General features: G+C 31.7%; 59 protein-coding genes and 2 tRNA genes (2 of these 61 cut by a window edge). 40 read left to right on the top strand and 21 right to left on the bottom strand.

Annotation, left to right across the window (positions count from 1 at the left end; genetic code table 11):
* The 24 genes from PQ463_RS14760 to PQ463_RS14645 all read left to right on the top strand — a co-directional run.
* Window positions 1-629, top strand: the 3' portion of a protein-coding gene (locus PQ463_RS14760) for a class I SAM-dependent methyltransferase (RefSeq protein ID WP_274254352.1). 76 nt of this gene lie to the left of the window's left edge; the window shows 629 of its 705 coding nt (coding positions 77-705); the start codon falls outside the window, past its left edge; its stop codon occupies window positions 627-629.
* On the top strand, window positions 610-1,728 hold the full coding sequence (locus PQ463_RS14755) for a glycosyltransferase (RefSeq protein ID WP_274254350.1): 1,119 nt from the start codon (window positions 610-612) through the stop codon (window positions 1,726-1,728). The genes PQ463_RS14760 and PQ463_RS14755 overlap by 20 nt, the downstream gene beginning before the upstream one ends.
* A gap of 11 nt (window positions 1,729-1,739) precedes the next feature.
* On the top strand, window positions 1,740-2,630 hold the full coding sequence (locus PQ463_RS14750) for a glycosyltransferase family 2 protein (protein WP_274254348.1): 891 nt from the start codon (window positions 1,740-1,742) through the stop codon (window positions 2,628-2,630).
* The gene (locus tag PQ463_RS14745) at window positions 2,631-3,476 is read left to right on the top strand and encodes a glycosyltransferase family 2 protein (protein ID WP_274254346.1); all 846 of its coding nucleotides are present in this window, start codon (window positions 2,631-2,633) and stop codon (window positions 3,474-3,476) included.
* A gap of 83 nt (window positions 3,477-3,559) precedes the next feature.
* Entirely contained in the window at window positions 3,560-4,570 is a 1,011-nt protein-coding gene (locus PQ463_RS14740; protein ID WP_274254345.1) for a glycosyltransferase family protein, read from the top strand.
* Between the two features lie 387 nt (window positions 4,571-4,957).
* The gene (locus PQ463_RS14735; protein ID WP_274254344.1) at window positions 4,958-5,758 is read left to right on the top strand and encodes a glycosyltransferase family 2 protein; all 801 of its coding nucleotides are present in this window, start codon (window positions 4,958-4,960) and stop codon (window positions 5,756-5,758) included.
* Window positions 5,743-6,606, top strand: a complete 864-nt coding sequence (locus PQ463_RS14730; RefSeq protein ID WP_274254343.1) for a glycosyltransferase family 2 protein — start codon at window positions 5,743-5,745, stop codon at window positions 6,604-6,606. The genes PQ463_RS14735 and PQ463_RS14730 overlap by 16 nt, the downstream gene beginning before the upstream one ends.
* 176 nt (window positions 6,607-6,782) lie before the next feature.
* Entirely contained in the window at window positions 6,783-7,667 is an 885-nt protein-coding gene (locus PQ463_RS14725) for a glycosyltransferase family A protein (RefSeq protein ID WP_443135186.1), read from the top strand.
* Between the two features lie 5 nt (window positions 7,668-7,672).
* Window positions 7,673-8,788, top strand: coding sequence for a glycosyltransferase family 4 protein (locus PQ463_RS14720; protein ID WP_274254341.1), 1,116 nt, complete (start codon window positions 7,673-7,675; stop codon window positions 8,786-8,788).
* Entirely contained in the window at window positions 8,785-9,846 is a 1,062-nt protein-coding gene (locus PQ463_RS14715; RefSeq protein ID WP_274254340.1) for an acyltransferase family protein, read from the top strand. The genes PQ463_RS14720 and PQ463_RS14715 overlap by 4 nt, the downstream gene beginning before the upstream one ends.
* Window positions 9,847-9,869: 23 nt before the next feature.
* Window positions 9,870-10,916: an N-acetylneuraminate synthase family protein gene (locus PQ463_RS14710; protein WP_274254338.1), complete on the top strand. Its 1,047-nt coding sequence runs from the start codon at window positions 9,870-9,872 to the stop codon at window positions 10,914-10,916.
* Window positions 10,917-11,009: 93 nt separating this feature from the next.
* Window positions 11,010-12,167: a UDP-N-acetylglucosamine 2-epimerase gene (gene neuC, locus PQ463_RS14705; protein WP_274254336.1), complete on the top strand. Its 1,158-nt coding sequence runs from the start codon at window positions 11,010-11,012 to the stop codon at window positions 12,165-12,167.
* Between the two features lies 1 nt (window position 12,168).
* Entirely contained in the window at window positions 12,169-12,867 is a 699-nt protein-coding gene (locus PQ463_RS14700; RefSeq protein ID WP_274254334.1) for an acylneuraminate cytidylyltransferase family protein, read from the top strand.
* 130 nt (window positions 12,868-12,997) lie between these two features.
* The gene (locus tag PQ463_RS14695; RefSeq protein ID WP_274254333.1) at window positions 12,998-14,431 is read left to right on the top strand and encodes an MBOAT family O-acyltransferase; all 1,434 of its coding nucleotides are present in this window, start codon (window positions 12,998-13,000) and stop codon (window positions 14,429-14,431) included.
* On the top strand, window positions 14,431-15,315 hold the full coding sequence (locus tag PQ463_RS14690) for a hypothetical protein (RefSeq protein WP_274254332.1): 885 nt from the start codon (window positions 14,431-14,433) through the stop codon (window positions 15,313-15,315). The genes PQ463_RS14695 and PQ463_RS14690 overlap by 1 nt, the downstream gene beginning before the upstream one ends.
* Before the next feature lies 1 nt (window position 15,316).
* The gene (locus PQ463_RS14685; protein WP_274254331.1) at window positions 15,317-16,714 is read left to right on the top strand and encodes an MGDG synthase family glycosyltransferase; all 1,398 of its coding nucleotides are present in this window, start codon (window positions 15,317-15,319) and stop codon (window positions 16,712-16,714) included.
* 4 nt (window positions 16,715-16,718) lie between these two features.
* On the top strand, window positions 16,719-17,369 hold the full coding sequence (locus PQ463_RS14680; RefSeq protein WP_274254330.1) for a CatB-related O-acetyltransferase: 651 nt from the start codon (window positions 16,719-16,721) through the stop codon (window positions 17,367-17,369).
* Entirely contained in the window at window positions 17,369-18,523 is a 1,155-nt protein-coding gene (locus PQ463_RS14675) for a glycosyltransferase family 4 protein (RefSeq protein ID WP_274254329.1), read from the top strand. The genes PQ463_RS14680 and PQ463_RS14675 overlap by 1 nt, the downstream gene beginning before the upstream one ends.
* A gap of 7 nt (window positions 18,524-18,530) precedes the next feature.
* Window positions 18,531-19,622 carry a glycosyltransferase gene (locus PQ463_RS14670; RefSeq protein WP_274254328.1) on the top strand — a complete coding sequence of 364 codons (1,092 nt, stop codon included), beginning with the start codon at window positions 18,531-18,533 and terminating at the stop codon, window positions 19,620-19,622.
* 25 nt (window positions 19,623-19,647) lie between these two features.
* On the top strand, window positions 19,648-20,745 hold the full coding sequence (locus PQ463_RS14665; protein ID WP_274254327.1) for a glycosyltransferase family 4 protein: 1,098 nt from the start codon (window positions 19,648-19,650) through the stop codon (window positions 20,743-20,745).
* Window positions 20,746-20,845: 100 nt separating this feature from the next.
* Complete coding sequence (locus tag PQ463_RS14660) at window positions 20,846-21,964, top strand: glycosyltransferase (protein WP_274254326.1); 1,119 nt, start codon at window positions 20,846-20,848, stop codon at window positions 21,962-21,964.
* Window positions 21,961-23,073: a glycosyltransferase gene (locus PQ463_RS14655; protein WP_274254325.1), complete on the top strand. Its 1,113-nt coding sequence runs from the start codon at window positions 21,961-21,963 to the stop codon at window positions 23,071-23,073. The genes PQ463_RS14660 and PQ463_RS14655 overlap by 4 nt, the downstream gene beginning before the upstream one ends.
* Window positions 23,070-24,416, top strand: a complete 1,347-nt coding sequence (locus PQ463_RS14650) for an O-antigen ligase family protein (protein ID WP_274254324.1) — start codon at window positions 23,070-23,072, stop codon at window positions 24,414-24,416. The genes PQ463_RS14655 and PQ463_RS14650 overlap by 4 nt, the downstream gene beginning before the upstream one ends.
* Before the next feature lie 64 nt (window positions 24,417-24,480).
* The gene (locus tag PQ463_RS14645; protein WP_274254323.1) at window positions 24,481-25,875 is read left to right on the top strand and encodes an exopolysaccharide biosynthesis polyprenyl glycosylphosphotransferase; all 1,395 of its coding nucleotides are present in this window, start codon (window positions 24,481-24,483) and stop codon (window positions 25,873-25,875) included.
* 4 nt (window positions 25,876-25,879) lie between these two features.
* Here PQ463_RS14645 and PQ463_RS14640 read toward each other — a convergent pair whose 3' ends face one another.
* Window positions 25,880-27,016, bottom strand: coding sequence for a lipoprotein N-acyltransferase Lnb domain-containing protein (locus PQ463_RS14640; RefSeq protein ID WP_274254322.1), 1,137 nt, complete (start codon window positions 27,014-27,016; stop codon window positions 25,880-25,882).
* 33 nt (window positions 27,017-27,049) lie between these two features.
* The gene (locus PQ463_RS14635) at window positions 27,050-28,117 is read right to left on the bottom strand and encodes a putative type IX sorting system protein PorV2 (protein WP_443135185.1); all 1,068 of its coding nucleotides are present in this window, start codon (window positions 28,115-28,117) and stop codon (window positions 27,050-27,052) included.
* A gap of 192 nt (window positions 28,118-28,309) precedes the next feature.
* Here PQ463_RS14635 and PQ463_RS14630 point away from each other — a divergent pair, with 192 nt between their 5' ends.
* Both PQ463_RS14630 and PQ463_RS14625 read left to right on the top strand, forming a co-directional pair.
* Window positions 28,310-29,020 (top strand): CDP-alcohol phosphatidyltransferase family protein, encoded by a 711-nt coding sequence (locus tag PQ463_RS14630; RefSeq protein WP_274254321.1) that lies wholly within the window; start codon window positions 28,310-28,312, stop codon window positions 29,018-29,020.
* 9 nt (window positions 29,021-29,029) lie between these two features.
* Window positions 29,030-29,884, top strand: coding sequence for a glycoside hydrolase family 25 protein (locus tag PQ463_RS14625; RefSeq protein WP_274254320.1), 855 nt, complete (start codon window positions 29,030-29,032; stop codon window positions 29,882-29,884).
* A gap of 100 nt (window positions 29,885-29,984) precedes the next feature.
* Here PQ463_RS14625 and PQ463_RS14620 read toward each other — a convergent pair whose 3' ends face one another.
* The 5 genes from PQ463_RS14620 to PQ463_RS14600 form a co-directional block, all read right to left on the bottom strand.
* A complete protein-coding gene (locus tag PQ463_RS14620) occupies window positions 29,985-30,125 on the bottom strand; it encodes a hypothetical protein (RefSeq protein ID WP_274254319.1) in 141 nt (46 codons plus the stop codon).
* A gap of 77 nt (window positions 30,126-30,202) precedes the next feature.
* Window positions 30,203-30,943 (bottom strand): LPS export ABC transporter ATP-binding protein, encoded by a 741-nt coding sequence (lptB, locus tag PQ463_RS14615; RefSeq protein ID WP_111379889.1) that lies wholly within the window; start codon window positions 30,941-30,943, stop codon window positions 30,203-30,205.
* Between the two features lie 231 nt (window positions 30,944-31,174).
* Window positions 31,175-31,525 carry a carboxymuconolactone decarboxylase family protein gene (locus PQ463_RS14610; RefSeq protein WP_274254318.1) on the bottom strand — a complete coding sequence of 117 codons (351 nt, stop codon included), beginning with the start codon at window positions 31,523-31,525 and terminating at the stop codon, window positions 31,175-31,177.
* Window positions 31,518-32,333, bottom strand: a complete 816-nt coding sequence (gene tatC, locus PQ463_RS14605) for a twin-arginine translocase subunit TatC (RefSeq protein WP_111379892.1) — start codon at window positions 32,331-32,333, stop codon at window positions 31,518-31,520. Before tatC ends, PQ463_RS14610 begins: the two co-directional genes overlap by 8 nt.
* Complete coding sequence (locus tag PQ463_RS14600; protein ID WP_274254317.1) at window positions 32,333-33,298, bottom strand: KpsF/GutQ family sugar-phosphate isomerase; 966 nt, start codon at window positions 33,296-33,298, stop codon at window positions 32,333-32,335. Before PQ463_RS14600 ends, tatC begins: the two co-directional genes overlap by 1 nt.
* 86 nt (window positions 33,299-33,384) lie before the next feature.
* Between PQ463_RS14600 and recQ the strand changes: the two genes are divergently transcribed.
* A complete protein-coding gene (gene recQ, locus PQ463_RS14595) occupies window positions 33,385-35,580 on the top strand; it encodes a DNA helicase RecQ (protein ID WP_111379893.1) in 2,196 nt (731 codons plus the stop codon).
* A gap of 159 nt (window positions 35,581-35,739) precedes the next feature.
* On the opposite strand, the gene PQ463_RS14590 is transcribed toward recQ, so the two are convergent.
* Window positions 35,740-35,979 (bottom strand): hypothetical protein, encoded by a 240-nt coding sequence (locus PQ463_RS14590; RefSeq protein WP_274254316.1) that lies wholly within the window; start codon window positions 35,977-35,979, stop codon window positions 35,740-35,742.
* A 226-nt stretch (window positions 35,980-36,205) separates the two neighbouring features.
* Here PQ463_RS14590 and PQ463_RS14585 point away from each other — a divergent pair, with 226 nt between their 5' ends.
* From PQ463_RS14585 to PQ463_RS14565, 5 genes are all read left to right on the top strand, one after another.
* The gene (locus PQ463_RS14585; RefSeq protein ID WP_274254315.1) at window positions 36,206-36,631 is read left to right on the top strand and encodes a hypothetical protein; all 426 of its coding nucleotides are present in this window, start codon (window positions 36,206-36,208) and stop codon (window positions 36,629-36,631) included.
* A 26-nt stretch (window positions 36,632-36,657) separates the two neighbouring features.
* A complete protein-coding gene (locus PQ463_RS14580) occupies window positions 36,658-38,217 on the top strand; it encodes an NAD(P)/FAD-dependent oxidoreductase (protein WP_274254314.1) in 1,560 nt (519 codons plus the stop codon).
* A 67-nt stretch (window positions 38,218-38,284) separates the two neighbouring features.
* The gene (locus PQ463_RS14575; RefSeq protein ID WP_274254313.1) at window positions 38,285-38,977 is read left to right on the top strand and encodes an SMI1/KNR4 family protein; all 693 of its coding nucleotides are present in this window, start codon (window positions 38,285-38,287) and stop codon (window positions 38,975-38,977) included.
* A 110-nt stretch (window positions 38,978-39,087) separates the two neighbouring features.
* Window positions 39,088-39,789: an SMI1/KNR4 family protein gene (locus PQ463_RS14570; protein ID WP_274254312.1), complete on the top strand. Its 702-nt coding sequence runs from the start codon at window positions 39,088-39,090 to the stop codon at window positions 39,787-39,789.
* A 21-nt stretch (window positions 39,790-39,810) separates the two neighbouring features.
* Window positions 39,811-40,896 (top strand): DUF6630 family protein, encoded by a 1,086-nt coding sequence (locus PQ463_RS14565; RefSeq protein WP_274254311.1) that lies wholly within the window; start codon window positions 39,811-39,813, stop codon window positions 40,894-40,896.
* A gap of 91 nt (window positions 40,897-40,987) precedes the next feature.
* Here PQ463_RS14565 and PQ463_RS14560 read toward each other — a convergent pair whose 3' ends face one another.
* The 3 genes from PQ463_RS14560 to PQ463_RS14550 form a co-directional block, all read right to left on the bottom strand.
* A complete protein-coding gene (locus PQ463_RS14560; RefSeq protein ID WP_274254310.1) occupies window positions 40,988-41,947 on the bottom strand; it encodes a quinone oxidoreductase family protein in 960 nt (319 codons plus the stop codon).
* A 141-nt stretch (window positions 41,948-42,088) separates the two neighbouring features.
* A complete protein-coding gene (locus PQ463_RS14555) occupies window positions 42,089-42,472 on the bottom strand; it encodes a cupin domain-containing protein (protein WP_274254309.1) in 384 nt (127 codons plus the stop codon).
* A gap of 552 nt (window positions 42,473-43,024) precedes the next feature.
* The gene (locus PQ463_RS14550) at window positions 43,025-44,437 is read right to left on the bottom strand and encodes an aminopeptidase P N-terminal domain-containing protein (RefSeq protein WP_274254308.1); all 1,413 of its coding nucleotides are present in this window, start codon (window positions 44,435-44,437) and stop codon (window positions 43,025-43,027) included.
* 259 nt (window positions 44,438-44,696) lie between these two features.
* On the opposite strand from PQ463_RS14550, the gene PQ463_RS14545 reads away from it, so the two are divergent.
* A complete protein-coding gene (locus tag PQ463_RS14545) occupies window positions 44,697-45,134 on the top strand; it encodes an META domain-containing protein (protein WP_274254307.1) in 438 nt (145 codons plus the stop codon).
* A 67-nt stretch (window positions 45,135-45,201) separates the two neighbouring features.
* Here PQ463_RS14545 and PQ463_RS14540 read toward each other — a convergent pair whose 3' ends face one another.
* The 5 genes from PQ463_RS14540 to msrB all read right to left on the bottom strand — a co-directional run bounded on the left by PQ463_RS14540 (window position 45,202) and on the right by msrB (window position 48,912).
* Window positions 45,202-46,446: an RNA polymerase sigma factor gene (locus tag PQ463_RS14540; RefSeq protein WP_274254306.1), complete on the bottom strand. Its 1,245-nt coding sequence runs from the start codon at window positions 46,444-46,446 to the stop codon at window positions 45,202-45,204.
* A gap of 62 nt (window positions 46,447-46,508) precedes the next feature.
* On the bottom strand, window positions 46,509-46,844 hold the full coding sequence (locus PQ463_RS14535) for a YciI family protein (protein ID WP_111364290.1): 336 nt from the start codon (window positions 46,842-46,844) through the stop codon (window positions 46,509-46,511).
* 77 nt (window positions 46,845-46,921) lie between these two features.
* Window positions 46,922-47,377, bottom strand: coding sequence for a carboxymuconolactone decarboxylase family protein (locus PQ463_RS14530; protein WP_274254305.1), 456 nt, complete (start codon window positions 47,375-47,377; stop codon window positions 46,922-46,924).
* Between the two features lie 367 nt (window positions 47,378-47,744).
* On the bottom strand, window positions 47,745-48,350 hold the full coding sequence (msrA, locus tag PQ463_RS14525; RefSeq protein WP_274254304.1) for a peptide-methionine (S)-S-oxide reductase MsrA: 606 nt from the start codon (window positions 48,348-48,350) through the stop codon (window positions 47,745-47,747).
* A 7-nt stretch (window positions 48,351-48,357) separates the two neighbouring features.
* Window positions 48,358-48,912 (bottom strand): peptide-methionine (R)-S-oxide reductase MsrB, encoded by a 555-nt coding sequence (gene msrB / locus PQ463_RS14520; RefSeq protein ID WP_274254303.1) that lies wholly within the window; start codon window positions 48,910-48,912, stop codon window positions 48,358-48,360.
* 294 nt (window positions 48,913-49,206) lie between these two features.
* On the opposite strand from msrB, the gene idi reads away from it, so the two are divergent.
* From idi to PQ463_RS14485, 7 genes are all read left to right on the top strand, one after another.
* On the top strand, window positions 49,207-49,734 hold the full coding sequence (idi, locus tag PQ463_RS14515; RefSeq protein WP_073408979.1) for an isopentenyl-diphosphate Delta-isomerase: 528 nt from the start codon (window positions 49,207-49,209) through the stop codon (window positions 49,732-49,734).
* Between the two features lie 21 nt (window positions 49,735-49,755).
* Window positions 49,756-50,166, top strand: coding sequence for a 6-carboxytetrahydropterin synthase (locus PQ463_RS14510; protein ID WP_111285162.1), 411 nt, complete (start codon window positions 49,756-49,758; stop codon window positions 50,164-50,166).
* A 3-nt stretch (window positions 50,167-50,169) separates the two neighbouring features.
* Window positions 50,170-50,628, top strand: coding sequence for a peroxiredoxin (locus PQ463_RS14505; protein ID WP_274254301.1), 459 nt, complete (start codon window positions 50,170-50,172; stop codon window positions 50,626-50,628).
* Window positions 50,629-50,685: 57 nt separating this feature from the next.
* Window positions 50,686-51,654, top strand: a complete 969-nt coding sequence (locus PQ463_RS14500; RefSeq protein WP_274254300.1) for a type I phosphomannose isomerase catalytic subunit — start codon at window positions 50,686-50,688, stop codon at window positions 51,652-51,654.
* A 57-nt stretch (window positions 51,655-51,711) separates the two neighbouring features.
* Window positions 51,712-51,978, top strand: coding sequence for a hypothetical protein (locus PQ463_RS14495; protein WP_012022371.1), 267 nt, complete (start codon window positions 51,712-51,714; stop codon window positions 51,976-51,978).
* Window positions 51,979-52,054: 76 nt separating this feature from the next.
* Window positions 52,055-52,128 (top strand) — tRNA-Thr (locus tag PQ463_RS14490).
* A gap of 113 nt (window positions 52,129-52,241) precedes the next feature.
* Window positions 52,242-52,315: transfer RNA gene (locus tag PQ463_RS14485), tRNA-Thr, on the top strand.
* 270 nt (window positions 52,316-52,585) lie between these two features.
* Here PQ463_RS14485 and PQ463_RS14480 read toward each other — a convergent pair.
* From PQ463_RS14480 to htpG, 5 genes are all read right to left on the bottom strand, one after another.
* Window positions 52,586-53,842 (bottom strand): hydroxymethylglutaryl-CoA reductase, encoded by a 1,257-nt coding sequence (locus PQ463_RS14480; RefSeq protein WP_274254299.1) that lies wholly within the window; start codon window positions 53,840-53,842, stop codon window positions 52,586-52,588.
* A 229-nt stretch (window positions 53,843-54,071) separates the two neighbouring features.
* Complete coding sequence (locus PQ463_RS14475) at window positions 54,072-54,794, bottom strand: DUF4369 domain-containing protein (RefSeq protein WP_274254298.1); 723 nt, start codon at window positions 54,792-54,794, stop codon at window positions 54,072-54,074.
* A 132-nt stretch (window positions 54,795-54,926) separates the two neighbouring features.
* Window positions 54,927-55,760: a hypothetical protein gene (locus PQ463_RS14470; protein WP_274254297.1), complete on the bottom strand. Its 834-nt coding sequence runs from the start codon at window positions 55,758-55,760 to the stop codon at window positions 54,927-54,929.
* A 305-nt stretch (window positions 55,761-56,065) separates the two neighbouring features.
* Window positions 56,066-56,740, bottom strand: coding sequence for a hypothetical protein (locus PQ463_RS14465; RefSeq protein ID WP_274254296.1), 675 nt, complete (start codon window positions 56,738-56,740; stop codon window positions 56,066-56,068).
* Window positions 56,741-56,971: 231 nt separating this feature from the next.
* Window positions 56,972-57,671, bottom strand: the end of a protein-coding gene (htpG, locus tag PQ463_RS14460) for a molecular chaperone HtpG (protein ID WP_274254295.1). Its footprint extends 1,184 nt past the window's final position; only the last 700 of its 1,884 coding nucleotides appear in the window; its start codon lies beyond the right edge, outside the window; the stop codon is at window positions 56,972-56,974.

Below are 57,671 nucleotides of genomic sequence, written 5' to 3'. Positions count from 1 at the left end.
ATGCATTAAAAGCGATACTTCCTAAGTTTGAAAATAACTTGTTAGACATTGGATGTGGTAAAATGCCCTACAAGGAATATATCTTAAAAAACAGTAGTGTTGATAATTATGTAGGACTGGACATAGAAGAAGCTTTGATTTATGATTCAAATATATATCCTGATTTTACTTGGGATGGGAAAAAAATGCCTTTTGAAGATGATAGTTTTGATTGCGCATTTGGCACTGAAGTTTTAGAACATTGTCCTAATCCAGAAGTTGTTTTAAAAGAGGTTTATCGTGTTTTAAAATCTGAGGGTATTTTTTTCTTTACTGTTCCTTTTCTATGGAATCTGCACGAGGTACCTCATGACGAGTATCGTTACACACCTTTTTCTTTGAAACGTCATCTTGAAAATTCGGGATTTAACAATATCGAAATAAAAGCTTTAGGGGGCTGGCATGCTTCGATGGCTCAAATGCTAGGCTTATGGCTTAGAAGGTCTCCGATGAATCCTATAAAAAGAAAGGTTTTATCTTTTTTGTTAAAACCAATAGTTCTTTTTCTGATAAAAAAAGATAAGAATCTAAAAGTAAATTTTATTGAGGGTCAAATGATAACTGGATTATATGGTATTGCAAAAAAATAGAATTGCGATGGTATCACCATCGTTTGATGCTTATTCTGAAACATTTATTCAAGCGCAGAAAAATGGGTTAGAGGCTGAAGTTTTCTACTATTATGGAGGAAATCTACCAACACACTTAGAAAATTTTGGTTTACTTCTTTTAAAAAGAAACTTTTTATTGTACAAAATAATGCGAAAGTTTCGACTTACAAGTTTTAGTCCAGGCGAATTAGCTTTAATAGCATCTTTGAAGCAAAACAAAATCAAATTAGTTTTTGCTCAATATGGTCCAGTTGCTCATCGTTTGGTAAAGATTTGTAAATATTTGAACATACCATTGATTACTCATTTTCACGGATATGATGCATCTATTTATTCTACTATTGAAGATTGCAATAGATATGATGAAGTTTTTAATTATAGCAAATTTGTAATTGCAGTTTCTACTTCTATGACGAAACGATTGATTGAACTTGGATGTTCCGCAGAAAAAATCGTTTATAATGTTTATGGACCTAATAAGTTTTTTGATAATTTATCTCCTAAATTTAGTGAAGAGACTTTTATTGCTATAGGTCGTTTTGTAGAAAAAAAAGCTCCTTATTATACAATTCTAGCTTTTAATCAGGTTTTAAAAAAATATCCAGATGCTAAATTAATTATTGGGGGTGATGGTAATTTATTTGAAGTTTGTAAAAATTTAATTCGTTATTTAAAAATTGAAAAGAATGTTTTCTTACCAGGTGTTTTGTCAAAAGAAGAATTTATCTTTTATCTAGAAAATTCACGTGCTTTTGTCCAACATTCTATTACAGCTATTAATGGGGATCAGGAGGGGACTCCTGTTGCTGTTTTAGAAGCTAGTGCTGCTGGCTTACCAGTTATAGCGACATTTCATGCCGGAATTCCTGATGTTATTACTAATGAAGAAACAGGATTGTTAGTTGAAGAACACGATATAGATGTAATGGCTCAAAAAATGATTCTTTTGTTAGAAAACAAGGAGTTGGCCATAAAACTAGGAAAGAATGGAAAACAAAGGATAAAATCTAATTTCTCTCAGAAGAGACATTTAGATGTTCTAAATAAATTAATTGCAGATGCGGTTTTAACGAGGTAAAATAAATAAAAATGTTATTTTCAATTTTAATAGCCAATTTCAATAATGGTGATTTTTTTAAAGATTGCTATACAAGCATTCAAAATCAGATTTACCAGAATTGGGAAGTAATAATTGTGGATGATTGTTCGACAGATGATTCTGTGGCAGTTATTAAAAACTTTATTAAAAACGATACTAGATTTAAATTGTATATCAATCCAGTAAATCGAGGCTGCGGTTTTACAAAAAAAAGATGTGCAGAATTAGCGGAGGGAGAGATTCTCGGATTTTTGGATCCTGACGATGCAATAACTACTGATGCATTACAAATAATGGTAGAGAAACATAAAGCGAATAGAGATATTGCATTAATAACCTCAAAATACAATTTGGTAGATTTAAATATGAATTTTGAAAGTATAGGATCACACGGAGGTAGCCTCCCATCTGGAAAATCTTATCTAACATATGGAATGGGCGCACTCACTGCTTTTGCAACTTTTAAAAAAGAATTTTATCTAAAAACGAGTACAATAGATCCTAAAATGAAACGGGCTGTTGACCAAGATCTTTATTATAAATTAGAAGAGCAGGGAAAGCATTTGTTCATTGATAAGGCTTTGTATTATTATCGAATTCACGAAAATAGTATTTCGGCAAATCAAAATCTTTATAAAGCGCAATATTGGCATTTCTATGCAATGGTAAAAGCTTTTGAAAGAAGAATAAAATTTAACCATGTAATAGATAATTTCACAGTATTGGAAATTAAAAGACTTAAATCAAATTATTATTTCTCAAGATTCAAAAGAGCTAAAACTAAAAATCAATTTTGTGTGAAATTTTATTTTTTTTTCAAGAGTATAGTTGTCTTTCCTAGACATAATATAAGATATAAATTGAAATCACTTTTTGTATAAATGGCTAATCCATTAGTTTCTATAATTGTACCTTGTTACAGCCAAGCATTATATTTAGATGAGGCTTTACAATCAGTTTTGGTTCAAACCTATGTAAATTGGGAATGTATAATTGTTAATGATGGTAGCCCTGATAATACAGATGAAGTGGCTAAAATATGGTTGCAAAAGGATACTCGTTTTAAATATGTTTTTCAAGAAAATAGTGGGTTATCTTGTGCCCGAAATTTTGGTATTTCTCAAGCGGCAGGAGAATTTATTTTACCATTGGACGCTGATGACAAAATTGCATTAAATTATACAGAGTTAGCAATGCGTGCTTTTGAACAAGATAGAAGTCTAAAAGTGGTTTATTGTAAAGCTGAAAAGTTTGGTATTAAAAATGGATTATGGGAATTACCGCCATTTTCTTTAGAGAGACTTACTTACGACAACATGATTTTTTGTTCTGCTTTTTTTAAGAAAAGTGACTGGTCACTAGTAGGAGGCTATGATTCGAAAATGATATATGGACTTGAAGATTGGGAGTTTTGGATTTCAATTCTAAAAAATGGTGGGTTTGTTAAACGTTTAGAGGATGTTGGTTTCTATTACCGAATAAAACCAGATTCGATGTTAAAAAGAATTGACATAGAGAAAAAAAACTTAATGCTAGAGTATTTATCTACAAAACATTTAGATTTTTATATTAGATTTTATGGATCATTTGCTGCATTGAATTATAAATTGAGTGAGCAGAGAGAGTATTTTTCATCTAAATTACAAAGTAAAAAGTTCGTAATTGATTTGTTCTGTAGTACTTTTTTTGGGTTTTCTATATTTGGAGCGTATAAAAAAGAGAAGTAATTTATATAATCAATAATAAATCCAGAATAGGTCTTGTCTTGGATAAGATATAGGATTTCATTAATAAACATATTACGTAATTTATGAAAATTGCATTTACTATTTGTTCTAATAATTATCTTGCGCAAGCTAAAATATTAGGAGATTCTTTGTTCGAAAAAAATCCAGATTATAAGTTTATAATTGGTCTGTGTGATCAATTATCGAATGATATTGATTATTCTTTTTTTGAGGGTATTGAAATTATTCCTGTCTCTCAAATTGAAATTTATTGTTTTGATGAAATAATAAAAAAATATAATATAATTGAATTAAATACGTCAATTAAGCCTTCATTTTTTAAGTATTTAATAAGTAGATATAAAGAGCTCGAAACTATTATCTATTTTGATCCGGATATACAGATTTTTAACAAATTAGATTTGTTAGAAAAATACTTAGAAAAGAATGATATTTTAATTACACCCCATATTTTAACTCCAATAAGCGTTGATGATTTTTCTCCTTCGGAAAGTTTATTCTTAAATTATGGAATTTATAATTTAGGATTTTTGGCTTTAAATGCTAAAAGCCAAAATTCAATTAGCTTGCTTAATTGGTGGGAAGAAAAAACATTGAAAATTGGTTTTGACAGAGTTTCAGAAGGGTTATTTGTAGATCAATTATGGATTAATTTAGTGCCAATATTTTTTAAGAATGTCAAGATTTTAAGAGAGTATGGGTTTAATGTTGCGCCTTGGAATTTGCACGAAAGAAATTTAATTCAAAAAAATAATGAGCAATATATTATGCAAGATGATTCTCATTTAGTATTCTATCATTTTAGTTCTTATAATTATACAAAACCAGAATTAATTTCGAAGGGTTATAATAGATATAATACTGTTACATTAACAAATGAAATAAATCAATTATATAGTCAATACCATAATAAATTAATAGAAAATAAGATTTGTTTTTTTTCAAAAATTAAATGTCATTATATTAAAACGGAGGACAAGGTTGTTAAAAAAAAGAGTTTTTATAAAGTTATATTGGATAATGTGTTGCCTCCTTTTATTAGTAAGGTATGGAATATCATTAAGCGTTCATAATGGAATAGGATTATTTAGTTAAATAAAAGAGGGTTTGCAGTTTCCTTTGAAAATGAATCTCAGTAATGGTTAAAACTGAAAAATGTTGAACGAAGCTTTCCTGAATTTAGCGCAAAAAGATTTAATCAGAAACAAGATGGGCTTGTTCCTGAAATATAAAATAATTGATATTTAAGACTCAAGTAGTTCATCTTTTAATATTAAAGAAAATGTTATTGAAATTACCTGAAGTGCTTTTAAATTATTCCAATAGGCTGAAGGCACAAATCTATTAGGGAATTATTTGTTTGATTAATACATGAAGGATAAAATTTAAAAATGAATAAAAAAGTTATTGATTAAGTAATATTTCTTCAAAATCAGTTAATTTATTATTTGAATTAAAAAATGGATAACGATAAAAAATCTTTTCTCTCAATAATTACAATTAATTACAATAATAAAATAGGTTTAGAAAAGACTATTCAATCTGTAATATCACAAACATTTAAGGATATTGAATATATTGTAATTGATGGAGGCAGTAAAGATGGTAGTAAAGAATATATAGAAACGCAAAAAGATTTTATTTATTATTGGATTAGTGAACCTGATAAGGGGATTTTTAACGCTATGAATAAGGGTATTGAAGTATCTAGTGGCGAATATTTGTTGTTTTTAAATAGTGGAGACTCTTTAAACCTGAATACTTCTTTAGATGATTTTATAAATCATGAGGGTTTTCATGGTGATATCGTCTACGGGGATTATAAGTTTGAGAATGGACAAAAAATTTTCCCGGATTATTTAACGCCATTTTTTTTTGTTCGTACATCTTTGCCGCATCAAAGTACATTTTTTAGAAGGAAGGTTTTTGATGAAATGGGTTTTTATAATGAAAAATATAAAATAGTTTCGGATAGGGAATTTTTTATAAAATGTTTTTTAAGGAATAGATTTACTTTTACCCACATTAATTATTTACTAACACTTTACGATTTATCAGGAATAAGTAATAATTCTTTGCATAAAGAAGAACAGGCATCAGAAAATGAAAGGATGTTTCGAGAAAATTATGGAATATTTTATGAAGATTATAAAAATATGATTTGTTTGCAAAGAGAACTCAATCAAGTTAAAAAGCAAACAATTTCTGGTATCATAAAACGTGTACTAAATAAGTTAAAAAATATATGTCAAATCCGTTAGTAAGCGTAGTCATACCAACATATAACCGCAACATTTATCTTGAAGAAGCGATAAGAAGTGTTTCATTGCAGACTTATAATAATATTGAGATTCTGGTTATTGATGATGGTTCCAAGATTAATTATGCAGAATCAATATGTTCCAATTATTCAAATTGTTTCTATTTTTATAAAAATAACGGAGGATTATCATCTGCTAGAAATTACGGTATTAGTTTAGCAAAGGGAGAGTTCATTGCTTTTTTGGATGATGATGATTTTTGGGGAAATTCAAAAATTGAAAAACAAATAAAAATATTATTAGAGAATCCTTCAATAGACTGTGTTCATTCTTCAGCTGAAGTTGTCGATGAAAATGGAAAACATACAGGAAAATATTATGGAGCTTCTCCTAATAAGGTTCAAAAAAGATCAGGTTATGTTTTTTGGAATGCATTGTGCGCATGGGTAATAAAATCTCCCACACCTTTAATCCGAAAAAAAGTATTTCAACAGGATTTAATGTTTGATGAAACAATAAAAGCAGGAGAAGATATCGATTTTTATCAACGTATGTTTTTTAGGCATAAAGTGGGATATATAAATGAGGCCTTAGCTTTCTATAGAGAATACAATAATGACGGAAGACTATCTTTACAACAGGAGAAATATAGAGGAATAGAGAAAAAAATGTTGACAAATTTTAAGGATATGGGGATTAAAAATCCTATTATCTTGTATTTTATAGCGATGAGATTATTGAAAAGTGCTATAAGAAGACATAATAATTTATCTCCTAAGCAGATTGTAATTAACAATAAATTTGATTTTTATTTTAGACCAAGCTATTGTTTAAAAAAGATGTTTTAAAAAGATTCAAAATTTTAATAACAAATTTAGAATAGGATATTATGCGGATAGGTTTTAATCCAAATAAAGACGTACATAAAAGTACAAGTGTTTTTTTTCATCAGGTTGTTATCCCTATCTATATACCAAATTTTAATGGATATTTTAGAGAAAGTTTTCAGATTCTAAAATATTGCTTGGAATCTTTATTAAAGACGACCCATTCTAAAACATTTATAACTTTAGTTAATAATGGAAGCTGTGGTGATGTAGCTGATTATCTAGAAGAATTGTACCGAAATGGAAAGATACACGAAATCATTCATACCACTAATGTCGGAAAGCTTAATGCTGTCTTAAAAGGTATCTCTGGCCATGATTTTTCGCTCATAACAGTGTCAGATAGCGATGTTCTTTTTTTAAATGATTGGCAGAAAGAAACCTATAAAGTGTTTGAAAACTTTCCTAAAACCGGAGCAGTTTGTCCAACCCCTTCTTCACGTTCTCTCAAAAATTATACATCTAATATTTGGTTTGAATTGTTTTTTTCAAAATCACTTTTTTTTTCAAAAGTTAAGAATCCAAAGGCTTTAAAAGTGTTTGCTGAAAGTGTTGGGAATCCTGAATTTTATAATGAAATACATCTCGAAAAGTATCTTACGGTTTCTAATAAAAATAGTGTGGCAGTAGTTGGAGCAGGGCATTTTGTGACGACTTATAGAAAAGAAGTTTTTGAAAAAAATAATTTGAAATATTCAGATTTCGTCCTTGGAGGAGAAAGTGAGAAGAAATTGTTAGATTTACCAGTCATTAAAAAAGGAATGTGGAGACTTTCTACAGAAGATAACTTTGCATATCATTTGGGAAATGTAGAAGAACAATGGATGAAAGAAGCTTTGGATACGTTAAAATCGAATAATTATGTTATTGAAAAACCAATTATTTTGAAAAATATTAGATCCTCAAAATTTGGATTTTTTATAAAAAATATAATGTTTTCAAGAATCATTACACAAAAAAAAATTTGGAGATATTGTATAAAGTATAAAGGACTTTCAAGCGTAGAGGCCGTAAAATATTAATAAAAATGAACGATTCAATAAAAGTTATTCTAATATCGCAAATCCCTCTTCCTTATTCAAAAATAGGAAGTTGGTCGACATTGTATAATAATTATCTAGAAAACGATCATAAAATAGATTATATTGTTTGCCCTGAGACAAATAAAAAGTATAATTCAATACAATATCATTTTGTTAAGGAAACTTTTTTGGATAGGCTACTGCAAAGAGTATTTAAACGTAAAAATCAGCAATATCTAAGGGCTCTAGATAGGATTATTCAACCAAATGAGAAATACATAATCCAGATTATTGATAATTATGGAATGGTGAAACCTGTTTATGATTATTTAATTTCTAAAAAAGTTTTAATCAATTGCTACATTCATTTTTTTTATCATGGATTCTCTCCATACATTAAAACAAGTTCTGGAATTAATTTTTATGATGTTATTGATGAATTGATCGTTTTAACTTATGAAAGTTATAGAGAACACAAAAAAATAATTAATGTTTTACCCTGTCGTTTTTCTGTTCTCCATAACGGTATAGATACAACGAAGTTTAAGAAAGCATCTGTTTTAGAAAGAGAAGATCTAAGAAAAAAATTTGATGTAGATAATAAAAAAGTCTTTGTTTGGTGTTCGCAAGACCGGCCGAAGAAAGGATTACATATTATTTTAGAAGCATGGGCAAATATTTATAATTCTCACAAGAATATTGTTCTGCTAGTTATAGGATGTGAAAGAAGGGACGAAATTGAAGGCGTTAAGTTTTTAGGAAAAATGCCAAATGATGAATTATCAAAATACCTTAAAGCATCAGACTGTTATCTTTTTTCAACACTTTGTCAGGAAGGTTTTGGACTCAGTTTAATTGAAGCCTTGCACTGTGGTAATTATTGTATAGCATCGGCAATGGGAGGGGTGCCAGAAGTTTTGCAGTATGGAAAACTGGGTAAATTAATTGAAAATCCGCATTTTGTTTCGGAATGGATAGATGCAATAAATGATTATTTAGAAAATAAGTTTGAAATTTCAGAAATAAATGAAGATTTGTATTCAATCACGTCATGGAGAAATGGGATGAATCAAATTATTGAAAAAGCAAAAAAACGATTAGAAATGCATATAAACAAATGAGAATAGAACAATTGACTTTTACACGTTTTTTAGCAGCAATCTCAATAGTTATATTTCACTATGCCAAAAAGAGTTTTCTGTTTAATAATAAATATGTAAACTTTATATTTAGTAATGCAGATGTATGTGTGAGTTATTTTTTTATTTTGTCTGGATTTGTAATGATGGTTGCGTATGCAAAAAGAACGGAAATTTCTGCTAAAGAATATTTTATAAATAGATTTGCCAGAATCTATCCAGTTTATTTTTTGGCTCTTTTGATTATGTTTTTGTTACAAGCCCATATACAAAATTTAGATGTTTTAGGGTTGGTTTTAAATGTTTTTTTGATTCAAGCTTGGGTTTCTGGGAAGATCTTGAGTGTTAATCCTCCTGGTTGGTCATTGTCGGTAGAATTTATTTTTTATGCAATTTTTCCTTTTTTGTTTAATCAAGGTTTTAGGAAAATGAAGCTGAAAAGAATATTTTTGTACATCATTTTATTTTGGATTTTAAGTCAGATTATTTTTCAATTACTGTATCTAGGATATATTGAAATAGATAAATTTGCAATTACAAGAGATTTTATAATGTATAATCCATTATTGCATATTAATGAATTTTTGGTTGGAACTTTGGCAGGTTTTCTTTTTACTGAAAAATTAAAATCAAGAGTAGGGAATTATGATTTTTTAATTTTAGCTTTTGTAGTTCTGATAATTTTAGCTTTAAAGTTTTCAATGAATTTAAGTTTTCACAATGGATTGTTGGCTGTGTTTTTTATTCCTTTAATAATTTTACTTTCCTTAAATAATGGTTGGATAACAAAATTGTTTCAAAAAAAAGCATTCGTATTTTTAGGTGAAATTAGTTTTGGAATTTATATCCTTCAGCATCCTGTTTTTAGTGTTATCAGCAGTTACTCTGTTAAAAAATATTTACACATGACAGATATGACAATGGTTTTCTTTTTAAGATTAATTCTTTTAATAATTACAGCATCAGTCTCATATCTATATATAGAAAAACCAATTCAAAATTTAATTAAAGCTAGGAGGGTTAAACTTTTGAGAGTTTAAAATTTAGTTGAAAAAAAATAACCATGAGTACTTATTTTAAAATTTCAGATCGTAAAATAGGACAAGATTATAAACCATTCCTAATTGCCGAAATAGGTCAAGCACATGAGGGGAGTTTAGGTATCTTGTATTCTTATATCGATGCTATTGCACAAACAGGGGTTGATGCTGTGAAATTTCAAATGCATATTGCCGAAGCTGAAAGTAGCGAGCATGAACCTTTTCGGGTAAAATTTTCATTAGAGGATAAATCGAGGTTTGATTATTGGAAACGAATGGGATTTTCTTTAGAACAATGGAAAGATATAAAAATGTATTGTGATAATTTAGGATTGGAATTTATTTGCTCCCCATTTAGTAATTTGGCTGTTGATTGGCTGGAAGAAATAGGTGTCAATTCATATAAAATTGGCTCAGGCGAAGTGAACAATTTTTTGATTTTAGAAAAGATTGCCCGTACAGGAAAACCTCTAATTTTATCATCTGGGATGAGTTCTTATGGAGAATTAGACAAAACAGTTTTATTTTTAGAGGAAAGAAATGTTGATTTTTCTATTTTACAATGTACAACTGCATATCCAACTCAACCGAATCAATACGGTTTGAATGTAATACAAGAATTGAAGAATCGTTATAATGTTCCGATTGGTTTTTCCGATCATTCAGCAAAAATAGAAACATGTATAGCTGCGACTTCTTTGGGAGCAAGTATTTTGGAGTTTCATGTTGTTTTTGATAGGGCAATTTTTGGACCTGATTCAAAATCTTCATTAACTATTTCAGAAACAAAAGAATTAGTGGCGGCAGTAAGAAATATTGCGTGCGCAATGTCTAACCCTATTGATAAAAATGATAATCAAAATTTTTCTTCGTTAAAACAAATTTTTGAAAAATCTTTGGCTGTAAATAAAGATTTATCTAAAAATCATGTTTTGACTTTTGATGATCTAGAATCTAAAAAGCCAAAAGGTTTTGGAATAGATGCTTCAAAATTTAAAGAAGTAATCGGAAAAACTTTAAATAAAGATTTAAAAAAATGGGATTTTTTAAATGAATTTGATTTATTCTAAGATGATTTTTTTGTTTTGAAAGGTGAGCAAAATAATATCTTTATCTGATCCTTTTTTACCTACATTTATCCCAAAGTATTATTAAAATTAAAAATGCAAAAACGAAAAATAGCTGTAGTTATCACAGCTCGTCCTTCTTATAGTCGTGTAAAAACTGTACTATCAGCAATTCAGGAACACTCAAATCTAGAATTGCAATTGGTTGTTGCAGCTTCAGCATTATTAGACCGATACGGATCTGCTGTAAATTATATTGAAAAAGATGGTTTTACTATTGCGGCAAAAGTATTTAATGTGTTGGAAGGAGAAAATCTTACAGCAGCAGCAAAAACTACTGGAATTGGTATTTTAGAATTATCTACCGTTTTTGATAATTTGAAACCAGATATCGTGGTAACTGTCGCAGATCGATTTGAGACAATGGCAACTGCAATCGCTGCCTCTTATATGAATATTCCTTTAGCACATATTCAGGGTGGAGAAGTAACTGGAAATATCGATGAAAAAGTACGCCATGCAATTACAAAATTAGCAGATTACCATTTCGTAGCTTCTGAAAGTGCTAAAGAGAGAGTTATAAAGTTGGGTGAAGAATCAGAAATGGTTTTTAATACTGGATGTCCCTCAATTGATTTAGCGTCAGAAATAATTAATAGCAAAACGCTTCCATTTGATCCCTATGAGAAGTATGGTGGTGTGGGAGCAAGCCCCGATTTAAGCAATGGTTATCTGGTTGTTATGCAGCATCCGGTTACAACTGAATATAAAGATTCTAGAAAACATATAGAAGTTACACTTGAAGCTATTTACAAATTAAATAAGCCTACACTGTGGTTTTGGCCAAATGTAGATGCTGGAGCAGACGGAACTTCTACAGGAATCCGCGCCTTTAGAGAGCAACATCAGTTACCGAATGTCCATTTTTTTAAAAATATGGAAGGGAAAGATTTTTTGCAATTACTGAAGCATAGTGATTGCCTAATCGGAAATTCAAGTGTTGGAATTCGTGAATGTGCTTTTTTAGGAATTCCTGTTGTTAACATTGGTTCTCGTCAAAATAGAAGAGATAGAGGAGGAAATAGTGTCGATGTAAATTATTCGCAATTGGAAATAGAAAATGCAATTATAGCTTCTATTCGAAAAGGAAAAGTCGACCCGTCCTTAATTTATGGGAATGGAAGTGCTGGCAAAAAAATTGGCGATTTATTAGCTACGCTGCCTTTGCAGTTTCATAAAACTATTGCTTACTAAAATGAGAATCTTAGCGATTATTCCAGTCCGTGGCGGTTCTAAAGGTGTACCAGGTAAAAACATCAAATTACTTAATGGCAAACCATTATTGGCTTACACCGCTGAGGTAGCTTTTGCTTCTAATTTATTAACGGAAGTGATTGTTTCATCGGAAGATGAAAAAATTATCGAGGTTGCAAAAGGTTTAGGGATTAAAGTGCCATTTGTTAGGCCTACATCATTGGCAGAAGATAATACACCCACTATTGATGTTGTTGTAGATATATTAAATTGTTACAAGAAACAATCCATTTTTTTTGATGCTGTTTGTCTTTTGCAAGTAACATGTCCTTTCAGAACAGTCGAATTTCTAGATAAAGCAATTGAAAGATTTGTAGCGAAAGATACAGATTCTTTAGTTTCAGTACTCAAAGTGCCACATGTTTATAATCCGCATTGGACATTTGAAGAAGATGATAAAGGAAATCTTAAAAATGCTACTGGTGACAGTAAAATAATCAGTCGACGACAAGAATTACCAACTACTTATCATAGAGACGGAAGTATTTATATTACGAAATCGGAAGTTTTACTTGAGCAGCATTCCTTGTACGGAAAAAGTATTGCATTTATCGAGTCAGATCCTGAATTTTATATTAATATTGATACACTCGCTGATTGGAAAAAAGCTGAAGAAATTGTTCATCAGAAAATGAAATAATTGGATTTTAAAAAACATCAATAAATCGTGATCCTATTAAAGATGTTGAATGCGAAATTTTAAATCTTTTTTAAAGAATAATCCCTTCCTTTGCGCTTTCTTAATAAAATGAAAATTATTATAACCCTATATGTTTTTTAACTCTATAGCTTTTGCTATTTTTCTGCCAATCGTTTTCTTTCTATATTGGTTTGTTTTTAATAAAAACAAAAGCACGCAAAATGCATTGTTAATTGTTGCGAGCTATTATTTCTACTCATGCTGGGATTGGAGATTTTTATTTTTATTGGTTTTTTCAACTTTTCTGGATTACTATACAGGAATTCAAATTGAAAAAGGAAAATCTGAGAAAAGTCGAAATTTTTGGTTTTGGCTCAGTATCACAGTGAATCTTGGGTTTTTAGGGGTATTTAAATATTATAATTTCTTCGCTTCTTCTTTCGCAGAATTATTAACTTCAGCTGGATTTAAAGCAAGTCCTCTTTTATTGAATGTAATTCTTCCGGTTGGAATTTCATTTTATACATTTCACGGACTTTCGTATGTCATTGATATTTATTTCAAAAGAATAAAAGCTGAATACAATTTTGTAGATTATTCTTTATTTGTAAGCTATTTTCCACTTCTCGTTGCTGGACCTATAGAGAGAGCAACACATTTATTGCCTCAGGTTAAAGTAAAAAGAGAATTTGATTTTCAAACAGCGAAAGAAGGTGTTTATCAAATCATTTGGGGATTAGTAAAAAAAGTGGTTATCGCAGATACTTGTGCACCTTATGCGAATGCCATTTTTGATAATTACACTTCGATGAATTCTTTCTCACTTATTGTAGGAGCAATTTACTTCGCTTTTCAGATTTATGGAGATTTCTCAGGATATTCAGATATTGCTTTAGGAGTTTCAAAATTATTCGGTTTAGATCTGTTAAGGAATTTTAATTATCCCTATTTTTCGAGAGATATTGCAGAGTTTTGGCGCCGCTGGCATATTTCGCTTTCGTCATGGTTTCGAGACTATTTATATATACCATTGGGAGGGAGCAAAGGCGGGCTCTGGATGAAAATTAGAAATACCTTTATAATTTTTGTGGTCAGTGGTTTTTGGCATGGAGCAAATTGGACATATATTGCATGGGGATTTATAAATGCAGTCTACTTTCTGCCCTTACTTTTATCAAACAGCAATCGAAACAATATGGATACCATTCAATTGAAATTCAATTTTGATTCGATAAAAGTATTTGCCAGTATATTATACACATTCGTATTGACTTGCATCGCTTGGGTCTTTTTTAGAGCAAGAACAATAACAGATGCAATTTCATATCTAAAACGCATTATAACAAGTAAAGATTTCAGCTTTCAGTATCTCGATAATGAACGTTATAGTTATGAGCTGTTATTGATAATTGGGGTGTTTGTTTTAATCGAATGGAATAATCGTTCAAAAATAGAACCGCTTTCAGGAAAAATGAGCCTTTTAAAAACAGCTTTAGCCATTTTAGCGATAATGGCTTTTGGAACTTTCTCAGATTATAAAGAATTTATATACTTTCAGTTTTAATGAAGAAATTTTTAATTTATACAGCTACGATTGTTATAATGACTGTGTTAATAGCATTTCTATTAGACGGAATCTATACCTATGCCTTTATGCAATCTAATAAAAGAGGAAAAATTGAGAAAGTTTTCAATTCTGACGCTAAAAAGTACGATGTTGTGATTCTAGGGTCTTCGAGAGCAAACAATCATTTTGTAGCTCAAATGTTTGAAGACAAAGGGCTAGAAACATTTAATTATGGAATGAGTGGAGGACATTTGTTCGAAGCTTCCTTAATGCTAAAATTAATGATTGAAAGAAAATATGAGATAAAAAATGTTATCCTTGAGGCTGACTTAAATCTTTCTAATGATCATCAAGCGGAAGGAATTTCAGCCAGATTCTTGCCATACATTCATAACTCAGAAATTATAAAAGATCATTTCTCTAGTGAATCAGATTTTAATGAGCTGTACTATGTTCCTTTTTATAGATATATCAAATACGACAGTAAGATCGGATTTAGAGAGATTTTTTTCATTTCTATTGGTAGAAAAACAAATGCTCAAGATAATTTAGGATATTATCCTCTTGAAAAGCATAAAAATGGCAATATGAAAAATAATATTGTCAATTTGAACCCGTTAAATCGGAACAAATATTATGAAGAGATTAGAAACATCTGCAAAGAACATCATATAAATTTTATTCCAGTAATGACTCCTATTTGTGAAAATACTGCTGGAATGAATTATTTTGAAAAGGTTAAAAAAATCTATCCAGAAATTCATAACTATGAAGATGTAGTGGTAGAAGATAAATACTTTTCAACTTGTGGACACATGAACGATGCAGGGGCTAAGATTTTTACAGCAAGGATATTAAAAGATTTTTTCGCAAGAGAATAAAATGAAAAAAGATAAGGTTTTATTATTGTTCCCAGACGGAGTTGGAATTCGAAACTATTTGTATTCAAATGTTTTTAATAATTTGGATACAGATTTGATTCTCTATCATAACTTTGATCCTGAAACAATTGATGTTATAAAGCAAAACATTTCATTAAGTCAAGAAATTTTGATTCCAAAATATCAGGAATCCTTAAAAGAGAAATTTTGGAGAGAGTTAATCTGTCTTTCAAGGCTATATTATAATAATTCAAAAGTAAATAATCCAACTTTGTTAAAGAATTGGAATTGGAATCATAAAACATTTTCAAAGAAAATATTTTATAAAGTAATTGAGTTCTTAGCTCCATTTTTTAAACAGTATTCTAGTATTATAAATTTGGAAAAAAAATACCAGAAAGCTATTCGTAAAAACCCTTTTTATTATGAGGTAAAAGCTTTCTTAGAAAAGTCTCAACCCGATATAGTCTTTTGCTCACATCAAAGAGCATTAAAAGCGGCGCCAATCTTTGCTGCGGCAACAGATTTAAAAATCAAAACTACAACTGTAATTTATTCATGGGACAATTTGCCAAAGGCTAGAATGGCTTTGTGGGCAGATAATTATTTCGTTTGGTCAGAATACATGAAGGACGAGTTGAATTTATATTATCCTGAAATTAACTCAAATCAGATTAGTGTTACAGGAACTCCACAGTTTGAATTTTATGAAGACAATGCTAATATTATTAGTAAAGAAGTTTTTTATAATACTTATAATTTAAATCTTGATAAGAAAATCATTTGTTTTTCTGGCGACGATACAAAAACCTCTCCGGATGATCCAAAATATTTGAAAGATATTGCAGAAGAAATTACAAAAGCAGATTTGCAACATGAATATCAGATCTTATTGAGACGATGCCCAGTTGATTTTTCGGAAAGATTTGATAATGTTGTAAGTCAGTATAAAGATTTAATTAAAGAAGCACCACCTTTATGGTATTTCAGTAAATCTAACGAATGGAATTCTGTTTATCCAACCCTGGAAGATGTTAAACTATTAGTCAGTACAGCATTTTATTGTGATATTGTCGTAAATGTTGGTTCTACAATGGCTTTTGATTTTGGGATGTTCGATAAGCCTTGTGTTTTCATTAATTATGATCAGGAAAAAAAAACAGTTGATGATTGGTCAGTAAAAACAATTTACAATTATCAGCACTTCCGAAGCATGCCAAATGCAGATGCAGTTATTTGGTTGAATAGAAAAGAGGAAATCGTTGATAAGATTGTTTTTAAAAGAGGATGGAAATCATTTGAGCCTTTGAAAAAATGGTCTGAAATTTTAATCGGAAAAAATAATGATAAGGCATCTATTAATATTTCTAATGTGCTAGAGAAATTTTATAAAGAGTAATGTTATGATCAATACTATAAGAAAAATGTTTTGGCGTTTCTTAGGAATAAACTATTATGATTATTTAAAAGGAAGACGTCATGTTTATCTAAAAGATGCGAAGTGGGCAGACATAGGGAGTAAGACTTATGATAATGGAGCCTTTGTTTGGAAATGGTTTAACGGCTCTTCATTACATATAGGTAAATATTGTTCTATTGCAAACGATGTGAACTTTGTATGTGATTCGGGTTATCACACCGAAAGTCAAATTACATCATTCCCTTTATTTCATGAAATTTTAGAAAAAGATGACAATGTAATAATTAATAAGACTTCATATGCTGTGAAGGAGATAACTCAACAACTAAAGCCTTTAAAAAGTGGTATTATTGTGGGTAATGATGTTTGGATTGGAATGAATGTAACCATTTTACCTGGAGTAAAAATTGGTAATGGGGTTACAATTCTGGCGGGAGCTGTAGTTTCTGAAGATATTCCAGATTATGCTATTGTTGGTGGTGTACCGGCAAAAGTGATTCGGTTTAAACATGATAAAGATAATGTAGAGGCTCTTAATAAGATTTCTTGGTGGGATTGGTCTGAAGAAAAAGTTAAATTGAACGTAAATGATTTTTATTTGCCAGTAGATACTTTTATTAAAAAACATTCATAATGCATATCTGTTTCTTAACTAATGAATACCCTAAAGAAGGATTCCCACATGGAGGAATTGGCAGTTTTGTCAAGACATTGGCTGTAGCATTGGTAAAAAAGGGAATTAAAGTCTCTGTTGTCGGAATTAATTATACATTTGAAACTGAGGCTCAAAACATTGATGGCGTAGATGTTTATCGATTAAAGCCAAATAAAAAAAAAGGATTGACGTGGTATTTCAATTCTAAAGCAATCAATTCCAAACTTCGAGAAATTCATAAAGAAAATCCCATTCAGATTGTTGAATCTTCTGAACTAGGTCTTGCATTTATTTCCAAAATAAAAGCTGTAAAATATATTATTAGGCTTCACGGCGGACATCATTTTTTTGCCGAAAGCGAAAAAAGAAAGATTAATAAATGGAAAGGCTTTCAGGAAAAAAGATCATTTAAGAAAAGTGATGGTTTTATTGCGGTTTCACATTATGTAAAAAATCACACGGGGAAATATTTAAGTTACGATAATAAACCTATAGCTAACATAAGCAATCCTATTGATACAGAATTTTTTACTCCAATAGAAAGTAAACAGGAAAGTGAAAACAAAATTGTTTTTGCTGGCACAGTTTGCGAAAAGAAAGGGGTACGCCAATTAATCCAATCTTTTCCCTTTGTAAAAAGAGAATTTCCCAATGCAACTCTCGAAATTTATGGTAGAGATTGGTTTTTTTCAGATGGGAGCTCCTATATTAAAATGCTTAAAGAAAAAGAAATTCCGCATTTAGGCAAACTAGCAGAAGATATTCATTTCCACGGAGCTATTTCTTACAAAGATATACCGAAAGTATATTCTGAAGCTTCTGTATGTGTTTTTCCATCACATATGGAAACGCAGGGTTTGGTTGCACCTGAAGCAATGGCAATGCAGAAAGGGGTTGTTTTTACTAAATACGGACCTGGACCAGAGGCAATAGAAGATTTTGTTACGGGACTTTTGTGTGATCCATACAATCCAAAAGATATTGCAGAAAAAATTATTTGGATATTTTCAAATACTGAAAAGGTAAAAACAATGGTAGAAAAGGCTCGCGATTTTGCATATATAAAGTATGGTTTGGATGTTATCCTAACTCAGAATATTGATTTTTATAAAAACATATTTAAGAATAAATAATAGCATAATGAAAATTGGTATTTTAGTATATAGAATGCGCGGTATCGGTGGAATTGAGCGTATTACTGCTGAAAAAATTAATGCTTGGATTGAAATGTTTGGCTATGAGGTAGTTTTAATAACCAAAAATGAAACTGATTTGCCTGTTTTTTATAATATAAATGATAAATGTAAACGTTATAATCTAAATATTTCGACAAAATCGAGCGGTGGAATTAGGCAGTATATAAAAAATATACCTAAAGGAATTGAGTTATATCGACAAGTAAAAAAAATCTTGGAGTGTGAAAATATTGATGTGTTGTTTACAACAATGATTAGTATGGATTCTCTAATTATTCCTTTTATAAAAAAGGAGATACCAAAAATCGCAGAAATTCATAGATCTAATTACGCTTGCAATAATAAAGGGGGGGGTCTAAAAAATCTAATTATCAATAAATATGATAAAGTTGTTTTACTAAATAACGATGAAAAGGGGTATTACAGATTGAATAATTTGGTGGTAATACCAAATTTTATTGATCATCAGAGTTCTAAACAGAGAATATCGATAAAGAAGAACATAATAATTTATGCAGGGAGAATAGTTATAGAAAAGCAAGTGAATCACTTGGTTGATATTTGGGCTGCTTTAAACTCTAAGAATTTAGGATGGGAAGTTCATGTTTATGGAGATGGTAATATTAAGAGCCTGCGTGAAAAAATTGTCGAAAAAAAGATAGAGCAAAGTTTTAAAGTTTTTCCAGGAACTCCTGAAATAAAGGATAAAATGCAAGAGGCTAAAATTTTTGTATTAATGTCCAAATCAGAAGCTTTTCCAATGGTTTTATTGGAAGCAATGGAAGCTAAACTTCCAATTGTTTCATATGATTCTCCTCATGGGCCCAAAAATATTGTTTCCGATGGAAAGGATGGTTTTATTGTTCCTTTGAATGATAAAATAGCTTTTTCGGAAAAATTAGTTTTGCTTATGAATGATGTTCTTCTTAGAGAAAAGTTTATTGAAAATCAAGAGGTTAAACTGGGCGTTTTCTCAAAAGAAAGAGTCATGAATCAATGGAATGATTTAGTTTTAGAATTAGTGTGTAAAAATTAGAATTAGTGTATAAAAAATAGTTTGAATGAGAACAATCTTAATAGCACATAATTATACAGAAAGCTCATTTGCTTACATGAGTTATTATCTTGCTAAATCTATGGCTCTAGAGGGGAATAAAGTTATTTTCATTTCACATAAACCATTTTTCGCTAAGTCTTTTGAAGAAAAAATGGAAAATGGAAAATTACTTGTATATTCTTGGCCAACAGAAGACCGACCAGTAAAATTTAAGGATGCTCTTTGGTATTCAAAATTATTTTTAGAGCACAAGCCGGAAGTAATAATAAGTCATTTTGTAAATGTTAATATAACAGCTATCATTTCAAAACTCCTTTCATTCAATAAAGCTAAAGTTTTTCCTTATTATCACACATTATCAAATCAAATTAATAAAGACGTTTCAACTTCATCGCTTAAAAGAAATATAAAAAAGTATAGAAAACAATTGTTATACAAGTGGTTTGCTAATTTAGTTATATGTCCTTCTGAATTAGCAAAAGAAGATCTAAAACAATGTTTCTTCCGAAAAAATAGTATTAAAGTTCTTAATCCAATGAAGGATCGATTTTCAGGTAAAAGAACTTTAAATTCTTCTCCAATAATAGTTTCGTATTTGGGGCGCTTAGAGCCTTCAAAAGGAGTTGTTGAACTAATGGAAGCTTTTATAGCATATAAGAAAAAGTGTAAATCTTCGAAAATTGTATTAAATATCGCTGGTAATGGGAGTCAATATATCAAAATATTAGAACTAAGCAAAGAGCATGATTATATTAGAATTAAAGGAGCCTTGCCTTACAATGAAATAGATCAATATTTAAATAAAAGTCATTATACAATCATACCTTCTCTGATTGATAATTTACCAACGGTTGGTTTAGAATCAATGATGAACCAAACGCCTTTATTAATTTCAAATAATACTGGATTAGCAAATGAACTTGAAGATGGAGGGGATTGTTTTAAATTTGAACCAACATTTGAAGAAATGTTAATTTTGTTTCAAAGAGTAGAAAATAATAAAAATAACATTGCTATGGGGGTAAACGCGAGAAAAACATATATGGAAAAATTTGGAATTGAGGAGTATTGCAAAAAAATGAAAGAAGTAATCGAAAGTTGAATTTAGAATCGTTAAGAAGAAAAAATAAAGCAATATTGAATCATTTTTAAAACATAAATAAAGTCAAAAAAATAAACTTATAAATTTTATTACCATTTTAATGAATTTTGCAATTATTACCCATGTTTCTCATATTAAAAGCAATAATCAGTATTTTGGCTATGCTCCATATATCCGAGAAATGAATCTCTGGTTAAAAGATGTTGATGAGGTGACGATTGTAGCTCATGCAACACAAGGAAATCCGACAGCTATCGATACAGCATATGAGCATAATAATATTGATTTTTACCACGTTCCTAGTTTTAATTTTGTGAATGCTGTAAATAGTGTTAAGTCACTTTTAAAATTGCCAAAAATTTTTTGGAACATATTTTTAGCAATGAAAAATGCAGATCATATTCATTTAAGGTGTCCTGGGAATATGGGTTTGCTTGGCTGCATTGTTCAAATGTTTTTTCCTTTAAAGAAAAAAACAGCGAAATATGCTGGAAATTGGGATCCAAGGAGTAAACAACCTATAGCATATCGCTTGCAAAAATGGATATTAAGTAATACATTTCTTACTAGAAATATGCAGGTTTTAGTGTATGGTGAATGGGAAAATCAATCAAAAAACATCAAGGCTTTTTTCACGGCTACTTATTCTGAATCTGAAAAAGAGTCTCTAATGAGAGATAACAAAAGTCCCGAAACAACTTTTATTTTTGTTGGAAGTTTGGTTCTTGGAAAAAATCCAATGTATGCTATAAAACTAATTGAACAGTTAGCCAAAAAAGATATGAAAGTGTTACTTCATATTTGTGGTGAAGGACCTGAACGGACAAATTTAGAAGGTTATATAAAAAAAAAGCAACTTGAAAAGTTTGTTTTTTTACAAGGGAATAAGGATAAAGAAGCACTTAAAGAATTTTACAAGAAATCTCATTTTGTTATCCTACCATCGAGAAGTGAAGGATGGCCAAAGGCAATTGCTGAAGGAATGTTTTGGGGCTGTGTTCCCTTGACAACAAGTATTTCTTGTGTTCCTTTTATGTTAAATTATGGAAAAAGGGGAGTTTTGTTAAATATGAAATTGACGGAAGATTTAATGCAAATAGAAAAATTATTGGTAAATAAAGATGATTTTTTTGAGAAAAGCGATTTTGCAGTTAAGTGGGCTCAAAACTATACAACAGATTTGTTCGCAATAGAAATTAAAAATTTGCTAACAAAATGAGGGTGCTACAAATAATAGACTCTTTAGAACCAGGAGGAGCAGAAAGAATGGCAGTTAATTATGCAAATGCATTATCAAAAAAAATCGAATTCTCAGGACTCATATCAACTAGAAAGCAAGGAGTGCTTTTAGAAGAAATAGATGAAAAGGTTTCTTTTTTGTTTCTGAGAAAAGCAAAAAAGATTGATATAAAATCAATTTTAAAATTAAAGGAATACATAAAAAAGAATGGAATAAATGTGGTTCATGCTCATAGTTCTTCTTTCTTTTTAGCAATATTAGTAAAATTAATTTCACCAAAAATTGTGATTGTCTGGCATGATCACTATGGAATCTCTCAAGATTTATCAGCAAGAAAAAATTTAAGCTTAAAAATAGGGTCACTTTTTTTTGGAGGAGTCATTTCTGTAAATTTGGATTTAAAGAATTGGGCAAAAAGTTATTTGTTATGCTCAAATATTATTTATTTACCAAACTTTATTGATGAATCAACGAATAGTGATGAAAAACTAAATTTGGAAGGTTGTGAAGATAAAAGAATTGTTTGTGTAGCAAATTTACGTCCACAAAAAAACCATGAATTATTAATTGATTCGGCAAATTTAATAAAGGAAAAATATCCAGATTGGACTTTCCATGTTTTCGGAAAGGATTTTGAGGATGATTACTCTAATAAGCTGAGAAAGCTCATAGAGGATTTAAAATTACAAAAAACGATTTTCTTTTATGGAACAACAAATAATATTTCATCAGCTCTTAAACAATCACAGATTGCTGTACTGCCTTCATTGTCAGAAGGACTTCCATTAGCAATTCTAGAATACGGATTGAATAAGTTACCTGTAATAAGCACAAATGTTGGGCAGATTTCAAACGTAATTAGTTCAGATAAGGAAGGGATAATCATAGAGTCTAATAATCTTAAACAATTAGTAGCGGCAATTGAAAAACTTATTTTAGATCAGAAATATAGAGAAAATTTAGGATTAACGTTATATAATAAAATTAAATTGAATTTTATTGAAGAAAAAGTTACTGATAACTATCTTATGTGGTTAAATTCGTGTACTATTCCTGCTATTAAAAATGGCAAAAGCACCATAAAATGAAAAATAAAAAGAGATCATTGTCATATACCTTTCTTGTTTTGATTCATGTAATCATAGGATTGGTTATTTTTATTTTGCCATTTTTATCTAAAATTTATGCACTTTTAATTCCTATCATAGGGCTTTCGATTGTTATTCGAAATCAGAATCGAAATAATGAAGTAATTTATGTGGCAGCATATCTCGTAGGAGTAGAGGTTTTTTTGAGAATGACTGGTGGTAATTTTAATAACGAATATGTAAAATTTCTCGTCATTTTTTTTATGATAATTGGGATGTTCTATAGTAATTTCTCAATAAGATCATTTTTATATGTTGTTTTTCTGCTTTTATTAATTCCGGGAATTTTAGTTGCAGCTTCTGTCGAAAATCTTGGTTTTGATCTTAAAAAGGCTGTAGCTTTTAACTTGTCAGGTTCGTTTTGTTTAGCGATTGCTTCTATGTATATGTACAAAAAAAAGCTATTGTTCCCAAAATTGCAAAATGTAATAATAGCAATGGGTCTTCCAATTATTTCAACAGTTGTTTACTTGTTTTTATATAATCCTAGTGTGAGAGATGTAGTAACAGGAACTCAATCTAATTTTGAAACTTCAGGGGGATTCGGTCCTAATCAAGTATCTACAATTTTAGGATTGGGAATATTTGTTTTTTTTTCGCAATTGGTTCTTTTTTCAAAAACAAAAAAAGAAATAATACTAAATACTATTTTATTAATAGCAGTAAGTTATCGAGGTATTGCGACATTTTCACGAGGAGGAGTAATAACGGGAGTTGTAATGATTCTTTGTGTGCTGCTTTTGCTTTTTTCTTTTTCAAATGATCGAGGCAGAAGGAAAATTGCCTTGGTTTTTTTATTAGTAGGAGTTCTCGGCATAGGAATATTCTCGTATGCCTCTTTACAAACTTATGGGCTTATTGAAAAAAGATATGCAAATCAAGATGCTAAAGGGAGAATAAAAAAAGATCGATTAGGAGGAAGAGAGGCTGTTATTGATACAGATTTAAAACTGTTTGTAGATAATCCAATTTTGGGTATTGGAGTAGGAATGGGAAAAGAAATTAGAAAAGAATCTTTAGGGCAAGCAGTAGCAGCTCACAGCGAGATTTCACGTTTACTCAGCGAACATGGATTATTTGGTATATTTAGTTTTCTTATTTTACTTTTTGCGCCTTTTGCTGTTTATATAAATAATAGAGAGCATATATATTTTTTCTCTTTTTTTCTCTTTTGGCTATTAACAATAAATCATGCGGCAATGCGAATTGCGGCTCCTGCTTTTGTGTATGCATTATGTCTTCTTTCTGTGCAACTAAAAATTCCTGAAGAAACAGAAAATTAATAGATTAGTTATATTTTTTTACGATACATTTGCTTTGCCCTAACCAAATTAAAACCTACAAGAGATGTTATCAAAAAAGAAAATGCATTTCGAAATTTCAGAGAGGAAGATATTGCTCCTTTCTTTCGATGCTGTTTTTATTTTATTTGCTTTATATCTATTAAGCACAATCTTTGATTATCATTATTTCACCTTTGATTTAAGTAGCTCGCTCAGTATACTTTTATTGGTCAGCTATCTTTATGCCTTTGGTGTAATATTTGAAATCTATAATTTACAAGTAGCAAGCAATCATCTTCAGATTCTGCAGAATGTCATTTTTACGGCTACTGCAACTGTTTTGGCTTATTTACTTACGCCAGTTCTTTCCCCTGTATTACCCAAACAAAGATTAGTAATCGTAATATTTTATTTTACAATACTAATTACATTACTGCTTTGGCGTTTATTTTATTGCTATTTTTTAGCCTCGCATCGTTTTTCGCAAAATGTTGTTTTGATTTGTGATCAAAGCGAAGTCGAAGAATTAGTTTTAGGATTGGAAAACGTTGATCCTCATTACAAAATTGTTGGTTTTGTTAATTCTGATTCCATTACAGATGAGAATTTAGATTTTCATTATGTAAGCGAAATAAAGAAGGAAGATTTAGAACGTTTTGTTTCTACCCACTATGTCTCAGAAATTGTAATCGCTTCTCAGAAAACAGATGGTATTACTTCCGACCTATATCAGCAGTTGCTTCATTTATTGGAAAAAGGAAATATTATTCGCGAGTATACGCAAGTCTACGAAAGCAAAACACAACGAATTCCTGTTCATCATATAGAAAGAGATTTTTATAGATTTTTTCCTTTTAGTAGAAGTAATAGCAACAAACTCTATTTATTTTTCGTTCGTCTTATTGAACTTATGTTTTCTGTTTTAGGACTTTTGATCAGCTTGGTTTTTATTCCGATAATTTTTGTTTGCAACCTTTTTGCTAATAAAGGAAGTCTTTTTTATACCCAAGAAAGGGTAGGTAAAAACGGAGTAGTTTTCAAGATCTACAAGTTTAGGACTATGACTGAGAATTCAGAGACAAATGGTGCTGTTTTTGCGACTCATAATGATAAAAGAGTTACTCCGTTTGGTAAATTTATGCGAAAGTCTAGAATTGACGAATTTCCTCAGTTTATTAATATCTTAAAAGGAGATATGGGGGTAATTGGGCCAAGACCTGAAAGACCATTTTTTGTTGAAGAAATCGCCGCTGTAATGCCTTTTTATGAAACGCGCCATGTAATTAAACCCGGACTCACTGGTTGGGCACAGGTTAATTATTCTTATGGAGAATCAATCGACGAAAGTTTGGTTAAACTTCAGTACGATTTGTATTATATCAAACACAGAAGTATATTTCTAGATTTGAGTATTACTTTCAAAACTATTACGACAGTTTTATTCTACAGAGGTCAGTAAAATTTTAAATTATAATCGGAATTGGTTTTTTGTTGCGAATTGCGGTTCGCACTAAAACCACTCCGCTTGTAATGATCAACGGTAAAGTGATGAAGAAATGTGCTTTATTGATTAAAAATAAAAAGTAAATCACAAGCATTACAAAGTTAATCAACGAAAATCTATAAGTCCATAGTTTGTTTTTGAAAATTGAAAATAAAACTAGAACCAATAAAAGCGGACTAAAAAGTAATACGTTATAATTCATTGCCAATTCCTGGTGGAACGAATAAAATCCCATAATCACGAAGAATATTCCAATTAGAGAGAGAATCAAAAAGTAGATTTTATCTACCATTTTGTTTTTCGCAAAGATTACAAAAAGTAAAATAAAAAGATAAGTGTAAATATTGTTCCACCAAGATTTTGGTGTTTCTTTTGTAAACTCTAATAAAGTTTTGCTTTTGGCAGCAAGAGGTTTATTCTGGAAAGTAGTTTTATCTAAACTGTTTTTCAATTCAAAAGGAAGAAAAATTCTGGTTCCCATTTGATCGACTTTTGTTCCGAAAATAATACTTGTACCCAATTGATCGTAAAAATGTCCATCAAAATAAGGAAATAGGATAGAACGATAAGTTTTGTCTGTATCTTCTTTCTTGACAATTACATTTTCGCCTAAAGTTTTATTCACCACATCAACAACCATCGAAGTGCAGTTTCTATCGATGAATTTATAAGTGTAATAACGTTCTTCAGAATCTAAAACTGCATTTAACTGATTAAAAAGTTTTTGTTTTAAATCTTGAGAAATTAGTAATTCCTGCTCATAAATACTTCTTTTCTCATAAGTGTATTCATTAAAAAAATCGGCATACGAATGCACAGTTGCAAAATATTGCAAATCTCCTTTAGCAAACTTTAGAACAAAATTCGGAGTTCTAAAATCAAAAGTTCCATAATTGTAAACAACGTCAAAATTGTTTACAGGATCTAAAACTCTAATTCCTGTATGTCCAAAATAAGAATACGTTTCATTTCCAAGACCGCAAGTCAAAATACTTATTTTGGCGTCTTTAGATAAAGCTAAACTTTGGCTGAAACCAATAAAACCGGTTAAGAATAACAAAATAAAAAATGCTTTTTTGAACATGACAGTTTTCATGATTTAAAATTTTAAATGTTTTATGGTTTCTAATTATCTAAAGATACCTAAATCTACTTTCAATGAAAAAATATTAGAATACAAAGCGGTACTTTGATTTCCTAAATCGGTCAAAGCGTAATCAATTTGTATGCCTTTATATCTAAAACCTACACCAATATTAGGCTGAAAATTTACTTTTTCGGTATTGTCCAGCTGGGTTACATTCTGAAAGTTTCCAGCGCCAGCACGAACAAAAACTAAATCAGTATAGCCAAACTCAAACCCTAGAGCTGGGTCTATACTTACTGCTTTTGAAGAGATGATATCATTTGTCTGCTCAAATCGCATATTTAAATTAGCAGAGGTCACAAGACTGCATTCATTATGAAAATCAAATCTTTTTGAAACGCCTAATTGTGCCTTTGGCAATGTTATTTCTGTGCTTTCTGGTAAAGTGTTATTTTCTCCTGGAATGGCATTGGCGATTTTTTCATATTCTTTTTCATCAATATTCCACACATTGTAAGTTGTAGTGATGTCGCGAAGCATTAAACCAAACTTCCAGTCATTTCTTTCAAACTGAAGTCCGATATCAAATCCAAAACCCCACGAGTTGGCAAATTTTCCAATTATTCTTCTAATTACTTTTGCATTTACGCCATATTGAAATCCGTCAACAGGAAGTTTCCTAGCATAAGAAAAAGTAAAACCATAATCGGCCGTAGAGAAAAGGTTGATTCTATTGTAATCTATATTTCCTTGGTTATCGATTAATTGTGTGGTATCCATAATGTCATCAACTCCAAAACGAATCATCGAAATTCCCCATGCGCTTCTGTCATCAATTGGACTTGCGTAACCAATGTAATCGTATTGTGCAATATTGGCAAAATAGCTGGCATGCATTAAAGCAATTTGATGATCTTCAAGATGTGTCAAACCTGCAGGATTCCAGTAAACTGCATTTACATCGTTTGTCGAAGCTGTCACGGCACTTGCCATCCCAAGAGCAGCGGCATCAACTCCAATATTCATAAATTCATTCGAATATTTTCGAACGGTTTGCGCATACTGAAAAGTACAACTCCAAAAGAATAAAAACACTAAATATTTCTTCAACGTATATGTTTTTGCAGATCGAGGCCTGTTTTAAATTTTTTATCAAAAATATAATATTTTACTCATCTAATAAGTTCCTTTGCTTAAATATTCCCAAAGTCACATTTAGAAATAAAAAACTCTCGAAAAAACTCGTTTTGCATCCAGTTATTATGCTAAATTTGTTCTCTACCATTATCAAATTTTTAAGCTATGAATATTAAAAAGCATATCCCAAATCTAATTACATTAATAAATCTTTTTTGCGGTTGTGTCGCAATTGTTTATGTTTCTCAGAACAATTATTTAATGGCTTTTTATATGGTTTGCTTAGGAATCTTTTTTGATTTCTTTGATGGCTTTTTTGCCAGATTATTTAAAGTGTCAAGCCCACTTGGATTGCAGTTAGATTCTTTGGCGGATATGGTAACAAGTGGTGTAACTCCAGGATATGTAATGTATAGTATGTTTACCAACAGCGCGCACGAGTTAGGAACACATCCAGCAATTCCGTTTTTAGGATTTATTATCACTTTAGGATCTTGCTATCGTTTGGCTAATTTTAATATCGATACACGTCAAACCGATTCTTTCATCGGATTGCCTACACCTGCAAATGCTTTGTTTATTTTAAGTCTTCCTTTGGTTATTTCGTTTTCAGATTCTTTGATGGTTTTAGAAATCTTAACTAATCAATGGGTTTTATTGGTAATCACATTATGCAGTGCTTATATTTTAAATGCTGAAATTCCTTTATTTGCTTTAAAAATTAAAAAATTCAGTTTTAAAGAAAACGCACTTCAGATTGTGTTTTTGATTATTTCTGTATTAATGATTGTTTTTCTTCAGTATATAGCAATTCCATTGATTATTGCTTTTTACGTATTCTTGTCGATCATTAATAATCTTTTTTTGAAAAAGTAATTTTGTTTAATGGCAAGAAAAACGACTTATCGTAAAACATATTCAAGAAAACCAGCAGGAAGATCTTTTCTGAGCAGACTTTTTCGAGGTCTTTTATTGATTTTTTTCGGACTTTTATTCATTGCATTAATCTATCATTATCGCAAAGGACTTGCTTATTATTTAGGTTTTAGAACAGAAAAGGTTTTAGAAGAGGATGAGGTTGACAAGCATCTTTCTGATGTGCGAAATATTCGAGTTCTCGAAAATCATAAAGGAAAGGTAATTGGAATTGACGTATCTGAATTTCAAGGAAAAGTAGATTGGGAAGAAGTCGAAATCTTAGATGAAAAATATCCTGTTCAATTTGTTTTCATCCGAGCAACTGCCGGAAATGATCGTGTTGATAGACAGTTTAAAAGAAACTGGGAAGGCGCAAAAGAGAATAAAATAATGCGTGGTGCTTACCACTATTATCGTCCAAACGAAAATTCAATAGAGCAAGCTGATCTTTTTATTAAAACTGTAAAATTGCAGAAGGGAGATCTTCCGCCTGTTTTGGATATCGAAAAATTGCCTAAAAATCAATCTTTAGACAGTTTGAAAAAAGGATTAAAGCGTTGGCTAGTTAAAGTAGAAAAACACTATCAAGTTCGCCCAATCATTTATTCAGGAGAAAGGTATTATTCGGATTTTTTAAAAGAAGAATTCGGAGATTATTTGTTTTGGATTGCCAATTACAATTTCTACAGAGAAAAAATTGAAGATGATTGGCTGTTTTGGCAGTTTACAGAAAAAGCTTCGCTGCCAGGAATCAAACACCGTGTTGATGTTAATATTTACAATGGCGATTTAGAACAATTGCATTTTATTACAGTGGAATAAAAGTCTTCAGTTTTCAGAGGGTATTTGATAAAACCAAAATGACAATTATTATAAAAGGCAATAAAAGCATTACAGAGTATGGATTGGCAAAATTTACTGTTTAGCCCATCCATTGAATCTTTTTGGGAGGAAGTAATCTTTTGTCTTTTGGGTTGTAATAAAAGCTATTGAAGAAATACCAATTCTTTGGGTCTTTATGCCAATTATCGTAATCTTCCTGAGTTGGTTTTTCTGATTTCATTTGCAACTTTTTTAAGAATCTTAAGATTAAAAAAAATGGTAGAAAGCAATTTGCTTTTTACCATTCATATAACTTTCTTAAAATTCAAGTTTCTTTTTACGAAGCTCGAAGTTTTGTCCAAGATAAACGCGGCGAACCATTTCGTCTTCTACCAATTCTTCTGGAACTCCGGCTTTAAGAATTCCACCTTCAAACATTAAGTATGTTTTGTCTGTAATTGCTAGAGTTTCTTGAACGTTGTGATCGGTAATTAAGATTCCGATGTTTTTGTTTTTTAATTGTGCTACAATTCGCTGAATATCTTCAACCGCAACAGGGTCAACTCCTGCAAAAGGTTCATCCAATAAAATGAATTTTGGATCGGTTGCCAATGCGCGTGCAATCTCTGTACGACGACGTTCACCTCCAGAAAGCAAATCGCCTCGGTTGGTGCGAATATGCTCTAAACTGAATTCTTCAATTAAACTTTCCATTTTGGCAATTTGCTCTTCTTTAGAAAGTTTAGTCAATTGTAAAACGCTCAAAATATTGTCTTCAATACTTAATTTTCTAAAAACAGAAGCTTCTTGTGCCAAATAACCAATTCCTTGCTGTGCACGTTTGTACATCGGATAGTCGGTAATATTTAAATCATCAAGAAAAATATTTCCTTGATTTGGTTTTACCAATCCTACAATCATGTAGAAAGACGTTGTTTTTCCCGCTCCATTTGGCCCCAAAAGCCCTACGATTTCTCCTTGATTTACTTCAACAGAAATTCCTTTTACAACGCTTCGCCCTTTATAGGTTTTGATTAAATTATCGGCTCTTAGCTTCATTTGTTTAATGTGAAAATTAGATAATTTGAAAATGAGATAATTAAAAAAAAAACTAAATCATAATCAATTTTATAATTTGATTTGAAAGGCAAAATAAGTGTAAAATATTCAATAGAATGAATCAATTAACAAATTATTGCGTTTTCAAAACTTAGAATTTGTATTTCAAAATTAAATAATTAGCGCATTTCGAGAGAAATTATCTAATTATCAAATTGACACATTTTCTAATTATTTGCCTTGCTCTTCCAGTGCTTCCCAAAATTCGTAAGCTCTTCTTAAATGTGGGATTACAATTGTTCCTCCAACAAGAGTAGCAATTCCCATTGCTTCCATCATTTCTTCTTTAGAAACACCTTCTTTATAACTTGTTTCTAAATGGTATTTCACACAGTCGTCACATCTTAAAACTGCTGATGCTACCAAACCTAAAAGTTCTTTTGTTTTTACATCAAGAGCGCCTTCTGCATAGGCATTGGTGTCAAGATTAAAAATTCGCTTTACAATTTTGTTGTTGTCAGCAAGCAGTTTTTCGTTCATTTTAGAACGATAGTCGTTAAATTCTTGAACTATATCAGACATTTTCTTTTAATTTATTTTTATAAACAATCTTCGAAATTAGGATACTAACTTCGTAAATAAGCAACATCGGAATTGCAACAATAGTTTGGCTCACAACATCTGGTGGCGTTACGATTGCAGCAATAATTAAAATAATTACGACAGCATATTTCCAATACTTTCTTAAGAATTCGGGAGTTACTAAACCTAATTTGGTTAAGAAATAAATAGCAATTGGAAGTTCAAAAAAGATCGCACTTCCAAGAATACTCGTTTTAACCATTCCCATATAAGATTCTAATGTAAACTGGTTTTTTACAACATCACTGATGGAGAATGTGGCAACGAAGTTTACCGACATCGGAATTACAACAAAATAGCCAAATAATACTCCCAAAAAGAAAAGTAAAGAAGAAACAAAGATGAATAATTTCGCATTTTTTCTTTCTTTCTCATAAAGTGCAGGACTGATGAATTTCCAGATTTCCCATAAAATATAAGGGAAACTCAAAATGAAACCTGCTAGAAGACACATCCAGACAAAAATATTGACCTGGCCTTCCATTTCAGTATTTTGAATAATGAAGTTCAGTTCTGTAATACAGATACTGTCTGCAAATCCTAATGAATGAGATAAGTCGCAAAACCAAACATACGTGAAGAATGTTGGTCTAATTGGACCTAAAATAATTTGATCAAATAAATAATCACTAATAAAATAAGTTACAATTGCCATTATGATTGTTGCAAGTGTACTTCTAACCAATAACCATCTTAATTCTTCAAGATGATCTAAAAATGACATTTCGCCAAGATTTTTCTTTGCCATTATACGATTCCTTCTTTTAAAATGTCATGTAAATGTAAAACTCCTTTGTATTCTCCGTTATCTGCAACGATCAATTGTGTAATAGAAAAGTCTTCTAAAATATTTAAAGCATCGACTGCCATAGTTTCAGACGAAACTACTTTTGGATTTTTTGACATAATATCCCTTGCAGTTAAGTCCGCAATACTATCTACGTCGTTTAGCATTCTTCGGATGTCTCCATCAGTAATAATTCCGATAATTTTGTTGTCTTCAATTACTGCTGTAACGCCTAATCTTTTTTCAGAGATTTCAAAAATTGCTTTTTTGATAGAAGTTTCCGGAGTGACAGCTGGTTTTAATGAATGCTCGATCATGTCTTTTACACGAAGCAGTAATTTTTTTCCTAAAGCGCCTCCAGGATGATAAACCGCAAAATCTTCTGGTTTAAAATCACGCATTTCCATTAAGCAAACGGCCAAAGCGTCGCCCATAACAAGCTGAGCTGTTGTGCTGTTGGTTGGCGCTAAATTGATAGGGCAGGCTTCTGTGTCAACAGTTGTATTTAAAACTAGATCAGAGCCTTTTGCTAAAAATGAAGTTGTGTTTCCTGTAATGGCAATCAAAGTATTTCCGAATCTTTTTAATAAAGGAACAAGGACTTTAATTTCTGGGCTATTTCCGCTTTTAGAAATGCAGATAATGACATCATCATTTTGGATCATTCCTAAATCGCCGTGAATAGCTTCTGCAGCATGCAAAAACATAGAAGGAGTTCCAGTTGAGTTAAAAGTAGCCACCATTTTTTGTGCAATGATCGCGCTTTTTCCAATTCCTGTAACGATTAGACGGCCTTTAGATTCGTATATGCGTTGGACAGCTTCGTAAAAATTTTCGTCCAAAAAATCAATTAGTTTTGTAATTGCTTCACTTTCAGAGAGTATTGTTTTCTTGGCGATCGCCAATATATTTTCTTTTGTGATCAAAACAGAATATTTAAAATTTGTATGTATAAAAGAAAGTTGTATCTTTATGTGTTGCAAATTTATACAAAATACCATTAATATAGAGAATGAATTCAAATGAAATTGAAATACATAAAGAATTAAAGAAGTATTTCGGCTTTAGCCAATTTAAAGGCTTGCAAGAGCAAGTCATTACGAGTATTTTAGACGAGAAGAATACATTCGTAATAATGCCGACTGGTGGAGGAAAGTCTCTTTGCTATCAACTGCCAGCTTTAATTCAAGAAGGAACAGCAATTGTTGTTTCTCCTTTAATTGCTTTGATGAAAAATCAGGTTGATGCAATTCGAAGCCTTTCGTCTGAAAATGGAATTGCACATGTATTAAACTCCTCTCTAACCAAAACAGAAATTGCTCAGGTTAAAAAAGATATTACATCTGGATTGACCAAACTTTTGTATGTAGCCCCAGAATCACTAACAAAAGAAGAATATGTAGCCTTTTTACAAAGCGTGCCTATTTCTTTTGTAGCCATTGATGAGGCACACTGTATCTCAGAATGGGGACATGATTTTAGACCAGAGTATAGAAATCTGAGAAATATAATTAAGCAGCTGGGTAAAGTGCCAATTATTGGTCTTACTGCAACCGCAACACCAAAGGTTCAGGAAGATATCTTGAAAAACCTTGATATGGCCGATGCCAATACTTTTAAAGCATCGTTCAACAGACCGAACTTATACTATGAAGTTCGTACAAAAACAAAAAATATCGAGTCGGATATTATTCGATTTATCAAACAGCATAAAGGCAAATCTGGAATTATTTACTGCTTAAGCCGTAAAAAAGTAGAATCGATTGCCGAAGTTTTGCAAGTAAACGGAATCAGTGCTGTTCCTTATCATGCAGGTTTAGATGCCAAAACGCGGGCTAAACATCAGGATATGTTCTTGATGGAAGATGTCGATGTCGTTGTGGCAACAATCGCTTTCGGAATGGGGATTGATAAACCAGACGTTCGTTTTGTAATTCACCACGATATTCCAAAATCACTTGAAAGCTATTACCAAGAAACTGGTCGTGCAGGTCGTGACGGAGGAGAAGGACATTGTTTGGCATATTACTCTTATAAGGATGTAGAAAAGCTAGAAAAATTCATGTCTGGAAAACCAGTTGCCGAACAAGAAATTGGTTTTGCACTTTTACAGGAAGTTGTGGCTTACGCCGAAACCTCAATGTCGCGTAGAAAGTTCTTGCTGCATTATTTCGGGGAAGAATTTGACAGCGAAACAGGTGAAGGTGCTGATATGGACGACAATGTTCGTAATCCGAAACATAAAGTTGAAGCCAAAGAACAAGTAGTTAAATTGCTGGAAATTGTTCGCGATACCAAACATATTTACAAATCAAAAGAAATTGTTTTTACTTTAATCGGGCGCATTAATGCGGTTATTAAAGCGCATAAAACAGACGCTCAGCCTTATTTTGGTTCTGGTTCAGACCACGACGAAAAATACTGGATGGCATTATTGCGACAAGTTTTGGTTTCTGGTTATTTGTCTAAAGACATTGAAACGTATGGAGTAATCAAAATTACAAAAGCCGGTTTAGATTTTATTAAAAAGCCAGTTTCGTTTATGATGTCTGAAGATCATGAATACACTGAAGCTGATGATGAAACTATTGTAACAGGAGGGAAATCTTCTGGAACTGCCGATGAAGTTTTAACAGGTATGCTTCGTGAACTTCGTAAAAAAGTGGCTAAAAAACTTGGAGTTCCTCCGTTTGTGGTTTTTCAAGATCCTTCCATTGAAGATATGGCTTTAAAATATCCGATAACAATTCAGGAATTATATAATATTCATGGTGTTGGTGAAGGAAAAGCTAAAAAATACGGAAGTGAATTCGTTGCTTTAATCAGTCGATATGTTGAGGATAACGATATTATTCGCCCAGACGATTTAGTGGTTAAATCTACAGGAGTAAATTCTGCCAACAAATTATACATCATTCAGAATATTGATAGAAAATTGCCTTTAAGTGATATCGCTTCCGCGAAAGGGCTTTCTATGGATGCGCTGATTAAAGAAATGGAGCAAATCGTTTATTCTGGTACAAAACTGAATATCAAATATTGGTTAGACGATATTCTAGACGACGATCAGCAAGAAGAAATTCATGACTATTTCATGGAATCAGAATCTGATAAAATCGAAGATGCGCTAAAAGAATTTGATGGCGATTACGATATTGATGAACTTCGTTTAATGCGTATTAAGTTTATCAGCGAGGTAGCGAACTAAAAAATAAATTCCAAAGTTTTTAAATTCCAAATTCCAACCCTTTTTGGGAATATTCAAAATAAAAATTCCAAATTCCAAGTTTTTTATAGCATTGGAATTTGGAATTTCATTTTTTTAAGTATTTCAGTTTTGGAATTTGGAATTTCAAATATTGGAATTTTATTCAGTATATAATTCTCCACGATGCGGTTTCAAAGCATCTCTTACCTGAATCATATTTTCATCTGTTACTACCATAAAAGCTATGGCGTACATTTCGTCTATGACTTTGAATCCAGTAATGTTTAAAGGTAGTTTTTCAATTGCAATATATTCTTTAAGGTGTATTTCGTGATGTTCTGCTGTTTTTGCAGAAGCTGGTCCACGGAAATCCCAGATCAGTTTTATTTTTCTAGACATTTTTTTAAGGTGCAAAGGTTGTTAGGAACAAAGATACAAAGTCTTTCTTAATGGTTCTGTGTAGAGACGCACTGCAGTGCATTTCTACGATATTCTTTGTGCTGAAAATCTATTAATTTGTCTCAAACGGTGGGCAAATTCTACAGTAAATATAATATCTCATTTCAAAGTACTATTTTTGCAGAGTATTTTAGGTTTCTCAAATCATAAAAAAAAATAATTATAAATGGAGGATAATTCAGTTTCAGAGGAGTTGTTGTTAAGTGAAGGCGCAAAAGCGCATTTACAGACAGCAGGAAAATGGGTTTATGTAATATCTAGTTTTGGATTATTAATTGTCGCTTTTTTTATTCTTCGTTTACTTTATGACTATATGTCGTTATCTAATTGGGATGATGTTCCAACTGGAGGAGGAGTTGGTTATATAATGATTATGGAGTTATTGCCTATTTATATCTTAGCCTTTTTGATAATTTTTTTTCCACTTTATTATTTATATAAATTTTCTTTAAATGTCAAAATAGCATTTAGAGATGATGATTCAGAAGCATTAGAAATTTCGTTTAGATATTTAAAAATGCATTATATGGCTTTAGGAATTGGAATGCTGGCATATGTTGTCTTGTATTTTTTAATGTCTAAATTCTATTAATAATATTAATTACCTTTTTTATAAAAATGCCTAAAGAACTTTTACTTCAAGTTACACCCGAAATTGCTGCAAACGAATCATTGCTAAAAGACTATTTGTCTAAGCAGATTAAAGTTTCTGCGCAAGAAATTCAGCACGTTTCAATTTTAAAACGCTCTATTGATGCACGTCAGAAAGCGATTAAAATCAATTTGAAAGTTCTTATTTATTTGAAAGGCGAACCTTTTCAAGAAACTAAAATTGACCTTCCTATATATAAGGATGTTTCGAATGCGCAAGAAGTTATAGTTGTCGGAGCAGGCCCAGCTGGACTTTTTGCGGCATTGCAATTAATTGAATTGGGTTTGAAACCAATTGTACTCGAAAGAGGAAAAGACGTTCGTGGACGCCGTCGTGATTTGAAAGCAATAAATCGCGAACATATTGTAAACGAAGATTCAAATTATTGTTTTGGTGAAGGAGGAGCAGGAACATATTCTGATGGAAAATTATATACCCGTTCTAAAAAACGTGGTGACGTAACCCGAATATTAGAGCTTTTAGTTGCTTTTGGCGCTTCTGAAGATATTTTGGTAGAAGCGCATCCGCATATTGGAACCAATAAACTGCCAAAAATCATTGAAGATATCCGAAATAAAATTAGGGAGTTTGGTGGTCAGGTTTTGTTTGAAACCCGTGTAAGCGATATTTTGGTAAAGAATAATGAAGTTGAAGGAATCGTAACTCAAAACGGAGATAAAATTCACGCCAATAAATTAATCTTGGCAACGGGACATTCGGCTCGTGATATTTTTGAATTATTAGACAAAAAGAAAATTTTAATAGAAGCAAAACCTTTTGCTTTGGGAGTTCGTGCAGAGCATTCTCAGGAATTAATCGACAGTATTCAATACAGCTGTGATTTCCGTGGAGAACATTTGCCTCCAGCACCATATTCTATTGTAAAACAAGTTAATGGTCGCGGAATGTATTCATTCTGTATGTGTCCAGGAGGTGTAATTGCACCTTGTGCAACTAGTCCGGGAGAAGTGGTTACAAACGGTTGGTCGCCGTCTAAGCGTGATCAGTCAACAGCAAATTCTGGAATTGTAGTCGAATTAAAATTGGAAGATTTTAAACCTTTTGCAAAATTTGGAGCTTTGGCTGGAATGGAATTTCAAAAAAGCATCGAACAAAAAGCTTGGCATTTAGCCGGTGAAACTCAAAAAGTTCCTGCTCAAAGAATGATAGATTTTACTAAAAGCAAAGTTTCGGCAGATATTCCGAAAACTTCTTATGTTCCAGGAACCACTTCGGTAGAATTGGGGCAGGTCTTTCCAGGATTTCTAACTCAGATTATGCGTCAGGGATTTCAGGATTTTGGAAAATCAATGCGTGGTTATTTAACTAACGAAGCAATCTTACACGCACCAGAAAGTAGAACATCATCTCCAGTGAGAATTCCGAGAGATCCGATGACTTTAGAGCATTTGCAAATCAAAGGTTTATATCCTTGTGGAGAAGGTGCAGGTTATGCTGGCGGAATTATTTCTGCAGCAATTGATGGTGAAAAATGTGCCTTGATGATTGCGGAAGCATTGAAATAATCAACTTTATATTGTAGTAAAAGTTTTATATTTTTGTGAGGTATTTAAACTTTTAAATCTAAGTAAAATGGAATTGCAAGATATTGAGAAGAAATATGGATTTGAATACCCAAAATTATACAAGCAACTTTATTTAGATGGAATGCTTGATATGGGTGAATATGGGCCTAATTGGTATTTCGAAGTTTATCCAAAATTAAAAGAAAATCCACCTTTATTATTGCATACTTATGATTTTAAATTAATGAGTTTAAAACTTGTTGATGATGAAATTAAGGAATTAGGTGATCCAGAAAATTATCGAAAAATCAACAAAGAATTTAGATTTATTCCGTTTGGTAGGAGTTACGGTGGAGATCATTATTGTTTCTTTCCTAACGAAGAAAACAATGGAAATGTTCCAATTGTTTTTGTTTGGCATGATTTAAATGAAGTGGATTACTTAGCGAAAAATTTACAAGATTTCATTTTTAAGGCATTATTGACTGATATGGTGTATATAGATGAGGATGTATCAGATGAAGAATTTAGGTATAATCTTGAAATGGCATTCAAGTCTCATAAAAAATATCTAACAGAACAGCAAAAAGATCTTTTATTGAATATCTTAAATCTTGAGATTAAAGATTATGAGATTATATATCCAGATAGTAAAGAAAATGCTAGAGGACTATTAACCTATGAAGAGAAAGATAAAATACTTGTAGAGATTATTCCTTTCGATAAAATGGATACTAGTTTTGAATATTCAACCAAGTAAAAAATACTTCAATCATCGCGTAATCCTTGAAATAATTGGCCTCAGGTTTTTTGGTGTAGTAAAAAGATTGTTATCTTAGTGGTTTGATTGTAATAGAATTTGCCCCAAAGATGACAATACAAGAAATAGAGAAAAAATACGGATTCCATTTTCCGCTTTTATACAAACAGCTAGACGCTGACGGTATGTTGGATGTCGGAGAGTATGGCCCAAATTGGTATACAGAAGTTTATCCAACCTTAAAAGATAATCCACCTTTGCTTTTGCATTCGTATGATTTTGAATCGCTGAATTTGAAATCGGTTGCCGAAGAAATAGAAGAGCTCAGAGATCCAGAGGATTATCGAAATATCAACCCAGAATTTAAGTTTATTCCCTTTGCCAAAAGTGGCGGCGGTGATCATTATTGTTTCTTTTTAAACGAAGAAAACAATGGCGATGTGCCGATCGTTTTTGTCTGGCACGATTCCAACGAAGTCAATTATCTGGCAAAAAACCTTCAGGATTTTATCTTCAAAGTTTTGTTGATTGATATGTCAAAACAAGATGTCTACAATGAACTGACGGATGAAGAATTTAGAGATGATATAGAATCAGTTTTTAAATCACATAAAAAATATCTGACTGAGCAGCAAAATACAATTCTATCAGCCATTTTAGAACGTGATATAATTGATTATGAAATACATGTTTCGCCAAAAATTGTGGAATCGGCGAGAGGATTATTGACAGATTTCGAATTAGAATCTATTGTCAATGAAGTAATCCCTTTTGATAAAATGAATCAGAGTTTTAAATATTCAAACGATTAACTTTTTAATGTAAAATATTTTATGGGCTTTTTCTCCAATTTATTTAATAGAAACAACGATCCGAAATCAATCATTTCTTTTGATGTCATTGATTCGATCTATAGTAATTTACATCATGTATCGAATAGCATAGAGTTCAAAGTAAAAGGAATTCATGACACGGTTACTGTAAATTTGTATTCTGTTCCTTCCTCATTGGATCATGAAGAGGGAAGGGCAGAAATTAAAAAAGCGGGATTCAATAATGCGTATGAAGTTCTTAATGAATTGTATAAGAAACTGAATATTGGAGGTTTGTCAGAAGAAGCAATGCAGGACGATTTACAGTATGATTTTATTCATATTCAGTTTTATTCGCGACCAAGTCAGGAAATGAAAAAGCACTTTACAAGTGTGATTAATAATTTCATGATTTTCTTTTGCTGCACCAATAGTTTAGAAATAAACGATTTTAGAATGTTGTATTCTAGCAATCATTTTTCTGATTATGTAAAAGGTTTGCTAGATTCAGAATATCTTGATTTTAAGAATCCTCAAGATGAGACTCAGGAAATAGGAGTTAATGATTTCAAAAAAGTTTTACAAGCTATATGCCAATATTTTAATGTTGAAATTCCTGCGAATATTGAGCTTCCATCTTCAGAAAATCTAGTACTAGATGATAAAGCGGCTGTGGAGGACTTTGAAGAGTTTGTCAAATTGGTTTCGAGAAATAATATCGAGGAAGATGATGTGAAAAAATATTCAGAGAAGCTTTTTGAAAGTTTCAATGCCGAAACTAAAACGTATTATGAAACGACAGAAGATCATTTTAGCTTTTTTGACGAAATAAATACTTGGCATAGCGATTGGAAATTTGATCCAGAAGACGCAGAATATTTTATTTCTGAGATGCTTGGTGAAGATTTCAAATTTGATTATCCAGAAGAAACCTATAGTCATGATCTGTTTCCGTACATTCAATCGGAATTGGAAAAATTAAATCTGGAGTTATTGACTTATGAAACCTATGGAGACAGCTATTTGTTTTTTGTGGTAAATAAAGATGAAGTAGAAAGAATTTTAGAATTGTCTGACCGAACTAAAATTGAAGTTACTCAGCTGTAAAATATAGCCACGAATTACACCAATTTGCACTAATTTTTTAATATTAAAAATTACAATTCGTGAAAATTGGTGTAATTCGTGGCGAAAAAAATTAAGGAATCAAAATAATTTTTCCTGTGCTTTTTCTGCTTTCTAAGAAATCATGAGCCAGTTTTCCTTCAGATAATTTGAACGATGTCGGTTCTGACAATTTGATTTTTCCTTCTGTAATCCAGTTGAATAGTTGAGTTGCTCTTTTAATTCGTTCTTCTTTAGAATTTAAATAACTCCATAAATCGCCACCTGTTAAAGTTTTTGAACCGTCCATTAGCATTCTCGGGTCTACATGTGCTGGGTCTCCGCCCGCCATGCCGAAGAAAACAACTTGTCCGCATTCTTTAGTGACTTCAAAACTTTCCATTAAAGTACTTCCGATACTGTCATAAACAACATCGACACCGTTTGGAGCTACTTTGAAAACTTGTGATTTCCAGTCTTCGTTATAAAGAAAAACATGATCTGCACCTTGTTCAAATCCGATTTTTGCTTTTTCTGCAGATGAGGTTAAGCCAATAACGTTTGCTCCAAGAAGTTTACTGATTTGGGTTAGAATCTGACCAACTCCACCAGCGACAGCGTGTACTAAAACAGTTTCTCCTTTAGCCGTTTTGTGACTGTCGGTTGCAAGATAGTGAGCCGTTAAACCTTGAAGTAAAACAGAAGCCGCAGTTTCAAAAGAAATATTTTCAGACAACGGAATAATGTGATTTACATTTACGGCAACCAATTCTGCATTGGCAAATGGTGCATCGGCAAAAGCCACACGATCTCCAATTTTATATTCCGAATGATTGTTGGCGTCAACCACAATCCCTGCTCCTTCATAACCAGCAATAAAAGGTGGATTTCCTTTTAAATGATAATTCCCTTTTCGACGATAAACATCAGCAAAATTTAATCCAATGGCTTTCATCTCAACTAAAATCTCATCCTTTTTTAATTGCGGATTAGGGATTTCTATATATTCTAAAACATCTGATTCTCCAAAAGAAGAAAAGGTAAGTGCTTTCATTTTTAGTTTTTTGAGTATACAAAGAACGGAAAATATATTGGCTCCATTTTAAAGATAATCTTAAAAATAAAAAAAAGTAACAACCTGAATTCAGGTTGTTACTTTGGGTTAAATTAAACAGGCTGAGATACCTGTAGTGGTTTATTTTTTAGCTTTAGGTTTTATTTCTGTTACAATCAAACTCACAGTTGTATCTCCTAAATTTTTTGCCATATGTGTAACAGCAGGTATGTACATGGCATCTCCGGCTTTAATATCTATAATAACAGGCGCTTTGCCTTTATCGGTTATTTCAATTTTTCCATCGGCCAATGCATAGATGGTGTGGTCAGGATGCTGATGCCATGGAATTGTTTCTCCCGGAGTAATCTCAACTTGCATTATTCTTACTCTTTCATTCTCAAGAAGTACTTTTTTATACGCGTTAGGCGCTGCTTTTAATGGGTCTTGCGCATAGATATTCATACTTAATATTAAAAGTAATAGTATGAATGGAGACATTAAATTCTTTGTAATTGTTTTCATTTCATTTCTTTTTTATTGGTTAAATTTTTCCAGAATTGTTTATTACATGTTCTTTTTGAGAACTTTGTCGTAGTTGTGTTTTATGAAAAAGACAAAGCTCTCTTGCAATGCATTTTTTAATTAATGCGAAGAGGCAGGATTTTCCTGATTCGAAAAATTACAGTTAGGATATTTAGCTAGAAAAACTGGATTTCATTTTGCAGATGTGAGATCCTTGGATTTAGGTACTGAAGATTCCCATATCGTCTGTTTGAATCCGTCGTTTTTTTTCGGCTTATCTTCACAGGTTTGGGAAATTGAAGTGCGATAAATAGTGTCCATTTTTGGGACTACTAATTTACGAAAAAAAGAGATGTGGAATGTTTTAAAATTGAATTATTAGTCTTGTTTTTTGTTGTAACTTATTTGTTTTTAGTTGTTTGTGTTGGTTTTGGCCTGAATATTCATGAAATTATATAGAAAAACCATTAGCAAATACTCTGTTATTTACTAATGGTTTGATAATTGTTTTTAGGTTTTATTTTTAGGTCGCCTTTAAAAACTTTTCAGGATTTATATTTTAGGCAATTTCATATCATTAAAAGTACTTTTCTGTTTGGCTAAAGCTTCGATATCTTGCCATTTTCTTGGAGAATCTGCAGAAAGGTTTTCGTATGAATCTTTTAGCATTAAAATATCATCTTCGATACGAACACCTATATTCCACCATTTTTTATCGCATTTGCTATTTGCCGGAATATAAATTCCAGGTTCTACAGTAAGAATCATGTTTTCTTTTATAAGAGTCTGTGGTCCATTGTAAGTTCCTTTGTCGTGAACATCTAAACCAAGAAAGTGTGAGCATGAGTGCGGATAATATAATTTTACATCTTTCGGATCTGTAATAATTCCTAATTTAATTAAACCTTTTGCTATTACATCTTTTGCAGTTTCGTTTAAAGCCACTAGCGGAGTTCCTTCTTTACAGATTTTAAAAACAGCTTCTTGAGCATCATAAACAATTTGATAAATCGCTTTCTGTTCTTCGGTAAATTTTCCGTTTGCTGGAATTGTTCTTGTTACGTCTGCAGAATAGCCATGATACTCAGAACCAACATCCATTAATAATAATTGATTGTCGATTTTTGTGGCATTGTTTTCCCAATAGTGCAAGATACATCCGTTTGCTCCAGCTCCTACAATTGGTCCATAGCCTTCGCCTTCTGCGCCATAATGCTTATGAATGTAGGCGTGAATTCCGTCGGCTTCGTTTTCGCTCATATCTGGACCTACAGCTTTCATCACTTCATTGTGGGCAACACAAGAAAGTTTTACTGTTTTACGCATCAAAACAAGTTCTTCAGGAGTTTTTATTTCACGAAGAGAACTGGTAATTTTATTGAATAATTCTGTTGAAGTTTCATTTTCTTGCGTAATTCCAGCTTTAGCTTTAAATGATTTTAATAATGCATATAAATTGTCAGGATTATTGTTTTCTGCAACATCTGTTGGGATTTTATCATAAATTATTTTATCAAATTTTGCAAAATCAATGGCAAACGCATTAAATTCTTTTCCGTTATAAACAGTTGTAAAGCCTAGTTTCGATTTTGCGCCTTCAACTCCCAAACGTCTGCCTGTCCACATTTCGTGCGCTGCATTTCTTTCTCTAACAAAAAGGACTTCATTGTATTTTTCTGATCCTTGTTCTTCTTTAAAAATTAACAATATTGCATTAGGTTCTTTATATCCTGATAAATAATACATGTCAGGATTTGCATGATAATTATAGTCGATATCTCTAGAAAAAACTCTTTCGGGGTAAGAAAAAACAACGGCAACCGAATTAGCAGGCATTAAAGCTCTAAAAGCTTCGCGGCGTCCTTGGTGAAATTCTTTTGTGAGATAATCTGTTGGAAGGTTTTCTTGCGAATGAGCAAATGGTGCTGTCAATGCAAATACAAACAAGAAGAGAAATTGTTTCATTTTTTGGTTTTTTATTGATGATTTTTGGTTTTTTGATCGACGCAAATTACAAAAAAAATAATGTCACTTGTTTTATTTTAAACATTTGAGAGATAAAACTTTAAATAAATTGTAGTAACTTAGAGACAGAGAATTACGGTTTATGCTAAAATTAAAACTTTGATAAACCTGTAACTGGGCACGAATATTGAGAAAAGAATTTTTATAGAATTATTTTATACTTCAAAAAACAAATTATAAATCTTTAAAATCCACTTTTATGAAAAAATACACATTAGCAGTCCTTTCAGTTTTAACTTTATTATTTGCTTCATGTACGGCGTCAAAATCTGCTTCTAATGATGGCGATTTATTTGGTACAACTTGGGAGTTGGAATATATCTCAGGGCCAAGAATTGCTTTTGAAGGATTATACCCAAATAAAAAACCACAGCTTACTTTCGATCAAAAAGAAACAAAAGTTTATGGCAATAACGGATGTAACGGTTACAGTGCGTCTTATACCTTAAAAGGAAAGTCTTTGACTTTTGGAGAAGAAGGGCCAACTACTATGATGTTTTGCGAAGGTGGAGGTGAACAAGTATTCTTAAAACAAATTAGACAAATTACAAGTTATTCTATTGATAAAGATGGGAAACTAAATTTAATTCAGGGCGATGTTCCGGTAATGAGATTTAAAAAAGTAGCTAAGCAATAGTCTTAAAAATCAGTATAAAAAAGGGGAAAAGATTTTTCATTTCCCCTTTTTTGTTTTTATGCTAAAGCTAATTGGTTTTCAACTTCAACTGCTCGATATTTTTGCTGATAATATTTTTATCGGATGCTGTTTTAGCTAAGCCAAATGCAGTTTCAAAATGCTGAAATGCTTTTTTTACGTCAATTTCAGAATAAAGATTTCCTAGTAGAGAATAATAAAAATGATTATCTGTTAAATTCAATTTTTCGGCTTCTTTGATTGCTTCTTCTTTTCCGTTTACTTTAGACAAAGCGTAAGTTCTGTTTAAAGCCACAATTGGCGAATATTCTAAAATGATCAGATTATTGTAGAGTTCCAGAATATTTTTCCATTTCTCTGTGGTTTCTTTTTTAATGGTGTGCCAATAAGCAATTCCGGCTTCTAAGTGATATTTTGAAAGTGTGTTTCCTGTTGAAGATTGGCTTAAAAAGTAAGTTCCTTTACCAATTAATTCCTGATTCCAAAGCGATTGATCTTGATCTTCATACAGAATAATTTCGCCATTTGAACCAGTTCGCGCATCAAACCTTGAAGAGTGAAAACACATTAAAGCCATCAAAGCATTGGTGTGAGGTAGATTGGTGCTTTCATTTTGAATTAATAAATAAGTCAGGCGCATGGCTTCGGTACAAAGATCTTTTCGTAAAGTGGTGTTTTGCGAAATAGAGTAGTAGCCTTCAGAATAAAGCAGGTAAATGGTTTTTAGAACGGTTTGAATTCTGTCTTTTATTTCGGAATTGCTGGGATTCTGAATTTTTATATTTTCTTCTTTGAGTTTTTCTTTGGCTCGATTAATTCTTTTATAAATGACCTCTCTGTTGGACAAAAAGGCATCAGAGATTTCATTTATTCCAAAACCGCATAGTAAATTTAAGGCAAGAGCAATTTGCGCTTCTTCAGAATTACACGGATTGCAAACCGTGAAAATCATAGCAAGTTGACTGTCGGCAATATTTTGATCAGACAAATCAATGTCTATTTCAGGATTGTTTAGTGGTGTATTATGTTTTATTTCGGAAACTATTTTGGTTTCAAAAACGTTATTTCTTTTTAGGTGATTTTTGGTTTTGTTTTTGGCAACTGTATAAAGCCAAGCAGAAGGGTTTTCGGGAATTCCTTTAATTGCCCAAGTTTCTGAAGCGGTGAGGAAAGTATCGCTTACAATATCTTCTGCAATTTCGATATGTTGAATTCCGAATAAGCTGCAGAGAACTGAAACTATTTTTTGATATTCGGTTCGGAATAAATTGGGTAAAAGTTCTTTGTGCTCCATATTTTTAAGAAAAAATGCCTGAGTAAAGATACAAAGGCATTTTTATTTCATTTGGTTTATTATTAAACACCCATTCTAATTTCGACATTTCCGCCAAAATTTAAAACTGGACATCCTTGTGCAATTTCGGCTGCCTCGTCATAATCTTTGGCTTTAATGATTATTAAGCCGCCGATTGATTCTTTAATTTCAACAAATGGACCATCAGTTACTCCTTTAGAATTGACTAGTTTTCCTTGTCCGTCCCAACGCTGTAAAGGTCTCGCCAGTTTATCTTGAGCGGCAAGGCTTCCAAACCAGTTTTGCCATTGTTGCAGGTGCTGTTGGTATTCTTCTGGAGAAGGCTGTGCCTCTTTTGTTTTAAAATCTCTTCTGAAAATCAATAAAAACTCATTCATTTTTTATGTTTTTATAATTGAATAATCTGCTTTAAGTTGTATAAAGTTAAATGTTTTTAGAAAATAAAAATCAATTATTATTTTCCAAACTGGCCAACTCTATAAGTTCCTGGTACATTGGCAAAAGTAATATTAAGACGATTCCAAGCATTAATTGCTGCGACTGCAAGTGTAAGATCTATTAATTCTTGCTCTGTAAATTCAGCTTTTGCAATTTCGTAAATCTCGTCTGGAACATCGCAGGCATTTACTGCTTCTGCTAGAGCAAGAGCAACTCTTTCTCTTTTTGTATAATAAGGAGCTTCTCTCCAAACGCTTAATCCAAATAAACGCTGTGCTGTTTCTCCAGCGGCCAAAGCTTCTTTTGAATGCATGTCTAAGCAATAACCGCAATTGTTGATTTGAGAGATTCTGAAATTTATTAATTCCATAAGAGAAGCTTCGATTGAACCTTTTTTCAAGTAACCGCTGATTCCAAATAATGTGCTAACTGCTTTTTGACCTTGTTCGAATAAATTAAGTCTAGTTTCCATGATGTATATTTTTTAATTGTTTATACCCTAATAACAATCGAACTTTCAGGATTGGACAAAAAAGATGAAAAAAAATAAAATATTTTTTCAATTAAAAGAAAACCCCAATGTTTATAAGGGTTAGTAAACAAAAAAAAAGGATGATTAAATCGAAGAATTTATAAAATAATCTTGTCAGCAAGCCCCAGCGGGGTAAAATATGTATAGAATTTCATAAGACAAATAAAAAAAAGCTCCGGAGGAGCGACATATATTTTATAATCTAATATATGTCGCTCCTCCGGAGCTTTATATTGTAAAAAACGTTTTTGCTATAAATATTTCGCTCCTCTGGAGCTTTCCAAAAGATAGAAGCGGTTAATATTCTTTATTTCTTTTTCAGCTTATCTTTAAAAACCTTTTCAAACTTTTCTATTTTCGGCTGAATCACCATTTTGCAATAGGGTTGATTTTTATTGTTTGAATAATAATTTTGATGATAATCTTCTGCTTTATAAAAAACTTTAAAAGGTTCCACTTTTGTCACAATTGGACTGTTATAAACCTTCGCTTTATTCAATTCTGCAATAATGCTTTGAGCCGCTTTTCTCTGTTCGTCATTTTTATAGAAAATAACAGAACGGTATTGCGTTCCTACATCTGCTCCTTGACGATTTAAAGTTGTTGGGTCGTGAACGGTAAAAAAGACTTTGAAGATTTCATTAATATCAGTTACATTTTTGTCGTAAGTAATTTGGACAACTTCGGCATGACCCGTTTCTCCTGTGCAAACTTCTTCGTAAGTTGGATTTGCTATTTTTCCGCCAGAAAATCCAGAAACAACAGATTTTACTCCGTCCAAATTTTCGTAAACGGCTTCAACACACCAATAGCATCCTCCGCCTAGTGTTATAGTTTCTAGATTCGCTTTTTTGTTTTGGGAAATGCCATTTAGCGAAAGCGCAAAAAGACACATTAAAAGTATATTTTTCATTTTGTGATTATTTAGTATCAGGAATAAAATCAAGAGCAATCGAATTCATGCAGTAGCGTTTTCCTGTAGGAGCAGGACCATCGTCAAATATATGTCCTAAATGCCCGCCACATCGTCCGCAAAGCGTTTCAGTTCTTTCCATTCCAAGTGAATTATCTTCTTTAAACACAATGCTTTTTTTGTTCTCTTGTTCAAAAAAACTTGGCCATCCGCAACTACTTGAAAATTTTGCTGTAGATCTAAAAAGCAAGTTTCCGCAAGAAGCGCAGTAATACGTCCCTTTTTCGTCAGTATTCCAATATTTTCCTGTAAAAGGTCTTTCTGTGTCGGCTTCGCGCATTACAGCATAAACATCTTCGGGAAGTACTTTTTTCCATTCGGCATTGCTTACATTTAGTTTCGTTGTGTCGGTATTTGAATAATAAGGATTTCCGGGTTTACTGATTTTATTTTCCATAACAGCAGTTTGTGCAGTTTGTTTTTTAGTGTTTTGTCCGCAGGCTTGTAAAATAAAAAGCGGAATCAAAAAACAAAGGCTGAAAATTAGGTTTTTAGATTTCATAAGTTCTTAGGTGTATTAATCTGTATATCAAAGATACGTTGAGAACTAGCTTCAAAGTACAGACTGTGTTATTATTGAGATTTTTTTAAGTGTGTTTTAACTTTTTATTAGTTACGTAAAACAACGCAATGTAGTTTTTATGTCTTAATTTTAACTGCTTTTAAAATTTAGCATAAAATATAACGTTGTAAATCAGTAGAATAGAAATAGGATGAAAAGCTTAACTTTTGCCAAACGGAATTAGCATTTTTAAGCCATTTCTTTTTTCGTATTTTTGTTTGCTTAAGAAGCCTTATGACAGAAGAAAACGTAATACTAGTTAATCAGAACGATGAACAGATTGGCTTGATGCCAAAATTAGAAGCACATGAAAAAGCGCTTTTGCACCGTGCCTTTTCGGTTTTTATTTTAAATAGTAAAAACGAAATTATGCTGCAGCAGCGTGCTCATCATAAATATCATTCTCCGTTGCTTTGGACAAACACTTGCTGCAGTCATCAGAGAGAAGGAGAAACAAACATTGAAGCGGGAAGTAGAAGGTTGTTTGAAGAAATGGGATTTAAAGCTGAATTGAAAGAGCTATTTCATTTTATCTATAAAGCACCTTTTGATAATGGTTTGACAGAACATGAGCTGGACCATGTTATGATTGGTTATTATAATGAGGAACCAAACATAAATCCTGACGAAGTTGAAGACTGGAAATGGATGAGTATTGAAGATGTTAAAGCAGATATTGAAAAACAGCCTGAAATTTATACCGTATGGTTTAAGATAATTTTTGACGAATTTGATCATTATCTAGAAGACCATAAATTATAGCCAAACTAACCAAAAACATAAATGAGAGTAACCATATCAAGAAAAGCACATTTTAATGCTGCACATCGACTGCATCGAAAGGATTGGTCGTTTGAAAAAAACGATGCTGTTTTTGGAAAATGCAATAATCCTAACTTTCATGGTCACAATTATGGTTTAACAGTAAGTGTTACAGGAAAGATTGACCCGGAAACTGGTTTTGTTCTCGATGTGAAAGTATTAGCGGATATTATACGAGAAGAAGTAGAAATTCCGTTTGATCACAAAAATCTTAATCTGGATGTTCCAGAATTTGCAGATTTGAATCCGACCGCAGAAAATATTGCTGTTGTGATATGGAATAAAATTAGACAACGAATTCACACTGACTTTGATCTTGAAGTTGTGCTGAACGAAACGGACCGAAATTTTGTAACTTATAAAGGAGAATAAAAAATGTCATTAAAAATAGGAGATATAGTTCCGAATTTTACTGCGAAAGACAACAATGGTGAACTTTTTGAAAGCCAAAGCGTTTTAGGAAGAAAGCCGCTGGTGATTTATTTTTACCCAAAAGATAATACGCCAGGATGTACAACCGAAGCTTGCAGTTTTCGGGATCAATATGAGGATTTTAAGGATTTGGGGGCTGAGGTAATTGGTATTAGCAGCGATAGTGTAAAGTCACATCATAAATTTGCTGTTAAACATAAATTACCTTTTATTTTGCTTTCAGATCAGGATAAAAGATTAAGAAAACTTTTTGGTGTTCGTAATATTTTATTTGGACTTCTTCCAGGACGCATTACCTATATAATTGATAAAAATGGACTGGTGATTTCGATATTTGATAGCGCAAATGCTGCTAAACATATACCAAAAGCCTTAGAAGCCGTACAGGAATTAGTATCATAGAAAACCAAAATAGTATCAGAATAGAATTAATTAAACAAATATATTAGCCTAAAAAACATGAGTCAAAATTTATACCCTTTGCAATTTGAACCGATTTTGAAAGAAAGAATCTGGGGAGGAGAAAAATTAAAAACAATTCTAAACAAACCAATCGTTTCTAAAATTACGGGCGAAAGCTGGGAATTATCTACTGTACAAGGAGATGTAAGTGTGGTTGCAAATGGAGTTTTAAAAGGAAAATCTTTAATGGATTTAATCGATGAAACACCAGACGCTATTTTAGGAACTAAAGTTTATGAAAGATTTGGAAAACAATTTCCGCTTCTTTTTAAATATCTAGATGCAAGAGAAGATCTTTCTATTCAGGTGCATCCAAACGATAAATTGGCAAAGGAACGTCACAATTCATTTGGTAAAACTGAAATGTGGTACGTAATGCAAGCTGATGCAGATGCTAGGATTATTGTTGGTTTTAAAGAAGATTCTAGTAAAGAAGAATATTTGAAACATTTGCACGACAATACCTTGGTTTCGATCTTAGATGATGTGAAAGCAAAATCAGGAGATGTCTTTTTCTTAGAAACTGGAACTGTTCATGCAATTGGAGCAGGATTGGTAGTTGCAGAAATTCAGCAGACATCTGATATTACGTATAGATTATATGATTTTGACCGTGTAGATGCTCAAGGAAACAAAAGAGAATTACATGTAGATTTAGCTTTAGATGCTATAAACTACAATAAAGTTGATACACAAAAGAAATACGATTCAAAAACTAATACATCAAATGTTGTTGTAGATTGTCCTTATTTCACGACAAATTTTATTCCATTAGAAGATAAAGTAACAGTTTCGAAATCTGGAGAAACATTTACAGTTTATATGTGTATTGAAGGAAGCTTCGAAATCGAATATGACGGATTCAAGCAGGCTTACAAAAAAGGAGATACCGTTTTGGTGCCAGCTGCAATAAAAGCATTTAATTTGAGTGGAAAAGCTTCAATTTTAGAAATTTACATTTCTTAACACTTATTCTAAAGATAATATGTACTTTTGCAAACGCAAATTAAAATTATAATAAAAATGGCAAACGTTAAAAATTTAAAGAAAGACATCAATTTTGTATTAGGAGATATTATTGAGGCAGTTTACTTGTTTGAGATGTCTACAACAGGAAATCCTACTCCAGAAACGAATGCTTTAATCGATGAAGCTATCGCTGCATTCGATACTTTGATTACAAAAGTGAACGCTAAGAACGTTGAAAATAAAAAAGCACACTTCAAACAAATCAATGTTGAATTAGAACAAACTGCTAATCAATTGATTGAAAAAATCAACGCGCTTTAAGCAAAAAAAAGTGTAAAAAAGTGCAAAAATATTTTGGGAAATTGAAAAACCGCTTTATATTTGCACCCGTAATGACGCCGATGTAGCTCAGCTGGCTAGAGCAGCTGATTTGTAATCAGCAGGTCGTGGGTTCGAGTCCCTCTATCGGCTCAAAAAAACGGAAACCATCACAGAAATGTGGTGGTTTTTTTAATTATAGAGAGAGGTGTGAAATTTTTTTTGGAATATTAAAAAACATTTATATCTTTGCACTCGCAAAATAGGCCGATGTAGCTCAGCTGGCTAGAGCAGCTGATTTGTAATCAGCAGGTCGTGGGTTCGAGTCCCTCTATCGGCTCAAAAACCATCACAGAAATGTGGTGGTTTTTTTTTTGTTCAAAAAAAAATAAATTCCAATATTTAAAATTCCAAATTCCAAATCTTGACAAATTCCAAATCTTGACAAATTCCAAATCTTGACAAATTCCAATACTTAAAATTCCAAATTATCATCTTTGTCAAAGTTTGAACTTTGACAAAGATGATAAAAATAAAAAATTCCAAATTTCAGTTCGAGTTAAGAATTGGAATTTGGAATTTGGAATTTGAATTTTAGGATTTAATTAATTTATCTTCCCAGTGTTTGGTGTGCAGCCGTAAATTGTCCTGATGACATTGCTGCCAAAATTGAAAGCTCACCAGTTAAGCAGACGGCAATTGCGATTTCAGCAAATTTGCCACTCTTTCCGGCTCCGTAACAGTCCAACAGCTCAAGACACTCTCTTTGAGTCGGAAATGAAGTTCCGCCGCCAACCGTACCTACAATCATATTTGACATTGTAATGGCAAAATAAATGTCGTCATCTTCAGTGATTTCCATTCGCGTTACAGCAACAGAAGCTTCACCTGTACAGGCGACATCTTGTCCGCAGGCAATAAACAAAGCTGCAAGTCCATTAGAAGGATGCATTCCGCCGCCCACTACACCTGCTTTTTTTGCTCCAGAAACGCATATTCTCCATTGTTCGTGCAATAATGCCGGAGTTGTCTTTAAAACCGATTTAATGACCTCTTTTTTCAATACGATTTCTGCAGTAACTTTTTTTCCGCGAACTCTGGTATTTAAGGGGCTTATTTTTTTGTCGCCAGAAAAATTACCTTCAATAGTCCAGAAAACAGGTTTTATTGGGCAGTTTTCCAAAATATATTGGCATATTCTATCCGAACAAATTGTTACCATGTTTTGACCCGAAGCATCGCCTGAAGTAAATTCAAATTTTAAGATTAGAATGTTTCCTTCGATATTAATGCCTATGTCATTTAAAATGGCATAATTGCTGGTTTCTCTAGTTAGTGCAGAAAAGGTTTCGGTGTGATCTAAAACCCATGAGACAAATTTACCTAGTTCAATAACGGTTTTAAACTTAAAGGTTGGGGTTCTCTGCACGCCTTCCTGAAGTGTGACAACAGTTATAGGGCCAGATTCTCTACAGGCTTTTGCACCTCTATTGTAAGAGGCTAATAATGCGCCTTCGGTTGTGGCGAGAGGAACGTAGAAAGGGCCTTGGGCGAGGCTTCCGTTTATTACTAATGGCCCAATAATTCCGGTAGGAATCTGGCTCATTCCGATGTAATTTTCTATGTTGCCTTTAAGACTTTCGTTGTTAGTGAATACCTTTTCTCCAGAAAGAAAATCTAGGTCTAAGTTTAATTGGCTGCGAATAAAATTTAGACGTAATTTTTGACCATTTAAAGTGTAAGGTTCTTGGTCTGGAATTTTTTCTGCTTGAGAATGTTTTGGATTATAAGATTCTAATTTGTGAAAAACAGACGAATCAATATAATCATACTTAGGTCGACTGATGTTGCTGATTAAATTTTCCATAAATGTAGTTTTTTAGTTTAAGGCTAAGTTATTACAAATCAATATAATATATATGTGTATTCTGACAATTTAACTTTTAATTGTTTAATTGTCAGGTATTTATGAAAATAAAGATCGATTGTAAAAAAAAGGGCATAAAAAAATCCTGTTCTTTTAAAAACAGGATTTATGAGAAGACGGAAAAAAATGTATTTTTTAGTTGTAACTTATTGTTTTTTATGTAATTAAGTTAGTTAGGTTGCTCGCTTTTCTTAATTTCAGCAACATACTTTGTCAATTTTTTTCCATAAAGTGATTGAGCTACTTTTGGAGTCATTGATTTTTGAATCGTATCAAGAAACTTCAAATTGATATCATAAATCTCTGCTAAAGCAATATAAGGTGCTACTTCGTGATCTTTATTGTTGATGGCAAAGTTTGTAGCGTATAAATATTTTCTTTTGATGTTTGACTGTTGTTTGGCGTCAATACTGTCAATTGCTTTCTGATCTTTTCTCTTTAATGCTTTAAATTTTGATTCAACCATTGAAAGGTTTTCATCTCTAAAACGAGTATTTATTTTTTGATATTCTTCGTATAATTCTTGGTTTTTAGATCCAGTAATTTTTGCGCCAGCGATGAAGTTATCCAAATTGGTATCAATATTAATATTTCCCGGTTCAGCAAAGAATAAAATATTATTGTCTAATGAATTTGTTACACCTCGATCTAAATATAAATATAACATTTCAGGAGATTCTAATTTAATGTCCCTTTCAAAAGCTGAATTTCCATCAATTTTAATACTATCAATAGCAACAAGTGAAGTGTCAACAACTCTTTGGATATATAAAGTTCCGGTTTTTAAACCTTTAATGTTTCCTGTGATGTGTAAATTATCAGCAGCTGTTTCTTTTTTGCTGCAAGATGCTAATACTGCAAGAGTAACAAAAGCAATTAATGTTTTTTTCATTGGTTTTTGAGATTTTGGTGCAAAATAAAGAAAATAGTTTAAATGTAAAGAGATGGCTGTTTTATTTTTATAAAAAAAAATAATCCCAATCTATTTCTAAATTGGGATTTTAAAATCATGCAGGAAAAGGTCTTACATCGATAAATTGAATGAAGAGCCGTTCTCGTGCGTATACGTATAAATTGCATCACAGTCGTTATTTCCGTAATCGATCACACCGTTTAAAATGCCTCCTTGAACTTTTAATTGTCCTTTAGAAATAAATAGACATGAATATTTTTTAATAAGCGGTTCCTTTACAGTCAAAGTAAGTGTTTCTCCATTTGAAGCAGTTACTGTATGGGTTCCTTCTGTAACTTCGTATACATTATCAGATAAAACAAAAGGCGTATCTACACCCGCTGTTTGTTTAGTAGTGTAAATTCCAGAATTAGTATAAACTCCGCCCTGTAGATCAGTTAATTTACCATTAGTTACTTTTCTGGTCCATTGCGGTATAGTAGGAGTGGTGGTAGTATTGGTATATTCAATCGTTCCTTCTAGTTTGATACCTTTTATAGAGTAGTCAATTCTTTCAATTGTCATTTTACTTCCTGTTGTAGTAATTGGTCCTGAAAGAGTTACTTTTAGTTTTCCTTTTCGTAGAAGATTATTTCCGTCTGTGCATCCCGCTGTTCCAAAATCGGCTAAAAAGACTTTAGGATAATCTGTTCCGTTTGGTGTAGTAATGGTAATTGTTGCGCAAATTCCAGGAGCTGTTTCAGCGGTTTTTCCTGTCGTTGAGGTGCTTGTGCTGATTAAAAGACCAGTGTTAAGATCCATTTCGTTTGAAGTGTCAACAGCAACTGAAGCCCCAATACCTGTAAGGCTTGTTGAAACGGTATCTTCATGATTGTCACTTGAACAAGAAACGTATAAAAGTGCTGTTGCACAAATAGCGGTTAATAAAATAGCAGTTTTTTTCATAATGGGTTTTGTTTTGGATTAGATTAATAAGGCATTCAAATGTAATAAAAAAAATAAATTGCAAATAAAAAATCCTGTAATGCTTAGATTACAGGATTTTATAACGTTTTTTTGAAGAAAAAATTATGATAAGCGCTTTTAGCTTCTCTTGTTTTTTTGATTCCTCCTAATCAAAGTGATTTGAAAATTCTACTGTCTTTTGTGTTTATGAAAATTTCCGAAATCAAAGTTTAGGCGAGTATAATTTGTTGTTTTGTGTAAAAAAAAAGAGTTTTTTATAATTGAGCTAATACGAAGTGGAGAAACTAGCTTTTTTGCGCTTCAACTCCTTTTGTTGCATAATCTAGATATCCGAAGATTGAATAATCAACAAACATATTACCTGTTAAATCTGGCACATCTTGTTTGTCTCTAATTCCATTAGGGTAATCTAATTTTTCTATAAAAGAGCTTAAATAATAACCGACTTGGTCGTCTTTCTTGTTTTTTGCTATGTCTAAAATTGCTCCAACAACCAATTTAGAAAGTTCAACAACAGCACCGCTTATAGGGTTGCTTGTTTTTGCTAGAACTTCAATGCCTTTTGTTATGACATTAATATTTGAATCTGTTAAAACGGCTTTAATTAAAGCAGCATTATCTCGCATTTTTTTATCCAATTCAACTCCAACTATTTGCCAGCTAAAATCTTGTGGTATTTTATCATCTTTGTAAACAATATAGCCAGTATCGCCAAATGTGATGATGCTTTTGTCTTTTACTTTATAAATTGTCATTAATATTCTCGACTGAATGACCTGAGATACAGAGTCCTTTATGATTTCTTTCTTTCGGTTTTCGTCATTAGTTTCAAAAAACTCATTCAAATTTGGAAGACTATCACTTGATTGGTTTATAAAACTCATAAATTGTATTTCTCCTTTTCCAATCAGATCTCCATTTTTAATAATTCTTAACTTATTTAATCTAACGTAGAACATATTTTAAAAATTTAATTGCCTACTCGTTTTAGGATTTTTGGCTGGCTCCTCTTGATTTTTTAAAATGGGTTTAAAGTATTGTGCATTTGTTTTGTGGATTAATTAAAACAAAGGTTAAAAGTAAAAGATTAATTTGGATTTGAGTCGGGTGTAACTACTTGAATTTTAATCAATAAAAAAAATCCTGCAAAACTTAATTTGCAGGATTTCTGAGTTTTATTTTTCGAATGATTATTTAATCATTTCAAAACTTCTTTTAACAAACGCAGTAAGCGCTTCACCTTTTAAAAGGTTTTGAGATAATTTAGCTAAGTCTAAAGCTTGTTTTACTAAATGTTCTTGATGCGTTTTGTCTTCAGTATTTAAAATATTTGAAGCTAAATCAGAATTTGTATTTACAACCAAATTGTACATTTCTGGCATATTACCCATTCCGAACATTCCGCCGCCGCCAGTCTGGCTCATTTCTTTCATTCTTCGCATAAATTCTGGCTGCGTGATAATGAATGGAGCCGCTTGAGAATCCATAGCTTCTAGCTGAACGCTGTATGCTTTTGGAATATAGGCTTCTAAAGAAGTTTTTAAAGCTGCTTTTTCGTCATCAGATAATTTAGAAATAGTGTTTTCTTCTTTTTTGATCAAGTTGTCAATATGATCAGAGTCAACACGTACAAAAGTTAATCCGCTATTATCGTTTTCGATTTTCTGGATTAAATGCGAAATAATCGGAGAATCTAAAAGCAATACTTCGTATCCTTTTTCTTTTGCTGCTTCAATATAAGAGTGCTGTGCATCTTTGTTTCCAGCATAAAGAACTACAAGCTTACCATCTTTATCAGTTTGGTTTTCTTTTAGTTTTTCTTTTAATTCTTCTAAAGTAAAATAAGTATCATCTACAGTTGGATATAAAACAAATGCACCTGCTTTTTCG

The sequence above is a fragment of the Flavobacterium sp. KACC 22763 genome, assembly GCF_028736155.1.
Lineage (GTDB): Bacteria > Bacteroidota > Bacteroidia > Flavobacteriales > Flavobacteriaceae > Flavobacterium.
This window is presented reverse-complemented; position numbering and strand designations above follow the sequence as displayed.

Coding starts and splice junctions, on each gene's coding strand:
- PQ463_RS14560 (WP_274254310.1), bottom strand. CDS start 41,947: ATGAAAGCACTTACCTTTTCTTCTTTTGGAGAATCAGATGTTTTAGAA.
- PQ463_RS14630 (WP_274254321.1), top strand. CDS start 28,310: ATGAATATTAAAAAGCATATCCCAAATCTAATTACATTAATAAATCTT.
- PQ463_RS14570 (WP_274254312.1), top strand. CDS start 39,088: ATGACAATACAAGAAATAGAGAAAAAATACGGATTCCATTTTCCGCTT.
- PQ463_RS14575 (WP_274254313.1), top strand. CDS start 38,285: ATGGAATTGCAAGATATTGAGAAGAAATATGGATTTGAATACCCAAAA.
- PQ463_RS14550 (WP_274254308.1), bottom strand. CDS start 44,437: ATGAAACAATTTCTCTTCTTGTTTGTATTTGCATTGACAGCACCATTT.
- PQ463_RS14500 (WP_274254300.1), top strand. CDS start 50,686: ATGAGTCAAAATTTATACCCTTTGCAATTTGAACCGATTTTGAAAGAA.
- PQ463_RS14535 (WP_111364290.1), bottom strand. CDS start 46,844: ATGAATGAGTTTTTATTGATTTTCAGAAGAGATTTTAAAACAAAAGAG.
- PQ463_RS14620 (WP_274254319.1), bottom strand. CDS start 30,125: ATGAAATCAGAAAAACCAACTCAGGAAGATTACGATAATTGGCATAAA.
- PQ463_RS14680 (WP_274254330.1), top strand. CDS start 16,719: ATGATCAATACTATAAGAAAAATGTTTTGGCGTTTCTTAGGAATAAAC.
- PQ463_RS14660 (WP_274254326.1), top strand. CDS start 20,846: ATGAATTTTGCAATTATTACCCATGTTTCTCATATTAAAAGCAATAAT.
- PQ463_RS14685 (WP_274254331.1), top strand. CDS start 15,317: ATGAAAAAAGATAAGGTTTTATTATTGTTCCCAGACGGAGTTGGAATT.
- PQ463_RS14695 (WP_274254333.1), top strand. CDS start 12,998: ATGTTTTTTAACTCTATAGCTTTTGCTATTTTTCTGCCAATCGTTTTC.
- PQ463_RS14590 (WP_274254316.1), bottom strand. CDS start 35,979: ATGTCTAGAAAAATAAAACTGATCTGGGATTTCCGTGGACCAGCTTCT.
- PQ463_RS14675 (WP_274254329.1), top strand. CDS start 17,369: ATGCATATCTGTTTCTTAACTAATGAATACCCTAAAGAAGGATTCCCA.
- PQ463_RS14650 (WP_274254324.1), top strand. CDS start 23,070: ATGAAAAATAAAAAGAGATCATTGTCATATACCTTTCTTGTTTTGATT.
- msrB (WP_274254303.1), bottom strand. CDS start 48,912: ATGAAATCTAAAAACCTAATTTTCAGCCTTTGTTTTTTGATTCCGCTT.
- PQ463_RS14505 (WP_274254301.1), top strand. CDS start 50,170: ATGTCATTAAAAATAGGAGATATAGTTCCGAATTTTACTGCGAAAGAC.
- PQ463_RS14480 (WP_274254299.1), bottom strand. CDS start 53,842: ATGGAAAATTTAATCAGCAACATCAGTCGACCTAAGTATGATTATATT.
- PQ463_RS14655 (WP_274254325.1), top strand. CDS start 21,961: ATGAGGGTGCTACAAATAATAGACTCTTTAGAACCAGGAGGAGCAGAA.
- PQ463_RS14740 (WP_274254345.1), top strand. CDS start 3,560: ATGAAAATTGCATTTACTATTTGTTCTAATAATTATCTTGCGCAAGCT.
- PQ463_RS14710 (WP_274254338.1), top strand. CDS start 9,870: ATGAGTACTTATTTTAAAATTTCAGATCGTAAAATAGGACAAGATTAT.
- PQ463_RS14665 (WP_274254327.1), top strand. CDS start 19,648: ATGAGAACAATCTTAATAGCACATAATTATACAGAAAGCTCATTTGCT.
- PQ463_RS14715 (WP_274254340.1), top strand. CDS start 8,785: ATGAGAATAGAACAATTGACTTTTACACGTTTTTTAGCAGCAATCTCA.
- PQ463_RS14645 (WP_274254323.1), top strand. CDS start 24,481: ATGTTATCAAAAAAGAAAATGCATTTCGAAATTTCAGAGAGGAAGATA.
- PQ463_RS14745 (WP_274254346.1), top strand. CDS start 2,631: ATGGCTAATCCATTAGTTTCTATAATTGTACCTTGTTACAGCCAAGCA.
- idi (WP_073408979.1), top strand. CDS start 49,207: ATGACAGAAGAAAACGTAATACTAGTTAATCAGAACGATGAACAGATT.
- PQ463_RS14545 (WP_274254307.1), top strand. CDS start 44,697: ATGAAAAAATACACATTAGCAGTCCTTTCAGTTTTAACTTTATTATTT.
- PQ463_RS14625 (WP_274254320.1), top strand. CDS start 29,030: ATGGCAAGAAAAACGACTTATCGTAAAACATATTCAAGAAAACCAGCA.
- PQ463_RS14565 (WP_274254311.1), top strand. CDS start 39,811: ATGGGCTTTTTCTCCAATTTATTTAATAGAAACAACGATCCGAAATCA.
- PQ463_RS14610 (WP_274254318.1), bottom strand. CDS start 31,525: ATGTCTGATATAGTTCAAGAATTTAACGACTATCGTTCTAAAATGAAC.
- PQ463_RS14720 (WP_274254341.1), top strand. CDS start 7,673: ATGAACGATTCAATAAAAGTTATTCTAATATCGCAAATCCCTCTTCCT.
- PQ463_RS14670 (WP_274254328.1), top strand. CDS start 18,531: ATGAAAATTGGTATTTTAGTATATAGAATGCGCGGTATCGGTGGAATT.
- PQ463_RS14495 (WP_012022371.1), top strand. CDS start 51,712: ATGGCAAACGTTAAAAATTTAAAGAAAGACATCAATTTTGTATTAGGA.
- recQ (WP_111379893.1), top strand. CDS start 33,385: ATGAATTCAAATGAAATTGAAATACATAAAGAATTAAAGAAGTATTTC.
- PQ463_RS14585 (WP_274254315.1), top strand. CDS start 36,206: ATGGAGGATAATTCAGTTTCAGAGGAGTTGTTGTTAAGTGAAGGCGCA.
- PQ463_RS14730 (WP_274254343.1), top strand. CDS start 5,743: ATGTCAAATCCGTTAGTAAGCGTAGTCATACCAACATATAACCGCAAC.
- PQ463_RS14750 (WP_274254348.1), top strand. CDS start 1,740: ATGTTATTTTCAATTTTAATAGCCAATTTCAATAATGGTGATTTTTTT.
- PQ463_RS14755 (WP_274254350.1), top strand. CDS start 610: ATGGTATTGCAAAAAAATAGAATTGCGATGGTATCACCATCGTTTGAT.
- PQ463_RS14510 (WP_111285162.1), top strand. CDS start 49,756: ATGAGAGTAACCATATCAAGAAAAGCACATTTTAATGCTGCACATCGA.
- PQ463_RS14640 (WP_274254322.1), bottom strand. CDS start 27,016: ATGAAAACTGTCATGTTCAAAAAAGCATTTTTTATTTTGTTATTCTTA.
- PQ463_RS14555 (WP_274254309.1), bottom strand. CDS start 42,472: ATGAAAACAATTACAAAGAATTTAATGTCTCCATTCATACTATTACTT.
- PQ463_RS14690 (WP_274254332.1), top strand. CDS start 14,431: ATGAAGAAATTTTTAATTTATACAGCTACGATTGTTATAATGACTGTG.
- msrA (WP_274254304.1), bottom strand. CDS start 48,350: ATGAAAAATATACTTTTAATGTGTCTTTTTGCGCTTTCGCTAAATGGC.
- PQ463_RS14700 (WP_274254334.1), top strand. CDS start 12,169: ATGAGAATCTTAGCGATTATTCCAGTCCGTGGCGGTTCTAAAGGTGTA.
- PQ463_RS14470 (WP_274254297.1), bottom strand. CDS start 55,760: ATGAAAAAAACTGCTATTTTATTAACCGCTATTTGTGCAACAGCACTT.
- PQ463_RS14580 (WP_274254314.1), top strand. CDS start 36,658: ATGCCTAAAGAACTTTTACTTCAAGTTACACCCGAAATTGCTGCAAAC.
- neuC (WP_274254336.1), top strand. CDS start 11,010: ATGCAAAAACGAAAAATAGCTGTAGTTATCACAGCTCGTCCTTCTTAT.
- lptB (WP_111379889.1), bottom strand. CDS start 30,943: ATGAAGCTAAGAGCCGATAATTTAATCAAAACCTATAAAGGGCGAAGC.
- tatC (WP_111379892.1), bottom strand. CDS start 32,333: ATGGCAAAGAAAAATCTTGGCGAAATGTCATTTTTAGATCATCTTGAA.
- PQ463_RS14530 (WP_274254305.1), bottom strand. CDS start 47,377: ATGGAAACTAGACTTAATTTATTCGAACAAGGTCAAAAAGCAGTTAGC.
- PQ463_RS14735 (WP_274254344.1), top strand. CDS start 4,958: ATGGATAACGATAAAAAATCTTTTCTCTCAATAATTACAATTAATTAC.
- PQ463_RS14465 (WP_274254296.1), bottom strand. CDS start 56,740: ATGTTCTACGTTAGATTAAATAAGTTAAGAATTATTAAAAATGGAGAT.
- PQ463_RS14540 (WP_274254306.1), bottom strand. CDS start 46,446: ATGGAGCACAAAGAACTTTTACCCAATTTATTCCGAACCGAATATCAA.
- PQ463_RS14475 (WP_274254298.1), bottom strand. CDS start 54,794: ATGAAAAAAACATTAATTGCTTTTGTTACTCTTGCAGTATTAGCATCT.